This window comes from Roseomonas sp. HF4, from assembly GCF_005222755.1.
GTDB lineage: Bacteria > Pseudomonadota > Alphaproteobacteria > Acetobacterales > Acetobacteraceae > Neoroseomonas.
Genome location: NZ_STGD01000011.1, coordinates 164,179 through 211,124, shown reverse-complemented (window position 1 = coordinate 211,124; position 46,946 = coordinate 164,179). Strand labels below are relative to the sequence as shown.

Annotated in this window: 42 protein-coding genes and 1 tRNA gene (1 of these 43 running past the window's edge); 23 read left to right on the top strand and 20 right to left on the bottom strand. The window is 72.4% G+C overall.

Annotated features, from left to right (window positions below; translation table 11 throughout):
- Nucleotides 1-305 precede the first annotated feature (305 nt).
- The 6 genes from E8M80_RS17520 to E8M80_RS17495 all read left to right on the top strand — a co-directional run bounded on the left by E8M80_RS17520 (nucleotide 306) and on the right by E8M80_RS17495 (nucleotide 5,374).
- A complete protein-coding gene (locus E8M80_RS17520; protein ID WP_137126993.1) occupies nucleotides 306-1,235 on the top strand; it encodes a LysR family transcriptional regulator in 930 nt (309 codons plus the stop codon).
- 113 nt (nucleotides 1,236-1,348) lie between these two features.
- A complete protein-coding gene (locus E8M80_RS17515; RefSeq protein ID WP_137126992.1) occupies nucleotides 1,349-2,311 on the top strand; it encodes an MBL fold metallo-hydrolase in 963 nt (320 codons plus the stop codon).
- A gap of 36 nt (nucleotides 2,312-2,347) precedes the next feature.
- Nucleotides 2,348-2,518: a DUF1348 family protein gene (locus E8M80_RS17510; protein WP_137127014.1), complete on the top strand. Its 171-nt coding sequence runs from the start codon at nucleotides 2,348-2,350 to the stop codon at nucleotides 2,516-2,518.
- 103 nt (nucleotides 2,519-2,621) lie between these two features.
- Nucleotides 2,622-3,095, top strand: coding sequence for a YHS domain-containing (seleno)protein (locus E8M80_RS17505; protein WP_137126991.1), 474 nt, complete (start codon nucleotides 2,622-2,624; stop codon nucleotides 3,093-3,095).
- Nucleotides 3,096-3,553: 458 nt separating this feature from the next.
- The gene (locus E8M80_RS17500) at nucleotides 3,554-4,081 is read left to right on the top strand and encodes a hypothetical protein (RefSeq protein ID WP_137126990.1); all 528 of its coding nucleotides are present in this window, start codon (nucleotides 3,554-3,556) and stop codon (nucleotides 4,079-4,081) included.
- A 222-nt stretch (nucleotides 4,082-4,303) separates the two neighbouring features.
- Nucleotides 4,304-5,374 (top strand): kelch repeat-containing protein, encoded by a 1,071-nt coding sequence (locus E8M80_RS17495; RefSeq protein WP_137126989.1) that lies wholly within the window; start codon nucleotides 4,304-4,306, stop codon nucleotides 5,372-5,374.
- A gap of 153 nt (nucleotides 5,375-5,527) precedes the next feature.
- Here the strand turns inward: E8M80_RS17495 and putA are convergent, their stop codons facing one another.
- The 7 genes from putA to hisD form a co-directional block, all read right to left on the bottom strand.
- Complete coding sequence (putA, locus tag E8M80_RS17490) at nucleotides 5,528-9,190, bottom strand: trifunctional transcriptional regulator/proline dehydrogenase/L-glutamate gamma-semialdehyde dehydrogenase (protein ID WP_240790094.1); 3,663 nt, start codon at nucleotides 9,188-9,190, stop codon at nucleotides 5,528-5,530.
- Between the two features lie 418 nt (nucleotides 9,191-9,608).
- Nucleotides 9,609-10,568, bottom strand: coding sequence for a tripartite tricarboxylate transporter substrate-binding protein (locus E8M80_RS17485; protein WP_137126987.1), 960 nt, complete (start codon nucleotides 10,566-10,568; stop codon nucleotides 9,609-9,611).
- A complete protein-coding gene (betC, locus tag E8M80_RS17480) occupies nucleotides 10,565-12,124 on the bottom strand; it encodes a choline-sulfatase (protein WP_137126986.1) in 1,560 nt (519 codons plus the stop codon). The genes E8M80_RS17485 and betC overlap by 4 nt, the downstream gene beginning before the upstream one ends.
- Before the next feature lie 17 nt (nucleotides 12,125-12,141).
- Complete coding sequence (locus E8M80_RS17475) at nucleotides 12,142-13,131, bottom strand: alcohol dehydrogenase catalytic domain-containing protein (protein ID WP_137126985.1); 990 nt, start codon at nucleotides 13,129-13,131, stop codon at nucleotides 12,142-12,144.
- Between the two features lie 10 nt (nucleotides 13,132-13,141).
- Nucleotides 13,142-13,912 (bottom strand): SDR family NAD(P)-dependent oxidoreductase, encoded by a 771-nt coding sequence (locus E8M80_RS17470; RefSeq protein WP_137126984.1) that lies wholly within the window; start codon nucleotides 13,910-13,912, stop codon nucleotides 13,142-13,144.
- Nucleotides 13,909-15,108: a DegT/DnrJ/EryC1/StrS aminotransferase family protein gene (locus E8M80_RS17465; protein WP_137126983.1), complete on the bottom strand. Its 1,200-nt coding sequence runs from the start codon at nucleotides 15,106-15,108 to the stop codon at nucleotides 13,909-13,911. The genes E8M80_RS17470 and E8M80_RS17465 overlap by 4 nt, the downstream gene beginning before the upstream one ends.
- Entirely contained in the window at nucleotides 15,108-16,421 is a 1,314-nt protein-coding gene (hisD, locus tag E8M80_RS17460) for a histidinol dehydrogenase (RefSeq protein WP_137126982.1), read from the bottom strand. Before hisD ends, E8M80_RS17465 begins: the two co-directional genes overlap by 1 nt.
- Nucleotides 16,422-16,740: 319 nt before the next feature.
- Between hisD and E8M80_RS17455 the strand changes: the two genes are divergently transcribed.
- Complete coding sequence (locus E8M80_RS17455; RefSeq protein WP_170979477.1) at nucleotides 16,741-17,754, top strand: substrate-binding domain-containing protein; 1,014 nt, start codon at nucleotides 16,741-16,743, stop codon at nucleotides 17,752-17,754.
- A gap of 81 nt (nucleotides 17,755-17,835) precedes the next feature.
- Nucleotides 17,836-17,910 (top strand) — tRNA-Thr (locus E8M80_RS17450).
- Between the two features lie 348 nt (nucleotides 17,911-18,258).
- On the opposite strand, the gene mdoH is transcribed toward E8M80_RS17450, so the two are convergent.
- The 5 genes from mdoH to E8M80_RS17425 form a co-directional block, all read right to left on the bottom strand.
- Nucleotides 18,259-19,950 carry a glucans biosynthesis glucosyltransferase MdoH gene (gene mdoH, locus E8M80_RS17445; RefSeq protein ID WP_137126980.1) on the bottom strand — a complete coding sequence of 564 codons (1,692 nt, stop codon included), beginning with the start codon at nucleotides 19,948-19,950 and terminating at the stop codon, nucleotides 18,259-18,261.
- Nucleotides 19,951-20,026: 76 nt separating this feature from the next.
- Entirely contained in the window at nucleotides 20,027-20,257 is a 231-nt protein-coding gene (locus tag E8M80_RS17440; protein WP_137126979.1) for a hypothetical protein, read from the bottom strand.
- 19 nt (nucleotides 20,258-20,276) lie between these two features.
- The gene (locus tag E8M80_RS17435) at nucleotides 20,277-20,456 is read right to left on the bottom strand and encodes a hypothetical protein (RefSeq protein WP_137126978.1); all 180 of its coding nucleotides are present in this window, start codon (nucleotides 20,454-20,456) and stop codon (nucleotides 20,277-20,279) included.
- Nucleotides 20,457-20,514: 58 nt separating this feature from the next.
- On the bottom strand, nucleotides 20,515-20,721 hold the full coding sequence (locus E8M80_RS17430; RefSeq protein ID WP_137126977.1) for a cold-shock protein: 207 nt from the start codon (nucleotides 20,719-20,721) through the stop codon (nucleotides 20,515-20,517).
- Nucleotides 20,722-20,949: 228 nt separating this feature from the next.
- On the bottom strand, nucleotides 20,950-21,915 hold the full coding sequence (locus E8M80_RS17425) for a tripartite tricarboxylate transporter substrate binding protein (protein WP_137126976.1): 966 nt from the start codon (nucleotides 21,913-21,915) through the stop codon (nucleotides 20,950-20,952).
- A 74-nt stretch (nucleotides 21,916-21,989) separates the two neighbouring features.
- On the opposite strand from E8M80_RS17425, the gene E8M80_RS17420 reads away from it, so the two are divergent.
- Entirely contained in the window at nucleotides 21,990-23,681 is a 1,692-nt protein-coding gene (locus tag E8M80_RS17420; protein ID WP_137126975.1) for a gamma-glutamyltransferase family protein, read from the top strand.
- Nucleotides 23,682-23,690: 9 nt separating this feature from the next.
- Here E8M80_RS17420 and E8M80_RS17415 read toward each other — a convergent pair whose 3' ends face one another.
- Nucleotides 23,691-24,473 (bottom strand): enoyl-CoA hydratase/isomerase family protein, encoded by a 783-nt coding sequence (locus E8M80_RS17415; RefSeq protein ID WP_137126974.1) that lies wholly within the window; start codon nucleotides 24,471-24,473, stop codon nucleotides 23,691-23,693.
- A 117-nt stretch (nucleotides 24,474-24,590) separates the two neighbouring features.
- On the opposite strand from E8M80_RS17415, the gene E8M80_RS17410 reads away from it, so the two are divergent.
- From E8M80_RS17410 to E8M80_RS17380, 7 genes are all read left to right on the top strand, one after another.
- Nucleotides 24,591-25,766 carry a CaiB/BaiF CoA-transferase family protein gene (locus E8M80_RS17410; protein ID WP_137126973.1) on the top strand — a complete coding sequence of 392 codons (1,176 nt, stop codon included), beginning with the start codon at nucleotides 24,591-24,593 and terminating at the stop codon, nucleotides 25,764-25,766.
- Between the two features lie 195 nt (nucleotides 25,767-25,961).
- The gene (locus E8M80_RS17405; protein ID WP_137126972.1) at nucleotides 25,962-27,134 is read left to right on the top strand and encodes a thiolase domain-containing protein; all 1,173 of its coding nucleotides are present in this window, start codon (nucleotides 25,962-25,964) and stop codon (nucleotides 27,132-27,134) included.
- Nucleotides 27,135-27,139: 5 nt separating this feature from the next.
- The gene (locus E8M80_RS17400) at nucleotides 27,140-27,538 is read left to right on the top strand and encodes a Zn-ribbon domain-containing OB-fold protein (RefSeq protein WP_137126971.1); all 399 of its coding nucleotides are present in this window, start codon (nucleotides 27,140-27,142) and stop codon (nucleotides 27,536-27,538) included.
- Between the two features lie 177 nt (nucleotides 27,539-27,715).
- Entirely contained in the window at nucleotides 27,716-28,792 is a 1,077-nt protein-coding gene (locus tag E8M80_RS17395) for a TRAP transporter substrate-binding protein (protein WP_137126970.1), read from the top strand.
- A complete protein-coding gene (locus tag E8M80_RS17390; RefSeq protein ID WP_240790093.1) occupies nucleotides 28,789-29,298 on the top strand; it encodes a TRAP transporter small permease subunit in 510 nt (169 codons plus the stop codon). The genes E8M80_RS17395 and E8M80_RS17390 overlap by 4 nt, the downstream gene beginning before the upstream one ends.
- Nucleotides 29,299-29,319: 21 nt before the next feature.
- The gene (locus E8M80_RS17385) at nucleotides 29,320-30,645 is read left to right on the top strand and encodes a TRAP transporter large permease subunit (RefSeq protein ID WP_137126969.1); all 1,326 of its coding nucleotides are present in this window, start codon (nucleotides 29,320-29,322) and stop codon (nucleotides 30,643-30,645) included.
- 77 nt (nucleotides 30,646-30,722) lie between these two features.
- A complete protein-coding gene (locus E8M80_RS17380) occupies nucleotides 30,723-31,214 on the top strand; it encodes a CHAP domain-containing protein (protein ID WP_137127012.1) in 492 nt (163 codons plus the stop codon).
- 2 nt (nucleotides 31,215-31,216) lie between these two features.
- On the opposite strand, the gene E8M80_RS17375 is transcribed toward E8M80_RS17380, so the two are convergent.
- Complete coding sequence (locus E8M80_RS17375) at nucleotides 31,217-32,323, bottom strand: alginate lyase family protein (RefSeq protein ID WP_137126968.1); 1,107 nt, start codon at nucleotides 32,321-32,323, stop codon at nucleotides 31,217-31,219.
- Nucleotides 32,324-32,405: 82 nt separating this feature from the next.
- Between E8M80_RS17375 and E8M80_RS17370 the strand changes: the two genes are divergently transcribed.
- Together E8M80_RS17370 and E8M80_RS17365 are read left to right on the top strand one after the other, a co-directional pair.
- A complete protein-coding gene (locus E8M80_RS17370; RefSeq protein WP_137126967.1) occupies nucleotides 32,406-33,230 on the top strand; it encodes a 23S rRNA (adenine(2030)-N(6))-methyltransferase RlmJ in 825 nt (274 codons plus the stop codon).
- Nucleotides 33,231-33,312: 82 nt separating this feature from the next.
- Nucleotides 33,313-34,290 carry an NAD(P)H-dependent glycerol-3-phosphate dehydrogenase gene (locus tag E8M80_RS17365; RefSeq protein ID WP_137126966.1) on the top strand — a complete coding sequence of 326 codons (978 nt, stop codon included), beginning with the start codon at nucleotides 33,313-33,315 and terminating at the stop codon, nucleotides 34,288-34,290.
- 9 nt (nucleotides 34,291-34,299) lie between these two features.
- Here E8M80_RS17365 and E8M80_RS17360 read toward each other — a convergent pair whose 3' ends face one another.
- The 3 genes from E8M80_RS17360 to ccmA form a co-directional block, all read right to left on the bottom strand.
- Nucleotides 34,300-34,575, bottom strand: a complete 276-nt coding sequence (locus tag E8M80_RS17360) for a hypothetical protein (protein WP_137126965.1) — start codon at nucleotides 34,573-34,575, stop codon at nucleotides 34,300-34,302.
- 398 nt (nucleotides 34,576-34,973) lie between these two features.
- The gene (gene ccmB / locus E8M80_RS26045; RefSeq protein ID WP_170979476.1) at nucleotides 34,974-35,633 is read right to left on the bottom strand and encodes a heme exporter protein CcmB; all 660 of its coding nucleotides are present in this window, start codon (nucleotides 35,631-35,633) and stop codon (nucleotides 34,974-34,976) included.
- Nucleotides 35,630-36,241: a heme ABC exporter ATP-binding protein CcmA gene (gene ccmA / locus E8M80_RS26040; RefSeq protein WP_240790092.1), complete on the bottom strand. Its 612-nt coding sequence runs from the start codon at nucleotides 36,239-36,241 to the stop codon at nucleotides 35,630-35,632. The genes ccmB and ccmA overlap by 4 nt, the downstream gene beginning before the upstream one ends.
- A gap of 101 nt (nucleotides 36,242-36,342) precedes the next feature.
- Between ccmA and acnA the strand changes: the two genes are divergently transcribed.
- On the top strand, nucleotides 36,343-39,039 hold the full coding sequence (acnA, locus tag E8M80_RS17350; RefSeq protein ID WP_137126963.1) for an aconitate hydratase AcnA: 2,697 nt from the start codon (nucleotides 36,343-36,345) through the stop codon (nucleotides 39,037-39,039).
- Between the two features lie 64 nt (nucleotides 39,040-39,103).
- Here the strand turns inward: acnA and E8M80_RS17345 are convergent, their stop codons facing one another.
- On the bottom strand, nucleotides 39,104-40,225 hold the full coding sequence (locus tag E8M80_RS17345) for an MFS transporter (protein ID WP_137126962.1): 1,122 nt from the start codon (nucleotides 40,223-40,225) through the stop codon (nucleotides 39,104-39,106).
- A gap of 89 nt (nucleotides 40,226-40,314) precedes the next feature.
- Between E8M80_RS17345 and E8M80_RS17340 the strand changes: the two genes are divergently transcribed.
- From E8M80_RS17340 to E8M80_RS26695, 4 genes are all read left to right on the top strand, one after another.
- Entirely contained in the window at nucleotides 40,315-43,128 is a 2,814-nt protein-coding gene (locus E8M80_RS17340) for a helicase-related protein (protein WP_170979474.1), read from the top strand.
- A 39-nt stretch (nucleotides 43,129-43,167) separates the two neighbouring features.
- Entirely contained in the window at nucleotides 43,168-43,467 is a 300-nt protein-coding gene (locus tag E8M80_RS17335) for an RNA-binding S4 domain-containing protein (RefSeq protein ID WP_137126961.1), read from the top strand.
- A gap of 85 nt (nucleotides 43,468-43,552) precedes the next feature.
- Nucleotides 43,553-43,879 carry a ferredoxin FdxA gene (gene fdxA, locus E8M80_RS17330; RefSeq protein ID WP_137127011.1) on the top strand — a complete coding sequence of 109 codons (327 nt, stop codon included), beginning with the start codon at nucleotides 43,553-43,555 and terminating at the stop codon, nucleotides 43,877-43,879.
- A gap of 189 nt (nucleotides 43,880-44,068) precedes the next feature.
- Nucleotides 44,069-45,247: a CarD family transcriptional regulator gene (locus tag E8M80_RS26695; protein ID WP_240790091.1), complete on the top strand. Its 1,179-nt coding sequence runs from the start codon at nucleotides 44,069-44,071 to the stop codon at nucleotides 45,245-45,247.
- Between the two features lie 16 nt (nucleotides 45,248-45,263).
- Here the strand turns inward: E8M80_RS26695 and E8M80_RS17320 are convergent, their stop codons facing one another.
- Nucleotides 45,264-46,112 carry a hypothetical protein gene (locus tag E8M80_RS17320; RefSeq protein WP_137126960.1) on the bottom strand — a complete coding sequence of 283 codons (849 nt, stop codon included), beginning with the start codon at nucleotides 46,110-46,112 and terminating at the stop codon, nucleotides 45,264-45,266.
- 90 nt (nucleotides 46,113-46,202) lie between these two features.
- Nucleotides 46,203-46,946 carry the 3' portion of a Bax inhibitor-1/YccA family protein gene (locus tag E8M80_RS17315; RefSeq protein WP_137126959.1) on the bottom strand. 45 nt of this gene lie beyond the right edge of the window, so 744 of the gene's 789 nt are visible here — the last part of the coding sequence; its start codon lies off the right edge, out of view; its stop codon occupies nucleotides 46,203-46,205.

Below are 46,946 nucleotides of genomic sequence, written 5' to 3'. Positions count from 1 at the left end.
ACCAACTCCACCATCTGCCGCCGGAACTCCGGCGGGTAGGGCACTCTGAATCTCGGCATCTCGAACACCTCCGTCTCAAGCCTCGGGGTGTCCACGAAACCGGGTCAACTTCAACTTCACTTCCACACGGGCCCTGCTGCGATAGGCGGTGTCCGCCCAGACACCGTTCTCGGTGTTGGTCGGGTCCAGCACCGCGCCGATGAAGCTGCTCCCGACGCCGGCGGCGCCAATGCACGCCATCGGCGAGAGATTGTTCCCCGTGGCGCAATGGCGCAGGCTCCGTGCCCGGGGTGTGCGGGGCGACGATGGACCGTCTGCAGAGCATGGAGATCTTCGTCACGGTCGCCGAGACCGGCGGCTTCGCCAAGGCCGCCGCGCGACTGCACCTCTCGCCGCCGGTCGTCACGCGCGCCGTGGCCGCGCTGGAGGAACGCCTCGGCGTGCGCCTGTTGAACCGCACGACGCGCAGCGTCGCGCCGACCGAAGCAGGCCTGCGCTTCCTGGAACGGGCACGCACCCTCCTGCAGGAGATCGACGAGGCGGAGAAGGCCGCCACCGGCGAATTGGCGCTGCCGACGGGGCAACTGACGGTCACCGCCTCCGTCTCCTTCGGGCGACATGCGGTGGCGTCCGTGGTCGCGGAGTATCTGCGCGCCAATCCGCGCGTCACCGTCTCCCTGCTCATGCTCGACCGGCAGGTGAACCTCATCGAGGAGGGCGTGGACATCGCGGTGCGGATCGCCGATCTGCCGGATTCGAGCCTTGTCGCGCGCGCGGTCGGACGCGTGCGGCGGCTGCTGGTCGCGAGCCCCGACTACCTCGCGCGCCGCGGCATGCCGTCCACGCCGGCCGATCTGCGGCTGCACGAGGTGATCGGCTTCACCGGCCTGATGCCCAATCGCGAATGGCGCTTCATGCAGGACGGGCGCAGCGCGGCGCTGCGCCTCGCGCCGCGGTTCGAGCTGAACGACGCGGCCGCCGCCATCGCCGCCGCCGAGGCGGGCGAGGGCATCACCGTCGCGCTCTGCTACATGGTGGCCGGCGCGATTCGCGAAGGGCGGCTTGTGCCGCTGCTCGCCCCGTTCACCGCGTCCGCGGTGCCGGTCCACCTGGTCACGCCGCAGGCGCGGCTGGTGGCGCCGAAGGTGCGCGCCTTCCTCGACCTCGCCGCGCCGCGGCTGCGTGCGCGCCTGACCACCGATCTCGCCGTTCATCTTGAGGCCGCGCTGGCCTGATCATTGTCGCGGACGAAAGAGAGTGTTTCCGGCGCCGCGCATTCCGCAGGCGCCGCCGCGGCGCGATCTTCCCGGCACCGCAATGCGCGGCACCGCCCGGAAGGATCCCGCCCATGCCGCTGCTCTCCCGCCGCCTGTTCGGCAACGCCCTGCTCGCCGCGCCGTTGCTGGGCGCAAGCCCGGCCGCCGTCACCATCGCCGCCGCCGCGACGCCCGCCGCGCCGTCGCCCGTCATCCGCCGGCGCGTCGGGCGCTTCGAGGTGACCTTCCTGCTCGATGGCTACATCGACTTCCCGTATGCGGTGTTCACCGGCATCGCGCCGGATGCGCTGGAGGGCGCGGCGCGCGGCCTGCACATCGCGCGGCCCACGGGCGTGCGGTCCGGCTTCACCCAGTGGCTGATCCGCGACGGCCGCCACACCGTGCTGGTGGATGCCGGCCCGGCCGGCACGGTCAGCCCGACGAGTGGCCGCCTGCCGCAGGCGCTCGCAGCGGCGGGCGTGCAGCCCGCGCAGGTGGAGGCCGTGATCGCCACGCACCTGCATGTGGACCATATCGCCGGGCTCGTGGCCGGCGGCCGCCGCGTCTTCCCGAACGCCGAGGTCTTCGCCGACCGGCGTGACGTCGCGCACTTCACCGACCCCGCCAAGGCCGCCGCCGCGCCGGACCTGCTGAAAAGCTCCTTCCAGGCGGCCTCCGAGCTGGTGCGGCTCTATCCGCGCCTGCAGCGCGTGGACGGTGCGCGCAGCATCATCCCCGGTGTGACCACCTTCGACCTCGCCGGCCATACGCCTGGCCAGGTCGGCGTGCGCATCGAGGATGGCGGCCAGAGCCTGCTGCTGGTCTCCGACATGCTGTTCCACCCCGGCCTGCATCCGGCGCATCCGGGCATCGGCATCCTGTTCGAACAGGACCGCGCGGCGGCGGATGCCTCCCGCGCGCGCTTCTTCGACCAGGCGGCCGCCGAGGGCGCGCCGCTCGCCGCGACGCACATGCCCTTCCCCGGCGTCGGGCGCATCATCCGCTCGGGCAGCGCGCGCACCTGGCTGCCGGCCGATTTCGACTACGCCGCCTGAGGCGGGCCGCAGCATGACCGACGAGACCCGCCCCCGCTGCCGCCCTTCAGCCGCGAAAGCGCGACCCTGAAGGTGCGCGCGGCGGAGGAAGCCCGGAACGGCCCCGCCCCCGCACACGTGGCGCGGGCCAACACCGAGGACGGCCGCTGGCGGAACCGCGCCGAGTTCCCCGAGGGGCACGAGGAGACACGTTCACCGACGACGTGAACGAGGTGTTCGCCACCGATGTGGACTTCCCGATCGAGGCAGCGCGGCGGTGCAGGTTCTCCCCGCGTGAACGACGATCCTTGCACGGACAGGAGAAGAAACGATGACCATCACGATCGACCGCCGCCTCATGCTCGGCGGCCTTGCCGCCGCGTCCCTCGGGGGCTCCTCCCTCGCGCTCGCGCAGTCCCGCACGGGCGGAACCATCAACCAGATGCATGCCGGCCAGGCCCTGAAGGGGTACGACGCTGTCGCATACTTCACCCGCGGCACCGCGATGATGGGCGAAGAGGCGCACAGCTTCGCATGGAGCGGCGGCGTCTGGCGCTTCGCCTCCACCGCGAGCATGGAGGCCTTCCGCCGTGAACCCACCCGCTTCGCGCCACAGTTCGGCGGCTTTTGCGCCTGGGGCATGGCCAACGGAAAGCTGTTCGACGTCGACCCGTTGAATGGCTGGGAGATCCAGGACGGCAAGCTCTACGTCATCTTCAACGCCGCGGTGCTGCGGATGTGGCAGGCGGACCGGGCGAACCTCCTGCGCCGCGCCAACGGCAACTGGCCGCAGATCAACGTCTGAGGCCGGCGGGGTGGTTCGGCCACCGTCTTGCCCTGGCCGACCTGCACTACCGCCCGCGGCCGCTTCGCTACGGTCTTCTCCGGCGTGCGCGCCTTCTTCGGCCCCATCCCACGACCGTCCATCCCTGCCGCCGTACTGCATCACCGGCGGACCGCTTCCGGGGTCAGGTCGGCCCGGCGGACACGTGTCGGGCGAGCCTCGATCGGGACGCGACCCCGGCAGTTGGACGGCGCCGCCACCGCCGCGGCCCGGCTGCCGAGTCCGGCGAGAGCTCGAAGACGCGCCGATCTGGCCTCAACCTTAAGTCCTTGAAACGAAAATGCCTTTTTTAGTCGCCACGGCCGGATTTGAGTTATCCGGCCGACTCGGCAATTGTTGTGCGCGCGCGGACCGTTGATCGCCTACCAGGGTTCATCGTGCCGCATTCGCGAAGCCCCACCTCGCAATACTGGACGTCCATGGACGACAAGGACCACGTCTTCGCCCGCTTCAGGGACGACAAGCCCGTGCCCGGCGATCGGCGCGAGACGCTCACGATTCCGCGGCGTGGCGGGGCCACCGGCAGCCGGGTGGTCGAGGTCGTGCATGTGCGATCCGGCGGGGCGCCGACAACGGCAGGCCAGGCCAGGCGCCCGACGTCCACCGATCGCGCCGCGACATGGGAGAAAGGGTTTCCGGCACGGCCGCCCGCCGGACTCCCGGGCGATGCCGCTCCGGCGGGACGCGAGGCGGCGAAGCCGACGACCCATGTGATGCCTGCCTGGCGGCCGACGGCGGTTCACCCCGCGGCCGACATGCCGGTTCGGGCCGACCCGCCCGCGGTATCCGCTGTCGCGGCGCTTGGAGCAGGGGCGCGCAGGCCATCGAGGCGCGTCGCCGATCCCTTCGATGCCGGCGACGAAGGCGCGAACTGCATGCGCTGCGGCTATGCGATCGAACCGGCGCGGGAGAAGCGGGGACTGATGACCTGCTCGGCGTGCGGCTAGTTCCGATGGGCAATCGCCGCGCCTGATCGCCATCGGCTTCCTTCAGGCGCCGCGGGCGCGGGCATCGGCACCGCCACCGATGGCTGCGCGGCGATGCCGCAGCCCTGCCGGGCCGCCGCCGTTTTCCTCTGGCAAACCGTCCCGTCCCGGCCATGATGCGGCTGCACGTCCTTCCCGGCCCGGGACGCGCCCGCCATCGAGGGACGACGGAGACCGCCGCCCATGCCCATCCCCAGACGCCACCTGCTCGCGGGCAGCGTTGTGCTGGCCGCTGGGCCTGCCCTGGCGCAGGGCAACGTCCACCAGCACCAGGCCGGGCAGTTCGAGCGCCTGAACCAGCCCGGCCGCGTGGACCTGCCGGACCTGCACCACGCGCATGCGGTGACCGAGAGCCCCGCGCCGCGCGCCGCGCGGCAGGGTGCCTGGCGCGCGCTGTCGCCGCTGCCGGTGCCGCGTACCGAGATGGCCTGGGCGGTCGAGTATCGGGGGCGGATGCACCTGGTCGGCGGCTATGCGGAACAGCGCGTCGACCGCCCCTACCACCACGCCTACGACGCCGTCGCCGACCGCTGGGAGGAATTGCCGCAGCTGCCGCGCGGCGCCAACCATGTCGGCGTCGTGGCGCATGGCGGCCGTCTCTACGCGTTCGGCGGCTTCCTCGAACAGAACCGTACGCCGCATGACGGCGCCTATGCCTTCGACGGGCAGCGGTGGCACACGCTGCGCCGCCTGCCCGAGGCCTGCGGCGCCATGGCCTGCGTCTCGCTCGGCGAGGTCATCCACATCATCGGCGGCGCCATCGGCTCGGACAACCGGCGCTCGATCGACTGGCACCTGGTCTACGACCCGCGCACCGACCGCTATTCGCGGCGCCAGCCGATGCCGCTCGGGCGCGACCATGCCGGCGTCGTCGCAGTCAACGGCGTGATCCACCTGATCGCCGGCCGCGTGGACAGCTTCCACACCAATTCTAACCTGCACCACACCTATGATCCGCGCGGCGACGCCTGGACCTTCCGCGCCCCGATCCCGACCGCGCGCTCGGGCCATGGCTGCGTCTGGTACCGCGACCGCATCTTCTGCATGGGCGGCGAGGGCACGAACCGCGTCTATGGCCAGAACGAGGCCTACGACCCCGCGACGAATACCTGGGAATCCTACGCGCCGATGCTGACCCCGCGGCATGGCATGGGTGCGGTGGTGATCGGGGACGCGATCTACGTCGCCGGCGGCGGGCCGCAGATGGGCGGCGGCGTGAAGAGCGCGATCAACGAGGCGTTCAGCCTCGGCTAGAGCAATATCCGATCAGATGGAATCATCTGATCGGATTTCTTGCTCCGGAAAACATATGTTCCAGACGAGCTTGTGCCCGATCGGCGGAACCGCGCGGCTGTTCCATCCTATCGCGCGCTGCTCCAGGCGAGCGCCGGTCCGCGGGCGTCGCGATCACCCGATGCCCATCAGGCTGGCGTTGCCGCCGACCGCGGCCGTGTTGGTGCTGATGCTGCGCTCGGCGAGCAGGAACTCGAGCGGGTAGTCGCCGTCGCGCGCCGCGAAGACCGGCCGGACCGGCCCGTCGAGGGCCGCGATGTCGCGGCAGAGGCGTTGCAGCGCATCGCCCGTCGCCTCCGCCAGCACGGCCGCGCATGGCGCCGCCTGCGACGGCTCCACCAGGCGCACGCGTCCGGCCAGCGCGGCCGGCAGCCCCGCCAGAAGGGGGCGCAGCGCGGCCGTGGCCGCGACCAGCGCGGCATTGCCCGTGGCCAGCGCGGCACCGACCTGCGCGAAAAGCCCGGGCGCCGTCTCCGGGACGCAGAACAGCGCGCCGCGCGGTTCGAGCAGGTAGTGGTTGGCCTCGCCCACCGGCCCCGGCAGGTCGAGGCCGAGCCCGACGCGCGCGCGGCGCGCCTGTTCCGCGCAGCGGCCGGCCGCCGCCACATGGCCACCGGCCGCGAGCCAGTCCCGCCAGGCGAGCGCGGCTGCCATCGGGGCGGGCGCCGGCGGCAGCGGCGGCTCCGCCGGCGCGTGGGCGAGCAGGCGGCGCAGGTAGAGCGGCCCGCCCGCCTTGGGCCCCGTGCCCGACAGGCCATGCCCGCCGAAGGGCTGCACGCCGACGACAGCGCCGATCAGGCTGCGGTTGACGTAGAGATTGCCCGCGGCGGCGCGGGCCGTGACATGCGCGATGGTCTCGTCGATCCGCGAATGCACGCCGAAGGTCAGCGCATAGCCGGTGGCGGCGATGTCGCCGAGCAGCGCGTCGAGCCCGTCGCGGTCGAAGCGCAGCACGTGCAGCACGGGGCCGAACACCTCGCGCCCGAGATCGCCCATGCGCTCGATTTCGATCAGTGTCGGCGCCACGAAGGTTCCCCTGGCGCAGTCCGCGGGCAGCGGCAGCGCATGGACCGGTCGGCCGCGTGCGCGCATCGCGTCGACATGCGCGAGGATGCCGTCGCGCGCCTCGGCCGTGATCACCGGCCCGATATCGGTCGAGAGCCGGTCCGGCCTGCCGGTGGCGAGTTCCGCCATTGCGCCCCTGAGCATCGTGAGCACGCGGTCGGCGATGTCGCGCTGCAGGCACAGGACGCGCAGCGCCGAGCAGCGCTGCCCGGCGCTGTCGAAGGCGGAGGCCAGCACGTCCGCCACCACCTGTTCGGGCAGGGCGGAGCTGTCCGCCACCAGCGCGTTCTGCCCGCCGGTCTCGGCCACCAGCGGCACGGGCAGCCCATCGGGGCCGAGGCGCCCCGCGAGGCTGCGCGCGATCAGCCGCGCGACCTCGGTCGAACCGGTGAACATCACGCCATGGATGCGCGCGTCGCCGACCAGCGCGGCGCCGACCGCGCCGTCGCCCGGTAGGCATTGCAGCGCGCCGCGCGGCACGCCGGCCTCGTGTAGCACCCGCACGGCGAGGTCCGCGACCAGCGGCGTCTCCTCGGCCGGCTTGGCCAGCACGGCGTTGCCGGCGGCGAGCGCCGCCGCGACCTGCCCCGTGAAGATCGCGAGCGGGAAGTTCCAGGGCGATATGCAGGCGACGACGCCGAGCGGGCGATGCGTCGCGTTGTCGAACCCGCGCCTGACCTGCGCGGCGTAGTAGCGCAGGAAATCCACCGCCTCCCGCACCTCGGCCACGGCGTTGGGGAAGGACTTCCCGGCTTCCCGCACGATGAGGCCGAGCAGCGCGGGCATGCGCGCCTCCATCAGCCCGGCCGCGGCATCGAGGCAGGCGGCGCGCGCCGCCGGGGGCATCGCGGCCCAGGCCGGCGCTGCCGCCGCCGCGTGGCGCAGCGCGGCGGCGACGGCCTCCGGCGTCGCATCCCGCACCGTGCCGACGAGGTCATCGCGGTCGGCCGGGTTGCGGATCTCGCGCGGCGTTCCTGCAACCGGCCCCTCGGCGATCAGCGGTTCGGCAGCGACGGGCGTGGCGGCGCCCAGCAGGGCGGCCTCGGCAATAACCGCGAGCGTGCGCTCGCTCGTGAGGTCGAGCCCGGCGGAATTCGCGCGTTCGGGGGCGAACAGGTCGCGCGGGGCGCGGATGCGCGGATGTGGCGCGCCGGGCGGCAGGATGGCGCGCGCCTCCGCCACCGGGTCGGCGACAAGCAGGTCGACCGGCACCGCCGGGTCGTGGATACGGTTGACGAAGGAGGTGTTCGCGCCGTTCTCGAGCAGCCGCCGCACCAGGTAGGCGAGCAGCGTCTCATGCGTACCGACGGGCGCGTAGATGCGGCAGGGGCGGTCCAGCCCGCCGCGGCCGACGACCTCCTCGTACAGCGGCTCGCCCATGCCGTGCAGGCACTGGAACTCGTACTGTCCGGGGTGGAAGTCGCTGCCCGCCATGGCGTGGATCGCCGCCAGCGTCTGCGCGTTGTGCGTCGCGAACTGCGGGAAGGCCGCATCCGGCGCCGCCAGGAGCTTCCGCGCGCAGGCGAGGTAGGAGACATCCGTGTGGACCTTGCGCGTGAAGACGGGGAAGTCCTCCAGCCCGTCCACCTGCGCGCGCTTGATCTCGCTGTCCCAGTAGGCGCCCTTCACCAGGCGGACCATCAGACGATGGCCGCTGCGGCGCGCCAGGTCGATCAGCCAGTCGAGCACGAAGGGCGCCCGCTTCTGGTAGGCCTGCACGACGAAGCCGATGCCGTCCCAGCCGCGCAGCTCCGGCGCGACGCAGAGCGCCTCCAGCAGGTCGAGGGAGAGGTCGAGCCGGTCGGCCTCCTCCGCGTCTATGTTCAGCCCGATGTCGTGCCGCCGTGCCCTGGCCGCGAGGGCGAGCAGCCGCGGCAGCAACTCGGCCATGACACGCGCGCGCTGGGCGCGCGTATACCGCGGATGCAGCGCGGATAGCTTGATCGAGATGCCGGGGCCGTCGTGGATGCCGCGCCCGTCCGAGGCTCGACCGATGGCCTCGATCGCATCCTCATAGGCCGCGAGGTAGCGGGCGGCGTCGGCCGCGGTCAGCGCTGCCTCGCCCAGCATGTCGTAGGAATGGCGGAAGCCGCGCGCCTCCGGGCGGCGGCTGTTGGCCAGCGCCTGGGCGATCGTCTCGCCGGCGACGAACTGTTCCCCCATCATGCGCATGGCGAGGTCGACGCCCTTGCGGATGATGGGCTCGCCGCCGCGCGCGATCAGCCGTGTCAGTGCCGCGCCGAGGCCCGGCTCGGTGCCGGTCGAAGCCAGCCGCCCGGTGACCATCAGCCCCCAGGTCGCGGCATTGACGAAGATCGAGGGGCTGTGGCCGATATGCGAGCGCCAGTCCCCGTCGGCGAGCTTGTCGCGGATCAGCGCGTCGCGCGTGGCGGTGTCCGGGATGCGGAGCAGCGCCTCGGCCAGGCACATGAGCGCGACGCCTTCCTGGCTCGACAGCGCGAATTCCTGGATCAGCCCCTCGACGCCGCCGCGGCTGCCCTTGGCGCGCAGCGCGCCGACGAGGCGCCGCGCCGTGGCCTCGGCGGCGGCGGCCTGTGCTACGGGCAGGGCAGCGGCGGCGATCAGCGGCGGAAGGCAGGCCTCCTCCGCGCGGCGGCAGGCGGCGGTGATGCGCGCGCGCAGCGGCGCCTCTGCGCGGACATCCTCCGCGAAGGCGCGGAAGGGCGGGTCGGCGGGGCCGGGGTCAGCCAAGGAGGTGTCGCGCCGGGGCGCCCCCGATCCCGCGAATGGCAGCGCGAAACCCTCCGACCGGGCCGGTGCCGGTCCTCCGCTTGGGTGCGGCGCCCCGGGCGGGCGCCATGGCTCGTCGCGTCATGGCGGCATTCGATACCACGGCCGCAGCGCCGCGGGGTGTCCGGTCGGCGCCTGGGCGCCCCGCTCGGCACCCTGGTCGACGCCGCCGGCGCGCATGGCGGCGGCCCCTTGCGCCTGCCGGTCGGCGCGGTGGCCGGGCTCGCGCCGGCGTGGCGCGGGCGGATGGCGGAACGGATGCCCGTCACGGCGACATGGCGCCGCCGCGCCTCCGGCCCGGGCGCGGCTCCAACGCGGCACGTGCTCTGTCCCGCGAGGCGCGACCCCCCTTCCCGGAGTGCGCCTCCGGCAGGCGCGGTCAGTCCAGTCGCGCGCCGACGGAACGGGCGATCGCGCCCATCCGCTCGGTGTCGGATCGCAGCAGCCGGCCCAGAACCTCGGGCCCGGCGGCCTGCACCTCCACGCCCTGATCCGCGAGCGCAGCCCGCAGCGCGGGGCGCGAGGTCACCGCAATCAGCGCCTCGCTCAGCCGAGCCAGGTTCGCGGCCGGCACCCGTGCCGGCGCAAAGAAGGCGAACCAGGTGGTCGCGTTGTAGCCGGGCACCGTCTCCGCGATGGCGGGAAGGTCGGGAAGCGCGGCGATGCGCGCCGGCGTCGCGATGCCGAGCAGCTTCACCTGGCCCTGGCGCCCGCGCGCCACCGCGCCCGGCGCGCTGTCCATGTGCAGGTCCACGCGGCCCGCCAGGACGTCCGGGATCGGCGAGCCCCGGTAGGGCACATGCACCAGGTCGATGCGCGCCTCGCGCTTGAGCAGTTCCATGGCGAGGTGGATGGGCGTGCCGTTGCCCGGCGTCGCGAAGGTGATGGCGCCGGGCCGGCTGCGCGCCGCCGCGAGCAGCCCCGCCATGCTGTCCGCCGCCAGCTGCGGCGAGGCGGTCAGCACCAGGGGCACGTCGCCGAGCAGGCTGAGCGGCGCGAGGTCCCGCATGGCATCGTAGCTCAGGTTCGCCACCGTGGCGGGCGCCGAGGCGATGGCGGCCGAGGTGAAAAGGATCGTGTGGCCGTCCGGCGTCGCGTTCACGACCGCGGCGGTGCCGATCGTGGCGCCCGCCCCGGGCCGGGTCTCGACCACGATCGGCTGGCCGAGCGCCTCCGACAGCGGGGTCGTGATCATGCGCGCGACGGTGTCCACCACGCCGCCCGGCGGGAAGGGAATGACCATCCGCACCGGGCGGTTCGGGAAGCCCTGCGCCCGCGCGGCCATGGGGGCGGCGACGGCGGTGGCGGCGAACAGCAGCGCGCGGCGTTGCATGGTCATGATTCGTCCTCCTCGCGGCGGGGATGGTCGAGCGGCACGGGCGGCATGAAGGGAAGGCGGGACCTGATCTTGGTCAGCGTCGGGCTGTCGCCGCTGCGGACGTACTGCTTCGCGGCGTCACTCGGCGGCTGCCAGTCCCAGGGCGGCCGCTGGCCCTGCGCGAGCGCGGTGCGCAACAGGTGGCGGCGCCTCTGGCTGGCGCATGCGGCTGCGTTGACCGCCGGGACGTCCCAATAGGCGCGGATCGCGGCGACCAGCGTCGCCACCTCCGCCGCATGCTCGGGCAGCGCGGCCAGGTTGCGGGCCTCGTGCGGGTCCGCGGCGAGGTCGAAGAGCTGCGGGCCGTGTGCCTCGCTCCAGATCATCTTCCGCGCGCCGCGCCGCAGCATGTACCAGGGTTCGTCGCAGCCCTCGGCGGTGTATTCGCACAGCACGTCCTCCGGCCAGTCCGGCGCCTCGCCCTTGGCCAGCGGCAGCAGGTCCCGCCCCTCGAAGGCGGTGGCGCGCGGCGCCTGCGCGGCCTGCGCCAGGATGGTCGGCGCCAGGTCGAGCAGCGACACGTTCTCCGCCTTCGCCTCGCCCTGCGGCCAGCCGGGTCCGGCGATGACCATGGGCACGCGCACCGAGCCCTCGAACAGGCACATCTTGAACCACATGCCGCGCTCGCCGAGCATCTCGCCGTGGTCCGAGGTGAAGATCACGATCGTGTCCTCGGCGAGGCCGGCTGCCTCGAGCGTGGCCATCAGCTGCCCAAGCTTGTCGTCGATGTAGCTGGTCATCGCGTAGTACGCGTGGCGGGCGTTCCGCAGCCGGTCGGGCGTCACGTCGTGCTCGTCCGACCGCGTCAGCAGGTAGTGGCGGCGGCTGCGGCCGTCCTGGTCCTCGAACGGGATGGGCCCCACCGCCGGCATGTCGATCTCCGCCGGGTCGTAGCGGTCCCAGTAGTCGCGCGTAGTGACGAAGGGGTTGTGCGGATGGGTGAAGGACACGGTCATGCAGAACGGCCGCTTGTCGGTATCCCGCGCGAGGTCGAACAGCTTGCGCCCGGCGACATGCGCGACCTCCTCGTCGTAGTCGAGCTGAAGGCTGCGCGCGCAGAGCCCGGCCTCCACCACGCCGAGCAGGCTCATGCGCGCGCCGGAGGCCGGCGGCCCGGGCGCATGCCAGTCCGGCGTCCAGGTGAAGTCCGACGGGTAGATGTCCGTCGTCAGCCGTTCCTCGTAGCCGTGCAGCTGGTCGGGCCCGACGAAGTGCATCTTGCCCGCGAGGATGGTGCGATAGCCCTCGAGCCGAAGGTGATGCATCAGCGTGGGCGTGGAGGACGGGAAGTCCGCGCCGTTGTCGAAGGCGCCGATGCTGGTCGCGCGCCGGCCCGTCAGCATCGATGCGCGCGACGGCGCGCAGATCGGGAAGTTGCAGTAGGCATTGCCGAACACCGTGCCGCGCGCGCAGAGCGCGTCGATGTGCGGCGTCTTCGCGACCTTGTTTCCGTAGGCGGGCAGCACGCCGGCCGTCAGCTGATCGGCCATCACGAGGAGCACGTTGGGCTTGCGCATGTGGCGTTCCTGTCGCGCTAGGGGATAAGGACGAGCTTGGCCGCCGCGACGGCGCCGGCGTCGATGTCGGCGACCGCCCGGGCGCCTTCGGCCAGCGGCCGTGCCTCCAGCCAGTCCAGCGCGCCGAGCCGCCCGGTCGCGAGCAGGCCGACGACGGTGCGGAACTCGGCCGGCGTGTAGCAGTAGGTGCCGGTGAAGGTGATCTCCTGCAGCGTCAGCCGACGGATATCGAGGCCGTCGGCGCCGGGCAGCAGGCCGGCATGGACGATGACGCCGCCGGGCCGCGCCAGGCGGCTTGCCGCGGCACGCGTTGCGCCGGCGCCGACGGCATCCAGCACCAGGTCGCAGGACCCGTCCTCGGGCCCCGCCTCCGGCGCGCGGGCCAGGGTGACGCCGGCGCGGGCGGCAGTCTCGCGGCGCGCGGCGTTCGGCTCCACGAGCCAGACCTCGCCCGCGCCCGCCTGGATCAGCACGAGCGCCGAGGCGAGGCCGATGGCGCCGCCGCCGATCACGAGGCACCGCGCCGCGGGCAGCGGCCGGCCGAGCAGGCGCGCGCCGTGATGGACGGCGTGGAAGGCGACCGCGACCGGCTCGGCCAGCGCAGCCTTCGCCGCGGGCATGTCCTCCGGGATCTCGACCAGGTTCTCCTCGGGCGCGCGGAGCAGCTCGGCGAAGGCGCCGGGGCGCGGCGGCATCGAGAGGATCTCGCGCCGCGGCGAGAGATGCGGCCGGCCCTCCTGCGCGAAGGGGCAGTCGGGCGGCACGACGAGCGGGTTCACCGCGACGCGCCGGCCCGCGAGCGGACCGGTCAGCACGCGCCCCGCCGCCTCGTGCCCCAGGATGATCGGCACCGGGCGGCGCGCGTCATGCCCGTGGATCGCATGCATGTCGGAGCCGCAGATGCCGACCGCCTCGACGCGGATGATCGCTTCCCCCGGATGCGGTGCGGGGTCCGGCTCGTCGCGATAGAGCAGGGCGTTCGGCGCGGTCTGGACGAGCGCTTTCATCGGTGGTGCCTCATTTGGCCAGGAAGCCGCCATCCACCGCCAGCACCTGGCCGGTGACATAGGCGGAGGCATCGGAGGCGAGGAAGACGGCGGCGCCGTGGAGATCCTCCAGCGCGCCGTTGCGGCCGATGCAGGTCTGCGCGGCAAGCCGCGCGGCGCGCCCGGCATCGGCGAAGACCGGGGCGGTCAGCGGCGTCGGGAAGAAGCCCGGCGCGATGGCGTTGCAGGTGACGCCACGCGGCGACCAGGCCTCGGCCACGGCACGCGTCAGCTGCACCACGCCGCCCTTGCCCGCGCCGTAGGGCGCGCTGTCGGGGAAGGCGCGGAAGGATTGCAGGGAGCCGATGTTGATGACGCGGCCCCGGCCCCGCGCGGCCATCGCGGGCGCCAGGGCCTGCACCAGCAGGAAGGGCGCGCGCAGGTGCAGCGCCATGTGCAGGTCGAATGCCTCGGCGGTGACCTCGGCGAAGGGCTGGCGGAGATTGACGCCTGCCGCGTTTACCAGGATGTCGGGCGAGACGCCCAGTTCGCCGAGCCGCGCCGCGACCAGCGTTGCCGCGTCCGGCCGCGCCAGGTCCGCGGGCGCCGTCTCGGCCGCGATGCCCTCCGCGCGCAGCGCGCCGGCGGCTTCGCCCAGCTCGGCCTCCCGCCGCGCGCAGAGCACGAGCCGTGCGCCCGCGAGCCCGAGCGCCCGTGCGATGGCGAGGCCGATGCCCGAATTGGCGCCTGTCACGAGGGCGACCCGGCCATCCAGCGAGAAAAGATGCGCAAGCCGGCTCATGGCGTGCGCGCCTCCGCCAGTTCCTCGCCCACGATCCGCGCGACGGTCGCGCAATCCTGTTCCGTCATCGCCAGCGGGATGCGCATGTCGCAGAGCCGTTCCAGCACCGCTTCCGTCACCGGCGGCGTGTGCGGCTCCGCGAGATACCGCCATTGCCCCGAGACGCTGGTGTAGCCCTCCGGCTCCCGCGCGCCGAACCACTTGAGGTAGACGCCGCGCGCGCGGCAGGCCGCGAGGAAGCGCGCGAAGGCTGGCCCCTCCAGCCCGGCGACGGCGAACTGGATGGAGCTCTGCACGAAGGCTTCCTCCTGCGGGCGATGCGGCAGTCGGATGCCGGGCAGCGCGCCGAGCAGCGCGACGAGCCGGCCATGGCGGTCGTTCCAGATGCGCGCGCGTTCCGCCAGCAGCGCCACCTGCGGCCGCGCCACGGCGGCGACGAGGTTCGACATCCGCATCGAGTAGTTCGGCGTCATGTCCTTCCAGCGCGCGAAGGCGGCCTCCGGCGGTCGCGCGCGGTGCTGGCGATAGAGCATGTAGCTGCCGGAATAGAGGATGGCGCGCGCCGCGATGTCGTCGTCGTCGGTCGCGATCAGCCCGCCCTCGCCGCCGTTGACGTGCTTGTAGGCCTGCAGGCTGAAGCAGCCCGCGCGGCCGAAGGTGCCGGTCGGCCGGCCGGCCCAGGACGCGCCCATGGTGTGCGCGCAATCCTCGATCACCGCGATGCCGAGGCGGTCGCACAGCGCCATCAGCCGCGTCATGTCGCAGATGTGCCCGCGCATGTGCGACAGCAGCAGGTGCCGCGCGCCGCTCGCCGCGGCCTTGCGCTCGAGGTCCGCGAGGTCGATCACGAGGTCGGGCGTCACCTCGATCAGCACGTGCTCGGCGCCCGCATGCGCCACGGCGCCGGGCACCGGGGCGAGGGTGAAGGCGTTCATCAGCACCCGGTCGCCGGGGCGGACGCCGGCACCGAGCAGCGCGAGGAACATCGCGCTGCCGCAGGAATTCACAGCCACGCAGTAGCGCGTGCCGAGATGGGCCGCGAATTCGGCCTCGAGCAGCGCGGCCTCCGACGCATCGCCCAGCGTCTCCCCGTAGCGGTGCGTCCAGCCCGACCGCAGCACGGCCTCGGCCGCCGCGATGCCTTCCTCCGGCACCGGCGGCGGCGCGCCGAGGTCGAGCAGGAGGCGCTCCGGCATCAGGCCTTCACCGGTTCGCCGAGGTCGAAGGCCTCGCCCGGGAAGTAGCGCGCGAGCCGGATGTCGGCCGAGCGCGCATGCGCCTCCATGCCCTCGGCGCGGGAGATGCGGGCGGTCGCCAGCGCCACGTCGCGGGATCCCTCCCGCGTCATGCGCTGCCAGGACAGCGGCTTCAGGAACTTGTGCACCGACAGCCCCGCGGAATAGCGGCCCGCCGCCTTGGTCGGCAGGATGTGATTCGGCCCCGTCGCCTTGTCGCCGAAGGCGACCGTGGTCTCCTCGCCGAGGAACAGCGATCCGTAGTTGCGCAGGTTCGCGAGCCACCAGGCGTGATCGGCCGCCTGCACCTGAAGGTGCTCGCAGCAATAGCGGTCGGAGACCTCGACCGCCTCCTCCCGCGTCGTGCAGAGAACGACCTCGCCGAAGTCGCGCCAGGCGGCGGCGGCGGCGTCGCGCGCGGTGGGCGGCAGGGCGGCGACGAGGTCCGGCACGCGCGCCATCACCGCCTCGGCCAGCGCGCGGTCGGTCGCGATGAGCCAGCCCGGGCTTTCGTGGCCGTGCTCCATCTGCGCGACCAGGTCCACCGCGACCACCTCCGGGTCGGCGGTGCCGTCGGCGATGACGGCCACTTCCGACGGGCCGGCGAAGACGTCGATGCCGACCTTGCCGTAGAGCTGGCGCTTCGCCTCCGCGACGAACTTGTTGCCCGGCCCGACCACGATGTCGGCCGGCTTGCCGGTGAAGAGCCCGTGCGCGAGCGTGGCCACCGCCTGCACGCCGCCCAGCGTCAGGATCGCATCCGCCCCTGCGCGACGCAGCGCATAGAGCACCGCGGGATGGATGCCGGCGGCGCCGCGCGGGCCGGAGCAGGCGATCACGGTCGGCACGCCGGCCGCCTTGGCGGTGGCCACGCCCATGTAGGCCGAGGCGATGTGCGCGTAGCGCCCGGCCGGCACGTAGCATCCCGCCACCGCCATCGGCACGAGCTTCTGGCCGGCGATGACGCCGGGCGAGATCTCCACCTCGAAGTCGCGAACGCTGTCGCGCTGGGCCTCGGCGAAGCGGCGCACGCGGTCGACGGCGAAGTCGATGTCGCGGCGCAGGCCTTCCGGCACCTCGGCGGCGCGGCGCTCGGCCTCCTCGGCGGTGACCAGGACCTCGCCGTGCCACTTGTCCAGCTTCGCGGCGTGGTCGCGCACTGCCGCCTCGCCGCGCGCGGCGATGTCGGCCAGCATCGATTCCACGACGGGCCGCGCCTCCCCGGTCGTGTCCTCGGGGGTTCTCGCCGCGCGCTTCAGATACTCAATGGCCATGACTGCAATCCCTTGGGGGCATCCGCCCTGCTGTCCTTTGCGGGCCGGCGCCGTGGCGCCGCGGCGCGCATCTTTCGCGCGCGTCGCGTCGGCCGCGATCCGTCGCAGGATCTCGTCCGTGAGGTAGGCCGAGGGCGGCGGCGGGTTCTGCACGCGCTTGGCGCACGGGTTTCTGCAACGGACGACGTCTCCCTGGACGCATTATTCTCAGAAAATTTTCAAAACGATTTCACGCCGTGACTGACGTGTCAAACTGAATTCCCCACCTCACCAAGCCAAAGCTGTTGAAAGATTTTTCATTTCTGCCAGGATGCGCCGTATGTCCCGTCGCAACCGACCCCGGCTGGCCGAGATCGCGGCGGCCGCCGGCGTGTCGGTGGCCACCGCCTCCCGCGCGTTGTCGCAGCCGGCCATCGTCAGCGCGCCCACGCGCGACCGCGTGCGCGCCGCCGTCGCGGAACTCGGCGGCGCCTGGCCCGGGTCCGGTGCGCGCGCCGCCGGGGATGCGGGCATCGCCGCGGTGGTGCCGTCGCTCGACAACGCGATCTTCTCGCGTTGCCTGCAGGCCATGCAGACGACGCTGGCCGAAGCCGGGCGGCACCTGCTCGTCGCCTCATCCGACTTCCACCCGGAGACGGAGGCGGCGGTCATCCGCGGGCTGCTGTCCCGCGGCGTGGACGGGCTGATGCTGGTGGGCGCGCAGCGCGCGCCCGACGCGTGGCCGCTGCTCGCGGGCGCTGGCGTGCCCGTCGTCCTGACCTGGTGCGAGGACCCGCGCTTCGACGCCGTGGTCGTGGACAACGGCGCGGCAGGCCGCCTGGCCGCGGAACACCTGATCGGCCTCGGCCATACGCGCCTCGGCGTGGTCTGCGGCATCACGCGGTTCAACGACCGCCAGCGCGCGCGGCTCGAAGGCGTGCGAGCGGCGCTCGCGGCGCGCGGGCTCGACCTGCCGGAATGGCGCGTCAGCGAGCAGGACTTCACCCTCGGCGGCGGGCGTGCCGGATGTTCGGCGTTGCTCTCGCTGGCGGAGCCGCCGACCGCGATCGTCTGCGGCATCGACCAGCTTGCCGTCGGCTGCCTGGTGGAGGCGCAGGCGCGGGGCCTTTCGGTGCCGGGCGACCTGTCGGTCGTCGGCATCGACAACCTGGAGATGGCGGCGCACCTGTCGCCCGCGCTGACCACGGTGCATATCCCGACGGCGCGGATCGGTGCGGCGGCGGCGCGCAAGGTCCTGGCGCGGCTGGCGGGGGAGGATGTGCCGCGCGTGACGGAACTGCCGATCGAGCTGGTGGTGCGGCAATCCTCGGGCCCGCCACGGGCCGCCGCCTGACAAGGCTGGCAGCCGTCGCGCGTGACTCGACACCATCCGCGGAGGAACGCTATTCCGCCGGCATGGCCAAGTGATCCGCGGGCCGGGTTAGCACAGTGGTAGTGCAGCTGATTTGTAATCAGAAGGTCGGGGGTTCAAATCCCTCACCCGGCACCACGTCGCTCCTCGGGTCGGGTCTCGACCAGGCTCACCGGGCAAATGCGCTGTCGAGCGCGCCGGCGATGGCGGCCTGCCGACGCAGGTCGCGCCCGTCCTGGCCCGGGTCACCCGGAAAGGCGCGCCAGCCTCGGGCCCGGTGCCTTGGCGCCACCGGCTTGATCCCCGCCCGGGCTGCATCGTCGCGCCGGCACGCCACCGCCGTCGTTCCCGTCGGGGCCAAGGCCATCGGCCTGGATCGCGGATCGACGCCCGAATGGCGGCCCGGAAAAGGTTACGAGCTCGGAACAGCGCCCAAGCGGCCACAGGATCGCCCATGCTCCATGGACTTCGGACGCCGACGCGCGGTCAGATGAACCCATCCGAACGGATATCGCCCTGGCGCGGCCGCGCCGGGAGTTCCTCGGGCAGCGCGCACACCCCCGCCGCCCGCAACCGCGCCGAGACATCCCTGTCGGCCGTCACGACCGCGAAGGGAATGGCCAGCAACAGGGACGCCAGCACCGGCGCCGCGAGCAGCAGCGCGAGCGGCGAGGCAGCGGCGAAGAGCACGACGAGCACCGCGCCGGCCAGCGTCGGCGGCCAGAACTGCCGCGCCGCGTCGGCCCAGGCGACGCCGCGGTCGGCGCGGTTCTGCGGCACCCAGCCGACCTTGATCCCGAAGGGCAGCGCCAGCAGGAACAGCGTCTGCGCCATCAGCCGCGCGGGTTCCATCAGCGTGGTGAACAGGATCTCGGCCGCCGCGCCGCGCGCGAAGGCAGCGCGCCCGCCGTAGCGGTCGGCCAGCGCCGGCTTCAACAGCACCTCGGCATAGCCGGCGAGCTTCGGCGCGTAGTGGCAGGCCCAGGTCGCTGCGAGCAGCGCGACCAGCAGGCCGGTCGGCGTGGCCGCGCCACCGCCGGTCAGGGCATTCACCCCCGCCAGCAGCAGGATCGCGCACCAGAGCGGCGCGCCGAGGAACAGCAGGATCGCCTGCACCAGCTGCCAGCGCGCCATCAGGGTCTGCCCCGGCAGGCGCAGCAGCGCGAGATACTGCATGTTGCCCCCCGCCCAGCGCAGGTCCCGCGTGACGAAATCCCCGAAGGTGGGCGGGTTGCCCTCGGCGCTGCCGGTGTCGTCGGGCAGCACGCGGACCTTCCAGCCGGCGGCGTGCAGGCGCGTTGCCTCCACCTGGTCGTGGCTCAGGATGCGGGAGCCGTCCGGCAGGGGTTCGAGCCGGCAGAGGTCACGGAAGGGTGCGATGCGGATCAGCGCGTTGTGGCCCCAGTAGGGCCCCTCGTCACCCTGCCACCAGGCCTGGCCGGTGGCCCAGGCGCGCATGCCCTGGCGCATGCCGAACTGGAAAAGCCGGGGGAAGGCGGCGGTTGCCGGGCGGCCGTGGATCAGCTGCTGCAGGATCGCAAGCCGCGGGTCGGCCTCCATGCAGGCAACCAGGCGCAGCACGGCCTCCGGCGTCATCTCGGAATCGGCGTCGAGGCAGAGGAAGTGGTCGAGCCCGTCCGCATGATGGTCGAGGAAGTCCATCACGTTGCCCGCCTTGAACCCCTCGTTCCCGACGCGGCGACGGTAATGCGCGTTCGGGCGGCCGGCGGCGAAGGCGTGGAAGGCGGCGGCCTCGGCCTCGGCGGCGGCGCCGTCCGGCGTGTCGGACAGCACCCAGAGATCGAAATGCGCTGCCGGCAGGCCGTCCATCAGCCGGCCGAGCGGCGGCAGGACGGCCGCCATGTCCTCGTTGCGCACGCAGATGGCGATGGCGGTGCGCCCCTGCGGCGGACCGGGCCGGGCCGCGCGCAACGCGGGCAGCACGGCCGCGGGCGGGTCGCGCGCGCCGAGCAGGATGACGAGCCCGACCAGCGCATTGGCGGCCGACAGCGCGCTCCAGGGCACGGTCCCGAGGTAGCAGAGCAGGATCAGCGCCTCGGCCACCGTCCAGCCGTCGGGCGCCAGCACGGCGACCGCCAGCGCCACGAGCCCCGCCGTGATGGCGAGGGCAAGCGCCAGGAACACGAAGCGTCGGAGAAGGGGGGATTCGGTCGTCACGTCGGGTCGTGTGGGCCCCGACGATGGCGGGATTGCGGACGGCGCCGGCGAGGCGGCGCGCCGGCCGGGCCGGAGCCTAGCGCTTCTTGCCGCCGGCGCGGATCAGCTGCGCGATCGTCAGCGGCGGCTTCCCCGACGCCTTCGCGATCTCGTTGTCCTGTTCCTGGATGACCTTGCGCGCCGGCTCGTCGCCGTCGAGGCCGCCGAGGATCTCGGCCGGGACCTTGCGGTTGGAGCGGCGGCTGCCGTCGGCGTAGATCACGTCGAACAGCACGAAGGCGGACTTGCTGCCGGGTTTGGCGGCCATGGGTGGTCTCCTGCCCGCGTCAGTCGCGCGCGGGCTTGTCGGCGTCGACGTCGGTGCCGGCCTCGGGCTCGAGGTCCTGTCCGGTGGCCTTGCGCCGCGCGACCGCTTCGTCGCGTTCGCGCTGCTTGGCTTCCTTCTTGGCCTGCTTGCTCCGGTTCACGTCGGCCCGCTGCTGGCCATAATTGGGCGGTCGCGCCACGGCGTTGCTCCAGGTGTCAGAGATGAAAAGGGCGGCCCGAAGGCCGCCCCGGCAGGGTTCAGGCGAGGCGGAGGTTGCCCGCCGAAACCTTGCCCTGCTGGCCGCGCTGCAGCTCGAACTCGACCTTGTCGCCTTCGTTCAGGCCATTCAGGCCGGCGCGCTGCACGTCGCTGATGTGGACGAAGACGTCCTTGCTGCCGTCCTCGGGCTGGATGAAGCCATAGCCCTTGGTCGCGTTGAACCACTTCACGGTGCCGATGCTCATGCGGAGCTCTCCGGGATCGAGCGTTGCCGCCGCGCGACATGCGCGACGGTGATACCGGCGCATGCATCGACGCAGTCCCGTTTCGGGGACGCGCAGGCGCGCGACGGGCCAGCCATCGCTGAAGCTCAACCAAGGAAAGGCACGGAGAGCGAGGTCCGACAAGCGGACCGGACGAGGTGACGAAAGGCATATGAACCTCCCGTCACCGGAAAGCAAACGTAATCGACGTCAGCCCGAGCGCGCGTTCGTCGCGCGCAGGATCGGCAGCCACTTTTCCATCTCGGCGTGCAAGAAGGTGCCGAGGGCGGCCGCGTCGCCCGGTCGCGGCTCGACGCCGCGCTGGTGGAAGCGGTCCTGCACGGACCGGTCGGCCAGCACCTCCATCGTCGCGGCCGAGAGGCGCTGCACGATCGACGGGGCCACCCCCGCGGGCGCATAGAGCGCCTGCCAGGACGAGGTCTCGTAGCCCGCAACGCCGGCCTCCTGCAGGGTCGGCAGGTCGGGCAGCAGGCGGGACCGCCGCGCCGTCGTGACCGCCAGCCCCTTCGCCCGGCCGTCGGCGATCAGTGGCGCCAGCAGCGTCTGGCTGTCGATCATGAATTCGACGCGCCCGGCGACGAAATCGGTCACCGCGGCCGGCGTGCCGCGGTACTGCACGATCGTGAAGTCGACGCCGGCCAGCTTTTTCAGCAATTCCCCCGCGAGGTGGGAGGCGGCGCCGATGCCCGTGGTGGCGAAGGTCGCTTCCCCCCGCTTCGCGCGCAGCCAGGCGAGCAGCGAGGCGACGTCGGTCGCCGGCACCGCTGGGTGTACGGCGGCGACGAAGGGCTGTTCGCCGAGCAGCGCGACCGGCAGGAAATCCTGCGTCGGGTTCACGCCGGCATCGGGGAACAGGGCCGGGATCACGCTCATCGCCGCGCCGTTGAGGAACAGCGTGTAGCCATCGGGCTGGGCGCGCATCACGTTGCGCGCGCCGATCGTGCTGCCGGCGCCGGGCGCGTTCTCGATGACGATGGTCTGGCCGAGCTTCTGCGACAGCGGCTCGGCCAGGATGCGCGCCACCACGTCGATCACGCCGCCGGCGCCGAAGGGCACGACGATGCGGATGGCGCGGCTGGGCCAGGCGGACTGGGCAAGCGCGAGGCCGGGCGCGGCCAGCAGGGGCGCGGCCAGCAGCGTTCTGCGATGGATCATGGTTGTGGTCTCCCGGATTGCCTGGCCATCCAAGCACGTTCCGCGCGCGGCGCAATGCCGCTAGGCTCGCGCTCATGAAGCGCCTGCTGCTCGCCGTCCTCCTGCTCGCCGCGCCAGCAACCCTTGCCGCCGAGCCACCGCTGCGCGCCCAGCGCCAGATGGTGGTCTCGGCGCATCCGCTGGCGTCGGAGGCCGGGCTCGCCATGCTCCGCGCCGGCGGCAGCGCGGCCGATGCGGTCGTGGCGGTGCAGATGGTGCTCTCGGTCGTCGAGCCGCATGCGAGCGGCCTCGGCGGCGGCGCGCTGGCGCTGCACTGGGATGCGGCGACGCGCAGCCTGGCGCATCTCGAGGGCCTGTCCGCCGCGCCGGCCGCGGCGACCGCCGCCCTGGTGCGGGACAAGGACGGCAGTACGCTCGGCACCGCGACGGTGGCGCGCAGCGGCCGCTCGGTCGGCGTGCCAGGAGCCGTCGCGCTGGTGGCGGAACTGCATGCGCGGCACGGGCGCCTGCCCTGGGCCACGCTGATGGCACCGGCGATCGCGGCGGCCGAGCAGGGCTTCCCCGTGCCGCCCTACCTGCACCAGGTGCTGCGCCAGCGCGCGGGGGACCTGGCGCGGCGGCCCGACCTGCGCGCGCTCTACCTCGATGCCGAAGGCCAGCCCTTGGCCGCGGGCGCCACGCTGCGCAATCCCGCGCAGGCGGCGGCGCTGCGCATGATCGGGGCGCTCGGCGCCCGCGCGCTGCACGACGGTCCGCTGGCCGCCGCTGTGCTCGCCGCCGCCGCGGCGCCGCCGGTGCCGACGCTGCTCACGGCGGCCGACCTCGCCGGCTATCGGGTGCGGGACCGCGCACCCGTCTGCACCGTGGCCTTCGGCCGGCGCATCTGCGGCGCGGCTCCGCCATCCTCGGGCGGCGTGGCGGTGCTGCAGATGCTGGCGATGCTGGAGCGCCTCGGCATCGCGCGGGAAGCGCCGGAGGGCGCCGCCGCGGCGCACCTGTTCCTCGAAGCCAGCCGCTTGGCCGCGGCCGACCGTCGCCGCTGGGTGGGCGACCCGGATTTCGTGCAGGTGCCCCCGGACGGGTTGCTCGACCCCGCCTATGTCGCGACGCGCGCCGCGCTCGTGACGGGCGGCCGCGCGATGGCGGAAGCGACCGCGGGCGACCCGCCGCGCCGCCACGGCGCCCTGCCGCCCAGCGCCGTGCCCATCGCCGAGGCCGCGACCTCGCATGTCTCGGTCGTGGACGGCGCGGGCAATGCCATCGCGTTCACCACGACGAACAACCTCAACTTCGGTGCCGACCTCGTGGCCGCGGGGTTCTCGCTGAACAACGCGATGACGAACTTCGCGGTCAATCCCGGCACCGCGACGGCGCCGGCGCAGAACCGCATGCAGGGGGGCAAGCGGCCCGCCACGACGATGGCGCCGACCATCGTCCTCGGCGCCGACGGCGCGCCCGAGATCGTGCTCGGCGCCGGCGGCGGCGCGCGCATCATCGACGCGGTGGCGATGGCGCTGGTCGAGATGCTGGCCTGGAACCGGACGCCGGGCGAGGCGGTCGCGCGGCCACGGATCGGCGCTCAGGCCGTGGCGGTCGAGATCGAGCGCAACAGCGCCGCCGCGCCGCTGGCCGAGGCGCTGCGCGCGATGGGCCACGAGCCGCGCCTGGTCGACATCAGCACCGGCCTGCAGATCCTCCGCCGCGATACGCGGGGCCTGGAGGGCGCGGCCGACCCGCGCCGCGACGGGGCAGCGCGGGGGGATTGATGCCGGGCGCTACTTGCCCTGGAACTTCGGCGCGCGCTTGTTGAGGAAGGCATCGACGCCTTCCTGGAAGTCGGCGCTGGTGAAGCACATGGTCACGAGGTCGTCGCCCTCGACCTCGCCGGTCGCATGGCGGAGCCGGCGCAGCGCGATCTTGGTCGCCTTCAGTGTCAGCGGCGCGAGGTCCTTCATCGTGGTCGCGAGTTCCATCGCGCGCGCCGCCACGGCCTCCTGGGTGTCCAGCACCTCGGAGACCAGGCCGATGTGCTTCGCCTCGGCCGAGGAAAACAGGCGGGAGGTCATGATCATCTCCGCGACCGCCGCCGGGCCAACCAGCGCGTAGAAGCGCGCGAAGTTGTTCATGTTGAGGATATTGCCCAGCGTCTTGGCGATCGGCAGGCCGAAGCGGGCGGAGGTGTCGCAGATGCGGATGTCGCAGCACCCGGCGATGCCGAGGCCGCCGCCCGTGCAGGCGCCGGCGATCGCCGCGATGATCGGCGTGTTGCAGCCCTCGAGCGCACCCAGCACTTTGTCGATCCGCGCCTCGTAGGCCAGCGCGTCCTCGGCGGTCTTGAATTCGCGGAACTGGCTGATGTCGGTGCCCGACGCAAAGGCCTTGCCGCCGGCGCCGGTCAGCACCCAGACGCGGATGGACGGGTCGGCGTCGATCTCGACCGCGAGCTGCTGGAGGCGCTCGTACATCGAGAACAGCATGGCGTTGCGCGCCTGCGGGCGATTGAAGGTTGTCCAGGCGATGCCGCCGTCCCGGACTTCGTGGAGAATCTCGTCGCTCATGGCGCTCCGTCCCGTCTGATGCGGCGCAAGGCGTAGCGGGATGGGCCGGGCCGTCAAGCGGGTGTCTTGCGGCCCGGCCCTGCCGATGCCAACAGGGCGCGCCGAGGAGGACCACCCATGACCCTGCCGCTTGCCCGCTTCACCGTGCTCGACCTGACACGCGTGCGCTCCGGCCCGACCTGCGTGCGCCAGCTCGCCGACTGGGGCGCCAACGTCATCAAGATCGAGGCGACGGACGAGGTCGACACCGGCAAGGGCCTGGGCGGCGAGCGCGACGGGCCGGATTTCCAGCATGTCCACCGCAACAAGCGGGCGATGACGCTGAACCTGAAGTCCCCCGAGGGCCTGGCCGCGTTCCGCCGCATGGTGGCCAAGGCCGACGTGGTGGTCGAGAATTACCGCCCGGACGTGAAGAACCGGCTCGGCGTCGACTACGACAGCCTGGCTGCGGTCAACCCGCGCATCGTGCTGGGGTCCATCTCGGGCTTCGGGCAGGACGGGCCCTATGCGAAGCGCCCGGGCTTCGATCAGATCGCCCAGGGCATGGGCGGGCTCATGAGCGTGACCGGCCTGCCCGGCCAGGGGCCGGTGCGGGCGGGCATCCCGGTCGCGGACCTGACAGCCGGCCTCTACTGCGCGCTGGGCATCATGGTGGCGCTGCTCGAGCGGGAAGCGACGGGCAAGGGCCGCTGGGTGCATGTCTCGCTGCTCGAAGCCATGATCGCCATGATGGACTTCCAGGCGACGCGCTGGACCATGAAGCACGAGGTGCCGAAGCAGGCCGGCAACGACCACCCGACCACCATCCCGACCGGGCTGTTCAGGACCAGTGACGGCGTCATGAACATCGCCGGCGGCGGCCAGGTGATGTGGGAGCGCATCGTGAAGGTGCTGGGCATTCAGGAGGAGGCGAAGGACCCCGACATCGCCACCGACAAGCTGCGCAGCCAGAACCGCGCCAAGGTGAACGCTATCATCGAGCGCGTGACCCAGACCGACACCTCGGCCAACTGGGTCGCGAAGTTCAACAGGGAAGGCGTGCCCTGCGGCCCGGTCTATTCCATGGACGAGGTCTTCGCCGACGAGCAGGTGAAGCACCTGGGGCTGGAGATGACGGTGCAGCACCCGCGCCTCGGCCCGCTCAACGTGGTGCGCGCGCCGATGCAGATCGCGGGCGTGGACTGCGCCAGGAACCCGACGCCCGAGCGCGGGCAGCATACCGACGAGGTGCTGTCCGAATTCGGCTTCGACGCGGCGGAAATCGCCGCGCTGAAGGCCGCCAGGGCCGTCTGAGGGTCCGGGCGAGCGGGACCCTCCCCGGATCGCCCGTCCTCGCCCTCGGCGCCGGCGCCCGGCCTGGCAGCGGCAGCATCGGATGCCAGGGACGGCGGCGGTCGCGGGGGAGGTTCCCGCCCCGGCCCCTCGACAGCCACGGTCGGCGCTGCTTCCCTGCCGCCCGCACGAACCACAGGAGGAACAGCCCCCGCCATGAGCATCAACGGCGCAGCCTATATCGTCGGGGCCTTCGAGCACCCGACGCGCAAGGCCGAGGGCCAGTCGGTCGCCCAGTTGCACGCGGAGGTCGCCTACGGCGCGCTCCAGGATGCCGGCCTGACCAAGGACGACGTGGACGGCTTCTTCTGCACCGGCGCCGCGCCGGGCCTCGGGCCGCTCAACATGGCCGACTACATGGGGCTGACGAAGCTCCGCCATGTCGACAGCACGGACATGGGCGGCTGTTCCTATGTCATGCATGTCGGCCACGCGGCGCAGGCCATCAGGGAAGGGCGCTGCAACATCGCGCTCATCACGCTGGCCGGGCGCCCGCGCGCCGAAGGCATGGCGACGGGCACCGTGCCGCGCTCCTGGGCGCCGAACATCCCGGACGACCCGTTCGAGATCCCGATGGCACGCACCGTCGTGACCTCGTACGCGAATGTCGCGGCGCGCCACATGTACGAATACGGCACGACGTCCGAGCAGCTCGCCTGGATCAAGGTCGCCGCGTCGCAGCACGCGCAGCACAACCCGCACGCCATGCTCCCCAAGGTCGTGACGGTCGAGGACGTGGTGAACTCGCCCATGGTGAGCGACCCGCTGCACCGGCTCGACTGCTGCGTCATCTCGGATGGCGGCGGTGCGCTGATCGTCGCGCGGCCGGAGATCGCGAAGAAGCTGAAGCGCCCGCTGGTCAAGGTGCTCGGCTGCGCCGAGGCTACCAAGAACCAGGCCGGCGGCGGTGTCGACCTGACCTATTCCGCCGCGCGGCAATCCGGCGCGGCCGCCTTCGCGGAAGCGGGCGTGAAGCCCGCGGACATCCAGTACGCCTCGATCTACGACAGCTTCACCATCACGGTGCTGATGCAGCTGGAGGACCTGGGCTTCGCGGAGAAGGGCAAGGGCGGGGCCTTCGTCGCAGACGGCAACCTGATCTCGGGCGTCGGCAAGCTGCCGTTCAACACGGATGGCGGCGGGCTGTGCAACAACCACCCGGCCAACCGCGGCGGCATGACCAAGGTGATCGAGGCCGTCCGCCAGCTGCGTGGCGAAGCGCACGCCAAGGTGCAGGTGCCGGGCTGCAAGCTGGCGCTTGCCAACGGCATCGGCGGGCTGCTCGGCCACCGGCACGGCTCGGCCACCCTCATCATGGAGCGGGAGTGATCACCATGGCGACCCAAGCCGCCAACCGCGCCATCCCGGCGCCGAAGGAAGACCCCACCACCAAGCCGTTCTGGGACGCCGCGCGCGCGGGCAAGTTCCTGATCGGGCTGTGCAAGGATACCGGCAAGCACTTCTGGTATCCGCGCGGCTGCTCGCCCTTCACGCTGTCGAACAACATCGAGCTGGTCGAGGCGAAGGGCACGGGCACCATCTATTCCTTCACGGTCATGCGCTCGAAGGAGCCGCACGCGCCTGCCTATGTCGAACTCGACGAAGGGCCGCGTATCTTCACGAATATCGTGGATTGCGACCTCGATGCGCTGAAGATCGGCCAGAAGGTGAAGGTCGTGCTGAAGGCCACCGAGGACGGCGGCGCGCCGGTGCCGATGTTCACGCCGGCCTGACGCACAGGTTTTGGGCAGGTCGGGGGAGAAGGGAGCTTCTCCCCCGACCCTGGCGCAGCCCAAGGCTCGCAAAGAAGGTTGAGGGGGCATTGGGGGAGAAGTTCTCTTCTCCTCCCATTCTCCTGGCACGCCCCTTGCTGTTGGTCGCCTGACCAACAACACCCGGGGGCTCCCTCCATGAATCGCCGCAAACTCTTCGGCGCCGCCGCCGGCGGGGCGCTGGCCGTGCCGGCCGTCGCCACCGCGCAGACCACCTTCACCTGGCGGATGACGTCCTTCTACGGTCCGCAATCCGCCTTCTATTCGACCGGCCCGGGGTCCGCGCGCGACCTGATCGATCGCATCCAGAAGATGTCGAACAACCGGCTCCGCATCCAGTTCTTCGGCGCGGGCGAGCTGATCCCCGCCGCCGAGGGCTTCGATGCCGTGTCCTCCGGCATCGTCGAGATGAACTACGCCAATGCGTATTTCTGGACCGGCAAGACCTTCGCCGCGCAGTACTTCACCGCCGTGCCCTTCGGCCTGAACTTCCAGGGGCTGAACGGCTGGATGTACGACGGCAACGGCCTCGACCTATGGCGGGAGGTCTATGACCGCTTCAACCTGGTGCCGTTCCTGTGCGGCAATACCGGCGTGCAGATGACGGGCTGGTTCCGCCGCCCGATCGAGACGGTCGAGGATCTGCGCGGCCTCAAGATGCGCATCCCCGGGCTCGCGGGGCGCGTCTACCAGTCGCTCGGCGTCGATGTACGGCTGCTGCCGGGCGGGGAGATCTTCCCGGCGCTCGAGCGCGGCGTGATCGACGCCGCGGAATTCGTCGGCCCCTATCTCGACCGCCAGCTCGGCCTGCACCGCGTGGCCAAGCACTATTACACGACCGGCTGGCACGAGACGGCCACGGCCTCGGAGCTCATCATCAACAAGGCCGCCTGGGCGCGCCTGCCGGCCGACCTCAAGGCGATCGTCGAGAACGCGGTCGCCGCCTGCAACGTCATTTCTGAGGCCTGGTGCCAGAAGAACAACGCCGAGGCGATGGACGACCTGATCCGCAACCACGGCGTCGAGGCGAAGGAACTGCCCGACGCGATCGTCGCGCGCCTGCGCGAGGAAACGGCGAAGGTGCTGGACGCCGCCGTCGCGCGCGATGCGGTGACCAGGCGCGTGCATGACAGCTACATGGCCTACAAGGCGAAGTTCGACGCCTGGTCGCGCTATTCGGAAGTGCCCTACCACACCAAGATCCGCCCGGCGTGACCGCGGAGAGGATGGACGACGCCGCGCGGCGCCTGGGCCGCGCGGCGGAGGTCGCGGGCGCGCTCTCGGCGCTTGCGGTTCTCGCCCTCGTTGTCGTCATGTCGGCGAACGTGCTGCTGCGCTACGGCTTCTCGCTCGGCTCGGTCTGGGCGCAGGAGCTGGAATGGCACCTGATGGCGCCGATCGCGCTGTTCGGCATGGTCTGGGCGCTGAAACGTGGCGAGCATGTCCGCGTCGACGTCCTGTATGAACGCTTCCCGCCGCGCGCCAAGGCGGTGGCGGACATCCTCGCCTGCATCCTCGGCCTGGTCATTGCCATGGCGATCACGTGGCTGTCCTGGAAATACGTAGCGCAGTCCTTCGCGAATGCGGAAGGCTCGGCCAATCCCGGCGGCATTCCCTATCGCTGGGTGCTGAAGGGCTTGATTCCCGCGGGCTTCGTGCTGCTGGCGCTGCAATACGCCGCCGAGATCCTCTCCGCCTGCGCGCGCTTCCGCCGCGCCTGACCCCCTCACGGATCGCCGACCATGCCCTTCACCGAAGTGCTCGCCATCGCGATGCTCTTCTCCTTCTTCGTGCTGCTGATGGCGGGCGTGCCGGTGGCGCTGACGCTCGCCGTCTCGGGCTTCACCTTCGGCCTGATCGGCTTCGGGCCGCTGCTGTTCAACCTGCTGCCGCACCGCATCTTCGGCACGGTCACGAACTACACGCTGCTGGCCATCCCGCTGTTCGTCTTCATGGGCGTGATGCTCGAGAAGTCGCGCATGGCCGAGGACCTGATGGAGGTGGTGGGCCGCCTCGCCGGCGGGCTGCGCGGGGGCTTGGGCATCGGGCTCGTGCTGGTCGGCGTGCTGATGGGCGCCACCACCGGCATCGTGGGCGCCACGGTGGTCACGCTGGCACTGCTGACCATGCCGGCGCTGCTGCGCGCAGGCTACGACAAGGGGGTGGCGTCCGGGATCATCTGCGCCTCGGGCACGCTCGGGCAGATCATCCCGCCCTCGCTCATCCTGATCCTGCTGGCCGACATCATGAACCTGTCGGTCGGCACGCTGTTCGCCGCCGCGGTCTTCCCCGGGCTGCTGCTGGCGGCCTTCTACGTGATCTACCTGCTCGTGCTGGGCATGGTGCGGCCCGAGATGGTGCCCGCGGTGCCGGCGGACACGCGCGCGCAGATCTCCGCGCGCGAATTGTGGTGGCGGCTGCTCAAGGTGGTGCTGCCGCCGCTCGGCCTGGTGGTGGCGGTGCTGGGGTCGATCATCGGCGGCGTCGCGGCGCCGACAGAGGCGGCGGCGATGGGCGCGCTCGGCGCCATGGTGGTCTGCGCGCTGGGCGGGCGGCTGTCCCCGCGCCTCATCTGGGACACCGCCGGCGCCACCGCGCGCATCACGGCCATGATGATGTTCATCCTGATCTGCGCGCAGGTCTTCGCCCTGGCCTTCCGCGGCCTGCAGGGGGAGGCGCTGATCCACGACCTGTTCGAGTTCCTCCCCGGCGGCGTCGCGGCCGACATCTGGTTCCTGATGCTGCTGATCTTCGTGCTCGGCTTCTTCCTGGAATGGATCGAGATCTCCTACATCGCGGTGCCCTTGTTCCTGCCGGTCTTCGCGCAGGCGGGGGTGGACCCGGTGTGGCTCGCGATGCTGATCTGCGTGAACCTGCAGACATCCTTCCTGACGCCGCCCTTCGGCTGGGCGCTGTTCTTCCTGCGCGGCGCCGCGCCGCCCGAGGTCGCGACCGGCGACATCTACCGCGGCGCGGTCCCCTTCGTGCTGCTGCAGATCCTGGGCGTGGTCGCCGTCTTCTTTTTCCCCGCGCTGGCGACCTGGTTGCCGAAGGCGATCGGCTGGTGACGGAAAGGCTCCACATCCGGACTGAGTTCCCCTAAAATGATTTGAGGGGAATCAGGGGGTTCGGGGTCGTGCTTCGCATGATCGCGCTGCTCGGGCTGCTGGTGGTGGCAGCCTGCGGGGGGTCGACACAACGCGCCTGGGTGCCCGGCTACGCCGGCGGCGACACGTCCTGCGTGCCATACGCGCGCGCGCGGTCGGGCATCGAACTCCAGGGGGATGCCTGGCAATGGTGGGACGCGGCGGCGCAGTCCGGCCGCTACGACCGGTCCCGCAGCCCGCGGGTCGGCGCCGTGCTGGTCTTCATGCGCACCAGCCGCAACCGCTCGGGGCACCTCTCGGTCGTCACGCGCGTCGTGAACAGCCGCGAGATCCGGGTGGACCACGCGAACTGGGCCACCGGTCGAAATCGCGGGCGGGTCGCGCGCGACCAGCCGGTGATGGACGTCTCGCCGCGCAACGACTGGTCGCTGGTGCGGGTGTGGTATCCGCCGGTGAACGACCTCGGCCAGACGAGTTTCCCGACCTACGGCTTCATCCATGGCGGCCGGCTGATGGCGGAGGCGCGGTAGCGTCAGCGCGATGCTGCCGCGCGCGGCCCCCAGAGCAGCGAGACATTGCCGCCCATCCAGGGCGCCCTGAAGGGACGATGCGCGGCGAGCAGCGGCTCGAGCGCGGGGTCCGGCCGCCGGCCCTGCAGGGCCTCAAGCCCCTGCGCCGCGCGGGCGTAGCGGGTCCGGTCGTCGAAGCGCGGGTCCTCGGTCAGGTGGCCCTGCGGCACGCCGGCGATCGCGGCCATGCGGCCAGGATCCACCATCGAGGCGACGGTGAACGCGACGAGGCGCCCGAGCGCCGCATCCTCCTCCGGCCGCATCGCATGCCCGTTCGCCTCCGCGATCCTGAGCAGCGGCGCGAGCGCCCGGAGCGTGAACAGGTGGTAGTTCAGCGCCATCTTCCCGCGCCTGACCTCCTGCGGCAGGGCGCCGTCCGCATCGACCTCCGCGAGGGTCAGGGACAGGCGCGCGATACCCCAGTCGAGCAACGTGCGATCGCCCGCAGCGACCCCGGCGGCCGCGACCGCGAGGCCCGCCCAGGTGGCGTGGTTGTTCCGCGTGGAGGTGAGCGCCCCGCCCGGGCGAATCCGGCCATAGGGTGGCTGCACGCGCCGGGCGACCGCACCGAGCCAGCCTGTCACGCGGGACATCGCGGCGGCATCGAGCCCCGGCGCATCGCGGATCGCCAGGGTGGCGATGGCGGCGCCCGCGAGCGTCCATTTGCGCCGGTAGGCCCCCTGGTTGTTGAAGGTGCCGAGCAGCGCGCCGTCCCGCGCCCAGGCGTCGAGCGACGCGAGCGCGCAGCCCGCCGCCGCCGGCGCGCCGCCGCGCAGCCAGTCCTCGGCCCCGCGCTGGACCGCCTGCAGCCAGTCGCCCAGAGGCTTCGCCGCGGCATTCTCGGCCGCGAGCAGCGCCGGGTCCGCGATGGTCGCCGCCGCATCGGTGTAGAAGCGGGGAAGCTCGAGGCTGTGCACCGGGTCCGGGACTGACAGGCAGGCCTGGGCCGCAGCGGGACGCGTCGCCGCGGCGCGGATCGCCGTCGCGTCGAAGGGCGCGGCCAGGCGCGCCTGCGCGCGCGCCGGCACGGCGGGGAGAAGCAGCGAGGCAAGCACGGACCGCCGGCGCATCGGCCGAGCATCGCAGGCCCCCGCGCGGCGCGTCCATCTCCGGCGTTGCGCATCGCGGCGCGGCGCGCGATGACGCGCGGCGATGAACTACCGCCATGCCTTCCACGCCGGCAACCACGCGGACTGCCTCAAGCACGCGCTGCTGCTGTTGCTGTTGGACGCGCTCTGCCGCAAGCCCGCGCCCTTCGCCGTGCTGGACACCCATGCCGGTCGCGGCGCCTACGACCTCGGCGCGGCGGAGGCGCTGCGCACGGGGGAGGCGGCGCAGGGCGCGCTCCGCCTGCAGGGCGTCGCGGCAGGACCGCTCGCCCCCTTCGTCGCGGCGCTGGCCGCGCAGGGCTTCCCGCCGCGCTATCCGGGCTCGCCGCTGCTGATTCGCGCCGCGCTGCGCGAGGGCGACCGGCTCGCCTGCTGCGAGCTGCACCCCGAGGACCATGCCGCGCTGCGCGCTCAGTTCGCCCGCGACAGCCAGGTGGCCGTGCACCGGCGCGACGCCTGGGAGGCGATCCGCGCCCTCACTCCCTTCCCCGAGAAGCGCGGCCTGGTCCTGATCGACCCGCCCTTCGAGCAGGAGGAGGAATTCGCCCGGCTGGTCGATGCCCTGGTCGAGCTCAACCGCCGCTTCCGCGCCGGCGTCCTGGCTGCCTGGTATCCGGTCAAGCATCGTGCGCCGGTGCGCGACTTCCACGATGCATTGCGCGTCGCCGGCCTGCGCGACGTGGTGGCGGCCGAGATGTGGCTGCGCGAACCGACCGACCCGCGCCGCCTGAACGGCAGCGGACTGCTTGTCGTGAACCCCCCCTTCGGCTTCGAGGCCGCGGCCCTGCCGCTGCTTTCGTCCCTCCTGGCCGCGCTGGAGACCGAGCCCGGCGCCGGCACTGCCGTGACAAGGATCTGCCCGGAATGACGATCCCGGCCGCCGTCAAGGGCGGAGTCCCAGAGAAGGGAGGGGGCCCGGGGGAGGTTCATCCTCCCCCGGCCGCGACGCCATGAAGGTCGCCGTGCTCGGCGCCGGCGCCTGGGGCACCGCGCTGGCGATCCAGGCCGCCCGTGCCGGACGCGAGGCGGTGCTCTGGGCGCGCGATCCCGACCGCGCCGCGGTCATCGCCGCCACGCGCGAGAATGCCCGCTACCTTCCCGGCGTGGCGCTGCCCGAGGCCGTGGCGGTGACGGCCGACGCCGCGGCGGCGCTCGACGGCGCGGCACTCGCGCTGCTCGTGGTGCCGGCGCAAGCGCTGGCCGGCGTGCTCGGCGCCCTGCCGGTGCGTCCGGTGCCGCTGCTCGTCTGCGCCAAGGGCGTGGAGGCCGCGACGCTGCGCCTGCCGCTCGAGGTGGTGGCCGCGCTCCGGCCCAGCCTCGCGGCCGGCGTCCTGTCGGGCCCCAATTTCGCGCATGAGATCGCGCGCGGCCTGCCGGCGGCTGCGGTGGTCGCGTCCGCGCATGCCCCGCTGCGCGACGCCGGCCTGGCGCTGCTCGGCTCGCCGGTCTTCCGGCTCTATGCCGGGCAGGACCCGGTGGGGGCGCAGGTGGGCGGGGCGGCGAAGAACGTCGTTGCGATCGCGGCAGGCGCGGTGATCGGCGCAGGGCTGGGGGAGAATGCGCGGGCCGCGCTGGTCACGCGCGGGCTCGCGGAGCTGTCGCGCCTGGCGGTGGCGCTGGGTGGAAGGGCGGATACGGCGGCCGGGCTGGCCGGCCTCGGCGACCTGGTGCTGACGGCGTCGGGCATGGGCAGCCGGAACACGTCCCTCGGCGTCGCGCTCGGGCGCGGGGAGAGGCTGGCGGATGTGCTGTCCGCGCGGGCCGGCGTGACCGAGGGAGTGGCAACGGCGCCTGCGATCGTGGCGCGAGCGGCGATGGTCGGGGTGGAACTGCCGATCTGTTCCGCGGTGGCCGACCTCGTGGCCGAGCGGATCACGGTCCCCGAGGCGATCGCGCGGCTGCTCGCGCGGCCGCAGCGTGCGGAATAGCCACGGCGGTCAGGCGCTGCGCGACAGCTCCAGCGCGTGCAGGTTGCGCACGGCCGCGACGTAGCTGGACTGGCTGCCGGTCAGCATCGCCTCGTTCAGCTGCCGCAGCAGGCGCTCGAGGTCTTCCGTCCGGCACAACTCCAGGGACCCGAGCCCGGCCCGGTGCGTCGCGCGATAGGAGCCGTCCCGCAGGCGGTCGATCTCGATCGTGCTGGCGCCGCCGGCTGCGGGCCGCAGCGTTATGATGACGTCCTCAGGCGGAGGACCGGAGTCGGGCGTTGCCACGGGCGACGTGTCCTTCCCTCGAATCTTGGGCCCGGCGCTACCGAGGTGGCGGCGACGATGCAAGGCCCGTCTCACGGAGGCGAATCAGCATTGCATAGTCAAATCATTACACGGTTGGCGGCGCGTCGCGCCAGCGACCGCCGGTAGAGCGATTCGGGTCTTCGCAGGCGATGGCGCCGGCCCCGGAGGCAGTGCGGCCCTGCCGTGGTGCGGGGAAGGCTTCGCGATATCAGAGGCTTGCGGCGCCCGGAATGAGTGATCGGCCATCGAAATTCTCGGCCGGCAACAGCCATCTCATTTATTGCGACAAATCACCTTGTTGTTATCTCGATCTCGACGGTGCCCTGGTGCGGCGATTCACATCGCGTTTTGGTGTCCCTCCGCGGCGCTGCCGCCTTTCATTCCGCGGACAGCGCCGCGCCGGCCGCCAGCGGCGCCAGGGGCAACGCCAGCGACACGCCGGCGCCGAGCAGCATCAGGAAGGGCGCCGGGGACAGCCCCGCGCCGGCCGCCTCGATCGCCGCCGCGCCGAAGATGACCGCCGGGATCGCGAGCGGCAGCACGAGCAGCGGCAGCAGCACCGATCCGCGCCGCGCGCCGAGCGTCAACGCCGCGCCCAGCGTGCCGAGCAGCGAGAGCAAAGCCGTTGCCAGCGCCAGCGCCGCCAGCGCCGCGCCCCAGGCCGCGACCGGCAGGTTCAGCAGCGCCGCGGCCACCGGCGTCGCCGCCAGCAGCGGCAGGCCCGTCGTGATCCAGTGCCCGAGCGCCTTGGCCGCCGCGATGGCCCCGCGCGGCAGGCCCGAGAGCAGCAGTTGGTCGAGCGTCCCGTCCTCCGCATCCGCGCCGAACAGGCGGTCGAGCGGCAGCAGCGCCGCGAGCAGCGCCGCCGCGAACAGCGCCCCGGGCGCCAGCCGCGCGAGCGTCTCCGGCGCCGGGCCGACGCCGAAGGGAAACAGCGCCGAGACCAGGACGAAGAACAGCACTGCCGCCAGCGTATCCGCCGGATGCCGCAGCGCGAGCCGGATCTCGCGGCCGAGCAGCGCGGCGAAGGCCCTCACAGCCGCAGCTCCAGGGGCGCCGCGAGCGGTAGCGGGATATGCGTCGCGGCCACGACGATCCCCCCCCCAGCACGATGGGCCGCGAGCAGCGGGCCGAGCCGCTCGACCGAGGCGGCATCGAGACCCGTGGTCGGCTCGTCGAGCAGCCAGAGCGGCGCCGGCGCCAGCGCCAGCCGGGCCAGCGCCAGCCGCCGCTTCTGGCCGGAGGACAGGACGCGCGCCGGCAGGTCCGCCAGCGGCGCCAGCGCCAGGGCGGCCAGCGCCGGCGCCACCGCGCCGCCCCACAGGCGGGCGAAGAACTCGAGGTTCTCGGCCACCGTAAGCGACGGCTTGAGCGCATCCTGGTGCGAGAGGTAGCGCAGCCGGGCGGCATGGGCGGCGGGTTCGGCGGCAGTGTCCTCCCCGCGCCAGAAGACGCCGCCTTCCGCCGGGCGCAGCAGGCCCGCGAGGATGCGCAGCAGGGTGGATTTCCCGGCGCCGTTCGCCCCGGTCAGCAGCAGCGCGGACCCTTCCGGCAAGGAAAAGGAAAGCCCTGTGAAGACCGCTCGGTCCCCCCGCAGACAAGCCAGGTCGCGCACGTCGAGAACCGCTCCGGCCGCCTCGTCCAACTTCGCCCCCGCTCCATGGACCGTTGCCGGTCGCCATGCTTTAAACCGCCGCATTGTGCGGCCGCGAAAGGCCGCCCCAGACGAGGAAGGGCACCCGGACCATGCGGATGATCGGGCAGGACAGCCTGAAGACCCGCCGTACCCTCAATGTGGACGGCAAGACCTATCACTACTTCAGCCTGCCCGAGGCGGCCAAGAGCATCGGCGACATCAGCCGCCTGCCCTACAGCCTGAAGGTGCTGCTCGAGAACGTGCTGCGCTTCGAGGACGGCCGGTCCTACACCGTGGACGACGCGAAGAAGATCGCGGAGTGGGTGAAGGACGGCCGGTCCACCAAGGAAGTGCCGTTCCGCCCGGCGCGCATCCTGCTGCAGGACTTCACGGGCGTTCCCGCCGTGGTCGACCTCGCCGCGATGCGCGACGCGCTGCTCAAGCTCGGCGGCGACCCGCGGAAGGTGAACCCGCTGGTGCCGGTCGACCTCGTGATCGACCACTCGGTGATGGTGGATTTTTCGGGCTCCGCCGCGGCGCTGCAGAAGAACGTGGACGTCGAGTTCGAACGCAACGGCGAACGCTATGAGTTCCTCCGCTGGGGCCAGGAAGCCTTCAACAACTTCCGCGTCGTGCCGCCGGGCACGGGCATCTGCCACCAGGTGAACCTGGAATACCTGGCGCAGGTGGTCTGGACCTCGACCGACACCGGGGAGGTCTTCGCCTTCCCGGACAGCTGCTACGGCACGGACAGCCACACCACCATGGTGAACGGCCTCGGCGTGCTGGGCTGGGGCGTGGGCGGCATCGAGGCCGAGGCGGCGATGCTCGGCCAGCCGATCGCCATGCTCATCCCCGACGTGATCGGCTTCAAGCTGACCGGCAGCCTCAAGGAAGGCGTCACGGCGACCGACTTGGTGCTGACCGTCACGCAGATGCTCCGCAAGAAGGGCGTGGTCGGCAAGTTCGTGGAATTCTTTGGCCCGGGCCTCGACCACCTGCCGCTCGCGGATCGTGCGACCATCGGCAACATGGCGCCGGAATACGGCGCGACCTGCGGCTTCTTCCCGGTCGATGAGACGACGCTCGACTACCTCCGCGTCTCGGGCCGCGAGGAGCACCGCATCAACCTGGCGCGCGACTACCTCAAGGCGCAGGGCATGTTCCACGAGAAGGGCATGCCGGACCCGGTCTTCACCGACACGCTGGAACTCGACCTGTCCACGGTCGAGCCGTCGATGGCGGGCCCGAAGCGGCCGCAGGACCGCGTGGCGCTCGGCAATGTCGGCGCGTCCTTCGTGAAGGACCTGGCGGCGGGCATCATGGGCGTGCCGGGCGACAAGGCGGACCTCCGCGTGCCGGTCGCCGGCGCCAACTACGACCTCGGCCACGGGGATGTCGTGATCGCGGCGATCACATCCTGCACCAACACCTCCAACCCCTATGTGCTGGTGGCCGCGGGCCTCGTGGCGAAGAAGGCGGTTGAGAAGGGGCTGACGGCCAAGCCCTGGGTGAAGACCTCGCTGGCGCCCGGGTCGCAGGTGGTGACGGAGTACCTGAACAAGTCGGGTCTCACGGCCTCCCTCGATGCGCTGGGCTTCCAGACCGTGGGCTATGGCTGCACGACCTGCATCGGCAATTCCGGCCCGCTGGCGGACCCGATCGTGGATGCGGTCGAGAACAATAAGCTGGTCGTGACCTCGGTGCTTTCGGGGAACCGCAACTTCGAGGGGCGCGTGCATGCCAATGTGCGCGCGAACTACCTCGCCTCCCCGCCGCTGGTGGTCGCCTATGCGCTGGCCGGCACGGTGCGGAAGGACCTGACGAAGGAACCGCTCGGCACCGGCCGCGACGGCCAGCCGGTATTCCTCAAGGACATCTGGCCGACGCAGAAGGAAGTGGCCGACACCGTCCACGCCGTCGTGACGCGCGAGATGTTCCAGTCCAAGTACGGCGACGTGTTCAAGGGCCCCACGCAGTGGCAGGCGATCCGCGTCGACGCGGACAGCGACACCTATCGCTGGAACTCGGGCTCCACCTACGTGCAGAACCCGCCCTATTTCGAGGGCATGACGATGGAGCCGGCCGCGGTCGGCTCGATCAGGGGCGCGCGCATCCTGGCGCAGCTGGCTGATTCCATCACGACCGACCACATCTCCCCGGCCGGCTCGATCAAGAAGGCGTCGCCTGCGGGCGACTACCTGCTGGAACACCAGGTGCGCCAGGCGGACTTCAATTCCTACGGCGCGCGGCGCGGCAACCACCAGGTCATGATGCGCGGCACCTTCGCCAACATCCGCATCAAGAACGAGATGGTGCCTGGCGTCGAAGGCGGCGTGTCGAAGCACCACCCCTCGGGCGAGGTGGCGCCGATCTACGACGTGGCGATGCGCTACAAGCGCGAAGGCGTGCCGCTGGTGGTGATCGGCGGCAAGGAATACGGCACGGGATCCTCGCGCGACTGGGCGGCGAAGGGCACCTTCCTGCTCGGCGTGAAGGCGGTGATCGCGGAATCCTTCGAGCGCATCCACCGCTCGAACCTGGTCGGCATGGGCGTGCTGCCGCTGATGTTCAAGGACGGCGAGAGCCGCGCGACGCTCGGCCTGACCGGTGACGAGACGATCGACATCCTGGGCGTGGAGAACCTCTCGCCGCGGATGATGATGGACGTGGTCATCACGCGCGCCGACGGGACGCAGATGAAGACGCAGGTGATGTGCCGCGTCGATACGGCGGACGAGGTCGAGTACTACCGGAACGGCGGCATCCTGCACTACGTGCTGCGCGGGATGGCGAAGGCGGCCTGACGCCGGCCGACACGACGAGCCTGCCGGGGGCGCGGTTCCGAAAGGGGCCGTGCCCCTGTCGCATTCAACCCCGCCCGAGCCGCGGCGCCAGCGCGACCGCCGCCGCGCACATCCCAGCCATGGCCCAGAACACCGCGCCGCCCAGGGTCGCGTAGCCCTGCCCGGCGGCGAGCGTCCCCGCCATCATCACCGCCCCGATCCCCGCCGCCAGCAGCGTCTGCGCCGTTCCCGCGAGCGTCGGCGGGATCGCCTGCTGCATCACCCGCATGGTCGCCAGGTGCATCGCCCCGAAGGTCACCGCGTGCAGCGCCTGCGCCAGCACCAGCGCTGGCAGCGCCACCGTTTCGGCCGTGATGCCCCAGCGCAGCAGGCCCGCGGCGGCCGCTGCCAGTGCCAGGCCGCGCGCCCCGATCCGGTCCGCGATCGGCCGCCCCCAGGCGAAAAGGGCCACCTCCGCGACCACCGACCACGACCACAGCAACCCGATCGTGGTGCCCGGCACGCCGGCCTGCGCCCAATGGATGGACCCGAAGGCGTAGTAGGCGGCGTGGCTGCCCTGGATCAGGCCGCTGACCGCCAGGATGCGCCGGAAGGCGGGCAGCGCGAGCACGGCGCGGAACGCGCCACCGCCACGCCGCACCGGCGCCTGCCCCGCCGGCAGCGCCAGCGCCGCCAGCGCCGCCGCCGCCAGCGTGCCGGCCAGCAGCCAGGCGACGCTGCCCGCCCCGGCCCTGTCCGCCAGCCATCCTGCGGCGCCCGCCGCGACGATGAAGGCCGCCGAGCCCGCCGCGCGCACCCGGCCGTAGTCCCAGGATTCCTCCCGAGCCCCGCGCAGAGCCATCGCATCGCCGAGCGGCACGACGCAGGCGAAGGAGAGCGCGAACAGCAGGTTCGCCGCCAGCAGCCCGGCGAAGCCATCCGCAACGCCATAGAGCCCCGCCGCCGCCGCGGCCACCGCCGCGCCCGCGGCCATCACCGCGCGCGGCGCGCCGATTGCATCCGCTAGCCGCCCGCCCGCCGGCCCCGCCAGCAGACGCAACGCCGCACCGCAGGCGAGGATCGTGCCGACCTCCGCCGCGCCCAGCCCGCGCGCCGCCATCAGCGGCGGGATGAAGGGCAGCATCACGCCCACCGCCGCGAACTGGGCGGCGAACAGTATGGCGAAGCGCGGCGCGGAAGATCCCACGCGCAACCCATGCCGCGCCGCCCCGCCATGGACAAGTGCCGCGCCCCGTGCGACGGAAGCCGGCCCGCCACCACGGAACGTCTGCGCGCATGTTCGAACCTCGGGTCCGCGCCGTCCTCGGCCCCACCAATACCGGCAAGACGCATCTCGCGATCGAGCGACTGCTCGCGCATGCCTCGGGTATCGTCGGCTTCCCGTTGCGCCTGCTGGCGCGCGAGAACTACGACCGCATGGTGGCCCAGAAGGGCGAACGCCACGTCGCGCTCATCACCGGCGAGGAAAAGATCGTCCCGCCCGAGGCGAAGTGGTTCGCCTGCACGGTGGAGGCGATGCCGCTCGACCGTCCGGTCGAGTTCCTGGCGGTGGACGAGATCCAGCTCTGCGCCGACCCCGACCGCGGGCATGTCTTCACCGACCGGCTGCTGCATGCGCGTGGCATGGTGGAAACCATGTTCCTCGGTGCCGAGACCATCGCGCCGCTGCTCCGCCGCCTGGTGCCGAAGGCCGAGATCGAGACGCGCCCGCGCCTGTCGCAACTGACCTACGCGGGCCCCGCGAAGCTCACGCGCCTGCCGGCGCGCTCGGCCATCGTCGCCTTCAGTGCGCAGGAGGTGTACGCCATCGCCGAGGCCGTGCGCCGCCGCCGCGGCGGCTGCGCGGTGGTGATGGGGCGGCTCAGTCCCCGCACGCGCAACGCGCAGGTCGCGCTCTACCAGAACCGCGAGGTCGATTTCCTGGTCGCGACGGATGCGATCGGCATGGGCCTCAACATGGACGTGGACCATGTCGCCTTCGCCGCGCTGCAGAAGTTCGACGGCCAGCAGCCCCGCCCGCTGACGGCGCAGGAAGTGGCGCAGATCGCGGGCCGCGCCGGCCGGGGCATGAAGGACGGATCCTTCGGCACCACGGCCGAATGCGCGCCGATGCCCGACGAGATCGTCGCGGCCGTGGAAACCCATGCCTTCGAGCCGATCGGCCAGGTCGCCTGGCGCAATTCGGACCTGGACTTCACCAGCATCGACGGTCTGCTCGGCAGCCTCGCCGCGCCGCCGCCGCAGCCGGGCCTGGCCAAGGGGCACGACGCGGTCGACCACATCACGCTCGAGGCGCTGTCCCGCAACGTTGAGGTCCGCGACCTGGCGGACACGATGTCGCGCGTGCGCCTGCTGTGGGAAGCCTGCCAGGTCCCGGATTTCCGCAAGCTCGCCGATGACAGCCACACCGCGCTCTGCGCCAAGCTGTTCACGCACCTGGCGAAGGATGGCCGGCTGCCGCGGGACTGGGTATCGGGCGCGCTCGCGGTGCTGGAACGCACGGATGGCGACCTCGACACGCTGATGGCGCGGATCACCGCCATCCGCGTCTGGGCCTACATCGCCGCGCGCAACGACTGGGTCGACGACGCGCCCGGGCTGCAGGCCGATGCCCGCCGCGCCGAGGACATGGTCAGCGACGCGCTGCACGAGACGCTGACCGCGCGCTTCGTCGACCGACGCGCCGCGCACCTCATCCGCAAGATGGACGAGGGCGAGGAGGAGCTTCTGTCCGCCGTCACCCGCCGCGGCGAGGTTGTCGTGGAAGGGCACCCGGTCGGCCACGTGAAGGGCTTCGCCTTCGAGCCCGACCCCGGCGCGGTCGAGGAGGAGGAGCGCCGCGTCGTGCTGCGCGCCGCGCGCCGTGCGCTGTCGGCCGAGATTCCCCGCCGCGTCGCCATGCTGGAAGCGGCCAAGGACGACGCCTTCGCGATCACCGGCGGCCACAAGGTCACCTGGGCCTATTCGCACGCGCCCAACATGCCAGCCGGATTGGGCGACATCGCCGAGGTCGCGCGCCTCAAGCCCGGCCCCGAGCCGTCGAAGCCGCAGGTCGAGGTGCTGCCGTCCGAGTTCCTCGACGGCGCGCAGCGCGAGCGCATTCGCGAGCGCCTGGCCACCTGGCTCGACGCGCTGATCAAGCGCGAGCTCGGCGCCGTCTTCGCCGCCGAGGCCAAGGCGGCCGAGGACAACACACTGCGCGGCCCCGCCTTCCGCCTGCGCGAGGAACTTGGCCTCGCGATGGGCCGCACCGACCCCGACATCCGCCCGGACCTGCGGCAGAAGCTCAAGGCCATCGGCATCCGCGCCGGTCGCTACGCGCTGTTCGTGCCGGAGGCGATGAAGCCGCGCGCCATGGCGCTGCGCGCGCAGCTCTGGTCGCTGCTCCGCGGCATCGAGACGCCGAAGCTGCCCGGCGGTGGCCTCATCGCCGTGCCGGCGCGGGAGGATTGGCCGCGCGGCTTCGCCGAGACCATGGGCTGGCTGCCGGCCGGCCCGGTGCTGCTGCGCCTCGACGTGGCGGAACGCATTGCGGGCGAACTCGGCCACCTGACGCGGCGCGCACCGGCCATGCTGCCGGGGGACCTCGCGAGCCGGCTCGGCATCAAGGGCGACATGCTCGGCCCCGTGCTGGACGCGATGGGTTTCCGCCTGATCCCGGCCGAGACGCTGGAGGAAGGCGCCTTCGGCCCGCCGGCGCCGGCACGCATCGCGCATGCCCGCCCGCCGCGGCAGGACCACCCGCGCGGCCCGCGGCGCGACGAGCAGCGCGGCCCGCGACGGGACGACCAGCGCGGCCCGCGCCGGGGCCCGCGCCCCGAACGCGTCGCCGAGGGCCAGCCCGCCGCCGAGGCGCAGGGCGCGCCCGCCGAGGGCGCCGCCGCCGCCGAGGTGCCGCGCCCGCCGCGCGAGGGCCCGCGCCCGCCCCGGCCGGACAACCGCCCGCCGCGCGACCAGCGCCAGGGCAAGCCGCCGCAGCGCGACGACCGCGGCCCCCGCCGCCCGCGGGAGGACCGCGCCCCCCTGCCCGCCATGCCGCGGCCGGACAGCCCCTTCGCGGTGCTGGCCAGCCTCCTCAAGAAGGACTGATGCCGCGGCGGCGCGCCGTGCCGAGGCTGCGGCCCGCGCATGTCCGCGGATCGTGACGCACAGCGCCTCGACGCCTGGCTCTGGTGCGCGCGACTGCGCAAGACCCGCGCGGATTGCGCCCGCCTGGTCGAAGGCGGTGCCGTCCGCATCAATCGCCAACCGACCGACAAGCCGCACGCCCGGGTCCGCCCGGGGGACGTCCTGACCATCGCGCAGGGGGCGGGCGAACGCGGCCGGATCGCCATCTGGCGCGTCCTGGCGCTGGCCGACCGACGCGGCCCGGCTGCCGAGGCGCGCGGCCTGTACGAAGATCTGTCCGGGGACATGGCGGGGGGTTGAGCCATGCGCGCGGCGCGCCTTGCGGCGCGGGCATGCCTTGGCCATGTTGCAGGTGCCGCAACGCCCAGCCGGGGACCGCTCGACCGTGACCTATGTCGTCACCGAGAACTGCATCAAGTGCAAGTACATGGACTGCGTCGAGGTGTGTCCGGTGGACTGCTTCTACGTCGGCGAGAACATGCTCGTCATCCACCCGGACGAATGCATCGATTGCGGCGTCTGCGAGCCGGAATGCCCGGCCGAGGCGATCGTTCCCGACAGCGACGACAAGGCGACCGCCTGGCTCGAGCTGAACCGGACCTATTCCACCCAGTGGCCCAACATCACCCGCAAGGGCGAGGCCCCTGCCGATGCCGACGAGTGGAAGGACAAGCCCGGCAAGAAGGACCTGTTCAGCCCGAACCCGGGCTGACCCTGCCGGCCGCGCCCCGGGGATGACGGGGCGCTATTTTTCTGCTAATGTTTCAAATAGATGGCCCAGAGCAGACGTTCGGCCGACGCCCGGCTTGTCTGCGGCGCGCGGGCGGATGCGACAGGCCGCCAGGATCGCCGCGGCGCGCGGCCTCGACATTCGCGCCGCGAGGATGGGAGCACACCACGCATGAAGGCACCTGCCCGCACCAAGGCGCAGACCGCGAGCCGCGGCACGGCCAAGCCCAAGGCGAAGAGCAAGCCCGTGGCTGCGCCGAAGCCCAAGGCGAAGGCCAAGCCCGGCGGGACTGCCAGGGCCGTGGCCAAGCCGGCCGCGAAGCCGAAGGCCGCGGCGAAGGCTGTGAAGACCCAGACCAGGACGGCCAAGGCCGCTCCCGCCAAGTCGGCCGCGAAAACCGCCCCGAAGCCCACGGCCAAGCCGGCCGGAAAGGCCGCGGCTGCGCCCGCCGCGAAGACCGCGCCGAAGCCCGCCGCCAAGCCGACCGCCAAGTCCGTCACCGTCGCCAAGCGCCCGGCGCCGCCCGCCACCAAGGCGCTGGCCCCGAAGGCCACCGTCGCCCCGTCGAAGCCCGCACCCGCAGCCGCCGTGCCGGTGCCGCCGAAAGCCGCGCCTGTCGCCGCCGCGCCGGCGCCCGCGAAGGCCGCGCCGCCGCCTGCCGTCACCACGCCTGCCCGCGTGGCACCGGCGATGAAGCCGCCGCCGCCTCCGGTGCCGCGCGGCGCGCCTGTGTCGCTGCCGCCGCCGACGCACCGCCCGACCGCATCGCCCCTCGCATCCGCCGCGGCCAGCCGCTCGGCGCCCCGGCCGAAGGAGGACTTCAAGGCGGGGGACCATGTCGTCTACCCGACGCACGGCGTCGGCACGGTGCAGGGCATCGAGACGGTCGAGGCCGCGGGCTACACGCTGCAGGTCATTGTCGTGACCTTCGACGAGAACCGGATGACGCTGCGCGTGCCGGTCAACAAGGCGGCGTCCTCGGGGCTGCGCAAGCTCGCCGCCGGGGCGGCCATGCAGCAGGCGCTCGATACGCTGAAGGGCCGGGCGCGCATCAAGCGCACCATGTGGTCTCGCCGCGCCCAGGAATACGAGGCGAAGATCAACTCCGGCGACCCCATCCAGATCGCCGAGGTGGTGCGCGACCTGCACCGCAATGCCGGGCAGCCGGACCAGTCCTTCTCCGAACGCCAGATCTACGAGCAGGCGCTCGACCGCCTGGCGGCCGAGGTCGCCGCGATCGACGCGTCGGACAAGACGGCGGCGATCGAGAAGCTGCTCACCTATCTCGGCAAGGCCGAGAAGGGGGAGAAGGCCGACAAGGCGGAGAAGGCCGAGCCCGTCGCGGACTGAGGCGCCTGGCGCCCCGTTACCCGGGGCCGCCGCCGCGTTCAAGCCGGCCCGCCGCGTGGGTGGCTTCGTCGCGCAGGCGTGCCTCGATCGCGACCAGTTCGGCCCAGTTCTCGATGACCTTCGCCTTGTCCGGCGCGGTCGGCAGGAGGTCGCTGGCGCCGAGGAGGCGCGCCGCCCCGCCCCCCGCGGCCGGGACGTCCATAAGCCCCGCGATCCGCGCCCTGGCGCTCGCCTCGACGGCGTTGCCCGCGATGAAGTCGGGGTAGGCGAGTTCCGCGATGTCCGGATAGCCGCGGAAGGCGCGGCGAACGAATGCGCGGGCGGCCAGGATGTCGCGCATCTCGCGCTCGGCCGCGCCGCGGTCGATGGCGAACCGTAGCGCGCCGTCGGGCTCCGGCTGGCCACGCCGCCGGTGGTAGCCCCGGTGCTCGGCGATCAAGCGGCTGGCGACGCAGTCCGCGACGCTCTCGCGCACCAGGTGCAGCACCTTCGCGCCGCGCGCACGGAGCAGACGGCAGAGCGGGCTCTCCCCGGCCACCCGCACCGGCCAGGTCCAGGCGCCGGTGAAGGCGCCGAGGTTGTTGTACATGACATCGAGATGGGCGGTCCGCCCTTCCGCCGCGGCCCGGTCCGCGAGGCTGTCGAGGAAGCCGTCGAGCATCGCCGCGACCTCCGTGCCGCGGAACGCGAAGCCCGGATGGGCGGCGATCCAACCGGCCGCGAAGGCGGGGAAGGGGCTTTCCGGCGGCGGCGGCTTGAAGGGTTCCCCGAAGGACCGCACCAGCGCGCCGGCATTCAGGCAGGCGCCGAGGAACTTCGTGCCGCTGCGCTGGGTCGCGATGGTGACGAGAAGGGGCCGGGGCATCGGCGCATCACGCCGCGTCGCGCGCGCAAAGGAAAGGCCCCGGGGATCGCTCCCCGGGGCCCGTTGCCGAGCGGCCGGTGCCGCGCCGCTTCACTCCTGCCGGTTGCCCAGCAGTGAGAGCAGCATCTGGAACAGGTTGATGAAGTTCAGGTAGAGCGCCAGCGCGTCGAACACGCTGCGCTTGCCGGCCAGTTCCGTGCCCTCGGCGTAGGCGTGCTGCACGTAGTCGGCCTTGATGCGCTGCGTGTCGAAGGCCGTCAGGCCCAGGAACACCACGACGCCGATCACGCTGATGGCGAAGGCCAGCGCGCCCGAGCCGATGAAGATGTTCACGATGCTGGCGAGGATGATGCCGATCAGCCCCATCAGCAGCAGCGAGCCCCAGCGCGTCAGGTCCGCCTTCGTCGTGTAGCCATAGAGGCTCATGGCCGCGTACATGCCGGCGGTGATGAAGAAGGTCGTCGCGATGGATTCGCCGGTGTAGCGGTAGGCGAGGCTCGACATGCTGGCGCCCATCGCCGCGGCGAAGGCCCAGAACAGCGCCTGTGCCGTGGTCTTGCTCATCCGGTTGGCGCCGAAGGAGAAGACGAGGATGAACGCGAGTGGCGATAGCGCCGCGACCCACCACAGGATGGTCGGCGCCATGACGATGCGGCCGGACGCGGTGCGGACCGCCTCGTAGAACAGGCCGTTGATGGACGGCACGCTGACGATCAGCATCGCCACGATGCCCGTCAGCAGCAGCCCCGAGGCCATCCAGTTGTAGACCCGGAGCATGTACGACCGCAGCCCGGCATCGACGGCGGCGGCGTCGGCGGTCGCGGTGCGACCCCA

Excerpts from the sequence above, each read along its gene's own strand:
- E8M80_RS17520 (WP_137126993.1), top strand. The coding sequence starts at position 306 with ATGGACCGTCTGCAGAGCATGGAGATCTTCGTCACGGTCGCCGAGACC.
- E8M80_RS17515 (WP_137126992.1), top strand. The coding sequence starts at position 1,349 with ATGCCGCTGCTCTCCCGCCGCCTGTTCGGCAACGCCCTGCTCGCCGCG.
- E8M80_RS17505 (WP_137126991.1), top strand. The coding sequence starts at position 2,622 with ATGACCATCACGATCGACCGCCGCCTCATGCTCGGCGGCCTTGCCGCC.
- E8M80_RS17500 (WP_137126990.1), top strand. The coding sequence starts at position 3,554 with ATGGACGACAAGGACCACGTCTTCGCCCGCTTCAGGGACGACAAGCCC.
- E8M80_RS17495 (WP_137126989.1), top strand. The coding sequence starts at position 4,304 with ATGCCCATCCCCAGACGCCACCTGCTCGCGGGCAGCGTTGTGCTGGCC.
- E8M80_RS17485 (WP_137126987.1), bottom strand. The coding sequence starts at position 10,568 with ATGACCATGCAACGCCGCGCGCTGCTGTTCGCCGCCACCGCCGTCGCC.
- betC (WP_137126986.1), bottom strand. The coding sequence starts at position 12,124 with ATGCGCAAGCCCAACGTGCTCCTCGTGATGGCCGATCAGCTGACGGCC.
- E8M80_RS17475 (WP_137126985.1), bottom strand. The coding sequence starts at position 13,131 with ATGAAAGCGCTCGTCCAGACCGCGCCGAACGCCCTGCTCTATCGCGAC.
- E8M80_RS17470 (WP_137126984.1), bottom strand. The coding sequence starts at position 13,912 with ATGAGCCGGCTTGCGCATCTTTTCTCGCTGGATGGCCGGGTCGCCCTC.
- E8M80_RS17465 (WP_137126983.1), bottom strand. The coding sequence starts at position 15,108 with ATGCCGGAGCGCCTCCTGCTCGACCTCGGCGCGCCGCCGCCGGTGCCG.
- hisD (WP_137126982.1), bottom strand. The coding sequence starts at position 16,421 with ATGGCCATTGAGTATCTGAAGCGCGCGGCGAGAACCCCCGAGGACACG.
- E8M80_RS17455 (WP_170979477.1), top strand. The coding sequence starts at position 16,741 with ATGTCCCGTCGCAACCGACCCCGGCTGGCCGAGATCGCGGCGGCCGCC.
- E8M80_RS17440 (WP_137126979.1), bottom strand. The coding sequence starts at position 20,257 with ATGGCCGCCAAACCCGGCAGCAAGTCCGCCTTCGTGCTGTTCGACGTG.
- E8M80_RS17430 (WP_137126977.1), bottom strand. The coding sequence starts at position 20,721 with ATGAGCATCGGCACCGTGAAGTGGTTCAACGCGACCAAGGGCTATGGC.
- E8M80_RS17425 (WP_137126976.1), bottom strand. The coding sequence starts at position 21,915 with ATGATCCATCGCAGAACGCTGCTGGCCGCGCCCCTGCTGGCCGCGCCC.
- E8M80_RS17420 (WP_137126975.1), top strand. The coding sequence starts at position 21,990 with ATGAAGCGCCTGCTGCTCGCCGTCCTCCTGCTCGCCGCGCCAGCAACC.
- E8M80_RS17415 (WP_137126974.1), bottom strand. The coding sequence starts at position 24,473 with ATGAGCGACGAGATTCTCCACGAAGTCCGGGACGGCGGCATCGCCTGG.
- E8M80_RS17410 (WP_137126973.1), top strand. The coding sequence starts at position 24,591 with ATGACCCTGCCGCTTGCCCGCTTCACCGTGCTCGACCTGACACGCGTG.
- E8M80_RS17405 (WP_137126972.1), top strand. The coding sequence starts at position 25,962 with ATGAGCATCAACGGCGCAGCCTATATCGTCGGGGCCTTCGAGCACCCG.
- E8M80_RS17400 (WP_137126971.1), top strand. The coding sequence starts at position 27,140 with ATGGCGACCCAAGCCGCCAACCGCGCCATCCCGGCGCCGAAGGAAGAC.
- E8M80_RS17395 (WP_137126970.1), top strand. The coding sequence starts at position 27,716 with ATGAATCGCCGCAAACTCTTCGGCGCCGCCGCCGGCGGGGCGCTGGCC.
- E8M80_RS17385 (WP_137126969.1), top strand. The coding sequence starts at position 29,320 with ATGCCCTTCACCGAAGTGCTCGCCATCGCGATGCTCTTCTCCTTCTTC.
- E8M80_RS17380 (WP_137127012.1), top strand. The coding sequence starts at position 30,723 with ATGATCGCGCTGCTCGGGCTGCTGGTGGTGGCAGCCTGCGGGGGGTCG.
- E8M80_RS17375 (WP_137126968.1), bottom strand. The coding sequence starts at position 32,323 with ATGCGCCGGCGGTCCGTGCTTGCCTCGCTGCTTCTCCCCGCCGTGCCG.
- E8M80_RS17370 (WP_137126967.1), top strand. The coding sequence starts at position 32,406 with ATGAACTACCGCCATGCCTTCCACGCCGGCAACCACGCGGACTGCCTC.
- E8M80_RS17365 (WP_137126966.1), top strand. The coding sequence starts at position 33,313 with ATGAAGGTCGCCGTGCTCGGCGCCGGCGCCTGGGGCACCGCGCTGGCG.
- acnA (WP_137126963.1), top strand. The coding sequence starts at position 36,343 with ATGCGGATGATCGGGCAGGACAGCCTGAAGACCCGCCGTACCCTCAAT.
- E8M80_RS17340 (WP_170979474.1), top strand. The coding sequence starts at position 40,315 with ATGTTCGAACCTCGGGTCCGCGCCGTCCTCGGCCCCACCAATACCGGC.
- E8M80_RS17335 (WP_137126961.1), top strand. The coding sequence starts at position 43,168 with ATGTCCGCGGATCGTGACGCACAGCGCCTCGACGCCTGGCTCTGGTGC.
- E8M80_RS26695 (WP_240790091.1), top strand. The coding sequence starts at position 44,069 with ATGAAGGCACCTGCCCGCACCAAGGCGCAGACCGCGAGCCGCGGCACG.
- E8M80_RS17320 (WP_137126960.1), bottom strand. The coding sequence starts at position 46,112 with ATGCCCCGGCCCCTTCTCGTCACCATCGCGACCCAGCGCAGCGGCACG.